Origin of the sequence: Acidovorax sp. A1169 (assembly GCF_030704685.1) — a bacterium.
Taxonomy (GTDB): Bacteria; Pseudomonadota; Gammaproteobacteria; order Burkholderiales; family Burkholderiaceae_C; genus Acidovorax.
Genome location: NZ_JAUZDX010000006.1, coordinates 225041 through 282711 on the forward strand (window position 1 = coordinate 225041; position 57671 = coordinate 282711).

Genomic DNA, 57671 nt, shown 5'->3' on the forward strand with positions numbered 1-57671 from the left:
TCGGCACCGAGCGGCAGCCACAGCTACCAGGTAGCCATGCTCGATGCAGCGGGCAACGAAGGGCCGCGGTCAGCGGCCGTGACCGTGCAGGTGCCCTGAACCACCACGCTGCGTGCAATGCAAAAGCCCCCGTTGCTGCCTGGCACCGGGGGCTTTTTTGAGTAGAGCTATTTGGTGTGCATGCGTGAATTAATTCACGTTTTGCCACCAATCTGCGCCAGCAGTTCATCGCGCCCCATGACGCCCAGCCGGTTGTAGAGCTGGCGGCGGTGGTACACGGCCGTGTTGAGGCTGATGCCCATGCGCTGCGCGATCTGTGATTCGGGCAGGCCCCGCGCCAGCCACCAGGCCAGCTCGTGCTGGCGTTGCGGCAGGCCCAGCTTCTGCAGGGTCGACAGAAGCCGCACCCCGCGCGCCACGCGCCGCGTGATGTGCAGCGCCACGGCCTGGCGGTCCTGCCGCGCCTGGGGGGCGGGCGCCAGGTGCGTGGCACGCAGCGAGAACCAGCCCTGTGCCGTGAACAGCTCCAGCGTGGGCAGGGCCATCTCCTCGGGCCGCCGTGCGTTCAGCCGCCGCAGCAGTTCTTGCAGCGCGGGGGGCAGTTGGGCGCCACGGCGCCAGCCCCAGCCGAAGGCCAGGGGCATCAGCGACTCGGCCTCGGGCGAGATCCACATCAACCGCCCCTGGGGGGTGGCGACCAGCACCCCCTGACTGTGCACCTCGCTGCCCTGCGCATCGCGCTCGCCCTGCTGCAGCGCACGCGCCAGATGGGCCTCCAGCCGGGCCAGCAGGGCCGCGTCCTGCGGCGTGAAGTCCGGGGCCGAGGCATCGCGGAAAAGGTGGATCACAGCCAGGCCCACACCCTGCGCGGTGCGCAGCACCAGGCTCATGTAGTCCTTGGCGCCGGTGGGCCGCATCACCGCGTCGTAATAGTCACTGCGCAGCAGCTCTGTGAGAGGCACCGCCATCTGCTCGCGCATCAGCCTGGGGCCGTGCTCGTGGCGCACCACCTCGCCGAAATCGCGTGGGCTGCGCACCAGCACCTGGCGCTCGCTGCGCAGGATGCGTGCATCGAAGTAGTCCCGCGCCACCGACTGCATGGGCTCCTGCGCATAGTTCATCAGCTCGCCATCGCTGCCGGGGTACAGCATGCAGCCGAAGTCAAAGCCCACCACCCGGCGCAGCTCCTGCAGCAATGGCTCGATGAGCTGCATGCCACCCGCCTCCAGGCTGGCCATCCGGTGCAGGCGCGCAAGGGCGTGGCGGTCGGGTCGGAAAGGGGTGGGCATGGCGATTGAAAACAAAAGCGGAAGGCCGCCAATCTAGAACCCGCCCGGCACCCGGTCAACGCAGCGTGCGGGCCCCCTGCAACACCCCATCCCATCGGGGTGGGGCGCGCCGAAAGGTTCGCGGGTAACTTGCATGGCCATGAATACTTGTGCCCACTCTTCGAGCGTCAACACGTTCTCATACCGGGCGTTTCCATCGATTCCCACTCACCAGAAACCCACGTGACACAGACCCTTTTTTCCCGCAAGTCCCTGGCTGCCCTGGGCGCGCTCTGCCTGGCGTGCCTGCCGGCCCATGCCCAGGTGGAGATCATCGAACCCGTGGGGGACTTCCAGTTTGGCAAGGTTGCTGTGCATTCATCCGCCACGCAAACCCTGCGGGTGGCCAACCGCGGCCCATCTCCCGTGCAATTGGGCAATGTGGTCTCATCCATCGCAGCCGTGTCACCGCTCTGTACCGGGATCGGTTGTGCGGTGGTCATTGCAAGCGACTTCACCATCCCCCCCCGGAATCGGATGGCTGCAGCAACACCTTGCTGCAGCCGGGGGCGGTTTGTTCGGCGCTGGTGCGCTTTGTGCCGTCGGGACCGGGGTCGCGCGGATCCCAGCTGAACGTTTTCATGCCCAATGCCGCTTATGTTCTGCGCGGGTTGGGTGGCACAGGCGTCTCACAGCCGCTGGACTGTGTGCTCGACTGGGCGGAAAAAACCTTTCCCCAGTTGCTGACCACTCCTACCATGACGTCCGCCGCCGCGCCTTACTACTTGCGCTGCTATGCCAAGGGGGCGATCTGTGTCGGCGCTGATGTCGACAGCCCTACCGACGCGCCTCGGTTCGACCAGCCCAGCGTCTACGACTACGATGCCCAGGCCAAATCACCGCTCCAGCGCCTGGACTATCTGTCCTCGCTGTAGCGCCTGGTGCAGTGCCAATGATGGGATGATCCGCCTCTCGCGGCCCTGTCCTGTCTGAGGCGGGCCGGGCCGAGCTGCTTCAGATGTATTCCAACCCCTGGCTGCTGAGTCCGACCAGGTTGATGTGCGCGGCATTCAGGTCCAGATTGGCCGCAGCCACCGCGAACGATGCATTGGTGTAGGCGCCCGATTTGATGACGGCCGCCAGCGACTGGACCGTATTGGCATCGGCCGCGACGCCCACCAGATTGGCGTACAACAGGCTCACCACCTGCTCCGGTGTGGCTGAGGCGCCCAGCAGCACATTGATGCCAAATTGCGCGACTTGCAAGGGGGTCGAGCCGGCGTCCACCGCCTTGAGCACGATGCCCACCACGCTGCGGTTGTTCAGGCCGGCAGGGCCGACCAGCGCACCGACCATGCGTGCGGCCGTGCCCGCAGCGCCGTCCAGGTCAAGCGCCACGAAACCATCCGTGAACTTGACCCGCTCGATCTGCAGCAAAGTGTCCACCCCATCGCGGCTGGGGACCCCGTCGCCCAGTGTCCAGCCGCCACCGTTCTTGGGTTGCAGCGAGTAGTCGCCACGGTTCCCCCGGGCGACCAGGGTGTCCAGGCCGCCCAGGCCGTTGAACGTCTCATTGGCATTGGTGCTGGTGAACGTGTCTGCACCGGCCGTGCCCGCTGGCGTCGTGGGTGTGGTCGGGGTCGTTGGGGTGGTGGGTGTCGTGGGAGTGGTCGGCGTCGTGGGGAAGGTCAGCGTCGGGCCACTGGTCGAGTTGAACCCGTAGGTGCCTCCCAGGCCGTCACGGCCATAGATCCAGTCGAGCGCCAGCAGGTCATAGGCCTGGAAGGTGGTCTTGTACGGGCCCGCCTCAGTATAGGACATCACCGTGTTGTTGGTGTTGTCCTCGGCCGTGGGCAGCGGGCGTGGGGAGTCGAAGGGATGCGCCAGGCCCAGGGCGTGGCCCACCTCGTGCAGCAGCACTTCGTAGCCCAGGCCGCCGGCCGTGGGGGTGTTGTTGATGCTCGCGAACTCCACGTTGTCCAGGTAGACCACCGATTCGGCGTTGAGCGACGTCAGCGTCTGGTCGGGCCCCGTGAAGCTGTAGTTGTAGAACGAGGAGTTCAACCCCGCCGTCGTGCGGCCCTGCAGGTTGGTGCCTGCAAAGTGGAGGTCTGCCTGGGACGAACTGCCCACTTCGGTGAACGTGATGCCCGTGACTTGGCTGGCGTACGCCATGATCTGGCGCGTGGCCTGCATCTGCGAGGCGTTGAATGAGGCCAGGGTGGTGCTCGAATCCCGATCGGCCACGCTGCCCGTGCTCACGTCGAAGGTGTAGTACAGCACCTTGCGGCCATCGGGAAGGAAGTTCCACGGGGCTGGGTTTTCCAGCAGGGAATCGGCCTTGTAGTTGCCCGAGAAGCGGATGTTCTGGAGGTCGGAAACGGTAGCCATGGTGGTGTCGAATGTCTCGGCGGTTGGATGGTGGCAACTGGCTGCCCTGTGCCCTTGGACAATGCCTCGCCGAAGTGGCACACCGCCCCGGCGGGGTTGCCTTCGGGCTGCGGTTGCAGGTGCAAGGGCATATCCCGTGCATTTGCAAGCACGGAACAGAATTTATCACCGAGGCGACCGCTGCGCTGTGACGAAAAACACAATGTCACGATATCTGTTCGGGCCATTGACGGAATGCCGGTCTAGCCCGTAAGGCATTCCCTGCTGCCGCCGCTATGGCGCAGGGAGTGACTTCGGCAAGGGGCATGGTCGACGGCGCCGTCACCTGCGCGACCCCGCCTAAGTGGCATCCCCAATGCCACGGATGGTGCTGACCCCTAGGCTCTGGAACTGAAGGAAAGAAACCATTCTCCCCATTCCATCCATGTCCACACGCCCCCACTACGCTTTCTGGCCCAGCCGGCTGCCCCATTCGATCACCTTGCCCGCCACCTCGCTGTGGGACAACCTGGCCATCAGCGCACAGCGCTACCCCGACAAGACGGCGCTGGTGTTCTTTGGCCGCCAGCTCAGCTACCGGGCCCTGGTGGAGGGCGCCGAGCGGCTGGCCGCGCGTCTGGCGCAACTGGGTGTGCAGCGCGGCGACCGCGTGGTGCTGTGCATGCAGAACTGCCCGCAGCTGGTGATGGCGCACTTCGCCATCCTGCGTGCCAATGCCGTGGTGGTGCCGGTCAACCCCATGAACCGGGCCGAGGAGCTCAAGCACTACATCACCGACCCCGACACCAGGGTAGCGTTCACCACGGCCGACCTCGCGCCCGAGCTGGCCAAGGCCAGCAACGCCCTGGCACCGAATGAGCGCCTGGCGCACCTGGTGGTGACGCATTTCACCGATGCCTTCGATGCCGACGTGCAGGGGGCCGACGCCCCGCCCGACGCATGGAAAGAGTGGCTGTGCACGCAGCACGCGCTGCCTGCGCTCGACAGTGGCACGGTGCACGCCTTTGCCGAGGCGCTGGCCTGCAGCGATGCGCCACCTGCGCTGGTGGTGGGCCCCGCTGACCTGGCGCTGCTGCCCTACACCAGCGGCACCACGGGCCTGCCCAAGGGCTGCATGCACCTGCACAAGAGCATCATGCACAACGCCGTGGCCAGCGCGCTGTGGGGTTCTGGCTCGGCGGACAATGTCACCCTGTCGGTGGTGCCCATGTTCCACATCACCGGCATGGTGAGCGTGCTGCACACCTCCATCTACTGCGCGGCCACCATCGTGGTCATGCCCCGCTGGGACCGGGACCTGGCCGGGCGCCTGATCTCACGCTACAAGGTGACCAACTGGACCAACATCCCGACCATGGTCATCGACTTGCTCAACAGCCCCAACTTCGCCAGCTATGACCTCTCCAGCCTGGTCTACATCGGCGGCGGCGGGGCCGCCATGCCGCAGGCCGTGGCCCAGCGCCTGCTGGAGCAGTATGGCCTGCGCTACACCGAAGGCTATGGCCTGACGGAGACGGCCGCGCCATCGCACTCGAACCCGCCCGACCACCCCAAGCAGCAGTGCCTGGGCATCCCCTTCATGGGTACCGATGCGCGCGTGGTGGACCCCGACACGCTGCAGGAGGTGGCCGTGGGTGAGCAGGGCGAGATCATCATGCACGGCCCCGAGGTGTTCGAGGGCTACTGGAAGCGGCCCGAAGCCACGGCCAGCGCCTTCGTCGAGTTCGAGGGCAAGCGCTTCTTCCGCTCTGGCGACCTGGGGCGCATGGACGAGGAGGGCTACTTCTTCCTCACCGACCGCCTCAAACGCATGATCAATGCCAGCGGCTTCAAGGTCTGGCCGGCCGAGGTGGAGGCGCTCATGTTCCGCCACCCGGCCATCCAGGAGGCCTGCATCATCTCGGCACGCGACGCCTACCGGGGCGAGACCGTCAAGGCGGTGGTGGTGCTGCGCCCCTCGCACCAGGACACAACCGAGCAGCAGATCATCGACTGGTGCCGCGAGAACATGGCGGTGTACAAGGTGCCGCGCATCGTGCAATTCGTGAATGCCTTGCCCAAGAGCGGCAGCGGCAAGGTGATGTGGCGCACGCTTCAAGAATCAGAGGCTGCTGCCGCGTGACGCCGGGCGCACCGCCTAGGGCCTGTGAACAGGCCTTAGTGCACCGGTCAGTGCGAATGCGTCAACTCGGCCAGATCGCGCTCCAGCAGGGCGGGGTCGCCCAGTTGCAACTCGATCAGGCGCCGCAAGTGGGTCACGCTGTCGAGGTCGATGGAGCGGCACAGGAGGCCGGTGTGCAGCCCCTCCAGGTGCGCCACCTCGCAAGACATGCCGATGTGGTTGCCCGTGTCGTGCAGCGGGATGGTGAGCTGGCACAGCATCCCGGCGCGCACGTCCGCCTGCGCAGGCAGTGAAATCAGCGCCCCCTTGAGCGACAGGTCCTGTACATGCACGCTGAAGGCGTTGCTTGCCAGGGTGAGCAGCGCAGGGGCATCGAATTGGACACGGACGTAGTGGCGGCGTTCGTGGGGCATGGCTGTCTCCGAGGAGTTTGACGCATGCTAACCCAAGGCTTGAAGGCCCGTGCAAAAAAGATCCTGGGCAGGCTTTCAGCGGCATGCTTTGTTTTGGTTACGTTTTGATAAACAAGCAACCTTTGGTTAACATGGTGCTTTCGGCCACTGTGGGGATTGCCGATCGTGAGTTCACGCATTTTCCGGTGGCATTGCCGATGGGCGGGCTGGCTGGTGGGTGCCTTTTGGTCCCTGCTGCCGGTGGGCGCCAGCACTGCTGCGCCTGCGCGCGAGGTGCGGGTGGGTGTGTATGCCAACGAGCCCACCGTGTTCATGAACCAGCATGGCCGGCCCGCGGGCATCTTCGTGGATCTGCTCAACCTGGTGGCCGAGCGCGAGCGCTGGTCCGTGCGCTATGTGCCGTGCGAGTTGCGTGCATGCCTGGATGACCTGCACAACGGCCGCCTGGACCTGGTGCCCGACGTGCCGCGCACTCTGGCGCGCGAGGCGCAATTCGATTTCACCGCACAACCCATCGTGGACACCTGGTCCGAGGTGTACCGCCAGCCGTCCTCGCCGATCCAGTCGGTGCTGGACCTGGATGGCAAGCGCGTGGCCGTGCAGCGCGGCACGGTGCAGAAGGACCATTTCATGGCCCTCACGCGCCGCTATGGGCTGCAGGTCATGGTGGTGGAGGTGGATTCGCCCGACCAGGCCTTCAGCGCCGTGGGCAGCAAGAACGCCGAGGCGGCCATCACCAGCCACCTGTTCGGCAGTGCCCGTGCGCCGGGCCACGGTCTGGTGGATTCGGGCATTGTGCTGCAGCCAGGGGGGCTGTACATCGCCAGCGGCAAGGACCGCAACCCCGACCTGCTGGCCGCCATCGACAAGCGGGCCGCGCAGTGGCGCGATGGGTCAGATGCGTCGTATGCGCAGGTGATGCGCAGCTGGGCGGGCCGTCCGTCCGCCAGTGGCGCGGGGCGCCCTGTTCTGTGGGCCGTTGGCGCACTGCTGCTGGCAGGTGCGCTGGCGGTGCTGGCGGCCTTCGTACTGCGCCGCCGGGGGCGAGCACGCAGCCGGCACCTGTGGACCAGCGAGCACAAGCTGCGCACCATCCTCGACAGCGTGGGCGCCTTCATATACATCAAGGACGGGGAGCACCGCTACCAGTACGCCAACCAGCACATGCTGGCGTTGCTTCCCGATGCCGCAGGCGGCCTGATCGGGCAAGACGACAGCGCGATCTTCGACGAGGCGACTGTGCGCCAATTGACGGCCAATGACCGCCTGGTGCTGGAGCGCGGCGAGCGCATCGAGGTGGAGGAAACCAACACCTTCCACGATGGTTCGGTGCGTACCTACCTGTCGGTGAAGATGCCGCTGCGCCACAGCGACGGCCGCATCCATGCGCTGTGCGGTATTTCCACCGACATCACCGACCACCGGGGGGTCGAGGAATCGCTGCAGATCGCGGCCATCGTGTTCGAGTCGTTCGAGGGCATGGTGGTCACCGGGCCCGACCAGCGCATCATCCAGGCCAACACGTCCTACGCGCGGCTCACGGGCTACCCGGTGGAGGAACTGGTGGGCAAGACCCCGGCGCTGCTGCAGTCCGGCCGGCACGACCAGACCTTTTACCGGACGATGCAGGAGACGCTGCAGTCGGTGGGCTCCTGGCAGGGCGAGGTCTGGAACCGGCGCAAGGACGGCGAGGTGTACCCGGCCTGGATCACCGTCACCGCCGTGCGTTCGGCGCAGGGCGCCATCACGCACTACGTGGGTACCCAGACCGACATCTCCAGCCGCAAGGCGGCCGAGGACGAGATCCGCCTGCTGGCTTTCTACGACCCGCTTACCGGCCTGCCCAACCGGCGGTTGATGGCCGACCGGCTGCAGCACAGCCTGGCGGCCAGCGCCCGCACGGGTACCGGTGGTGCGCTGCTGTTCGTGGACATGGACAACTTCAAGGACCTGAACGACACCCAGGGCCATGAGATCGGCGACCAACTGCTGTGCCAGGTGGCGGCGCGCCTGGGCGGCTGCGTGCGCAACGGCGACACGGTGGCGCGCCTGGGCGGGGACGAGTTCGTGTTGCTGCTGGAGGGCCTGAGCGCGCTGCCGCACGAGGCGGCCTCGCAGGCCGAGATGGTGGGCCGCAAGGTGCTGCATGCGCTGGGGCAAAGCTACCAGCTGGGCGGCCATGCGCACCACAGCTCGTGCAGCATCGGCGTGACCTTGTATGCCGACCCGCACACCACGGTGGACGAGCTGCTCAAGCGCGGCGACATGGCCATGTACCAGGCCAAGGGGGCAGGGCGCAACACCCTGCGCTTCTTCGACCCCCGCACCCAGGCCGCCGTCACGGCGCGCACCGCGCTTGAGGCGGGCTTGCGGGAGGCGCTGCGCGAGGGCCAGTTCCTGCTGCACTACCAGCCGCAGATCGGTCAGTCGGAGGGGCTGGTGGGTGCCGAGGCCTTGCTGCGCTGGGAGCACCCGCAGCGCGGCCTGGTGTCGCCGGCCGAGTTCATCCCCGTGGCCGAGGCCTGCGGCCTCATCGTGCCCCTGGGCGCCTGGATCCTGCGCGCGGCCTGCCTGCAACTGGTGGAATGGGCGCGCAACCCGGCCTCGGCCCACTGGACGCTGGCCGTGAACGTGAGTGCGCTGCAGTTCAGGCACCCGCACTTCGTGGAAGAGGTGGTGGAGGTCCTCAAGAGCACGGGCGCCAACCCGGTGCGCCTGAAGCTGGAGCTGACCGAGTCGCTGCTGCTCGATGATGTGGAGGACATCATTCGCCGCATGACCACGTTGCGCGCCCTGGGCGTGCGCTTTTCGCTTGACGACTTCGGCACGGGCTATTCGTCGCTCAGCTACCTCAAGCGCCTGCCGCTGGACCAGCTCAAGATCGACCAGAGCTTTGTGCGCGACCTGCTTACCGACCCCAACGACGCCGCCATCGCCCGCACCATCGTCAACCTGGCCCACAGCCTGGACCTGGGCGTGATCGCCGAAGGGGTGGAAACCCCCGAGCAGCGCGACATGCTGGCCAGCGTGGGCTGCCTGCACTGGCAGGGCTACCTGTTCGGGCGGCCGGCGCCGGCCAGTGCCTTGTTGCGCATCGCAGAGCAGGTGGCCCTGCAGCCGTGAAGGCGCCTGGGGAGTTGGGGCAGGCCTTCAGCCGGGCTGGCGCCGTTTGACCTGCATCACCCCTTGGCTGCACGGCACTGCGGGGCGTGGCCTGGGCCCGGCAGTCCCTTGCGTTAAGCCTTATGCTCGGCGGCCATGGCACAAGTCACTTTCTCACCTCCTTTTACCGCGCCCTCAGAGACTGCGAATCAACTGCGCAGCGCCGGCTTTGCCGTGCTGTCGCCCGCCGATGTGGCGGCCTGGATGGGTTGCCCGCTCTCTGACCTGCTGGAACTCAACGCCGACTGGGCGGCCCTGCCGCCCGACGATTTCCTGAAGGACGGCGGGCGCTACCGCCGCCGGCGCCACGCCTGCTTCATGGTGCAGGATGGGCAGGCGCAGCAGGTGCCGCACCGCGCGCACTGGCAGCCGGTGGAATACAACGCCCTGCACGGCGGCATGGAGCGCTGGTTTGCGCCCATGGAGCCGGCCACGGTGGCGCTGCCCGTGTGGTCGCAGCTGCTGGCTGCGCTGGCCCGCGTCTCCGACGCCGTGTTTGCCGCACAGGGCAAGGCGCCACAGCCCTGGTTCGTGGAGGCGCACCAGTTCCGCATCGACACCGAAGGCGGCATCGGCCGGCCCACGCCCGAAGGCGCGCACCGCGACGGCGTGGACCTGGTTGCGGTTTTTCTGGTGGGGCGCGAGGGCATCAAGGGCGGCGAGACCCGCGTGTTCGAGGCCAACGGCCCGGGCGGCCAGCGCTTCACGCTCACCGAGCCGTGGTCCCTGCTGCTGCTGGACGATGCGCGCATGATCCACGAATCCACCCCCATCCAGCCCGTGGCCCCCGGTGGCTACCGCGACACGCTGGTGGTCACCTGCCGGCGCGGCGCGTTCCAGGGGGCGGACGTGGTGGGATAGGGGTCACCATCCTTGTCGGTGGGGGCGCGGGCGTAGGACAAGGCGTCGTCTTGCTGCAGAAATCGCTGGATCGACCGCCCGCCGTTTGATGCGCATCAAGATGCGATGTATGGTGTGGGTTCACACTGTCCTTCATCGCATCGCAGGCGGCACCCGGGACCGGGGGATTGGTGGTTCATACGGATTTGCATTCAATCGTATAACTAGGCGGTAAGCCGCAGACAGTGCTGTAGCACGGCAAGGCGAACCAACGAAGTTATACGGTTGAAGGAAAATCCGTATCAGGGCCTCGCCGAAGGTGCATTCAACACAAGGAGAAGACGCCATGTTCAAGCACATTCTGGTTCCCATCGATGGCTCCGACATCGCCACGCTGGCGGTGTCCAAGGCGGCAGAGCTGGCCAAGACCTTTGGCAGCGCCGTGACCGCCCTGTACGTGGTGGACCCGTATCCGTTCACCGGCGTCGGTGCCGATTTCGCCTATGGCCAGGCCCAGTACCTGAGCGCTGCCACGGCCGAGGCGAATACGGCACTGGACGCTGCTCGCACGGCCCTCACGGCGGCGGGCGTGCAGGTGACCACGGTGGTGGGCGAGGGCCATACCGTGCACGACGGCATCGTGAGCGCCGTGCTGAGCACGGGCGCCGACCTCATCGTCATGGGCTCGCACGGCCGCCGCGGGCTTGAAAAACTGGTGCTGGGCAGCGTCACCCAGCGCGTGCTGGGCGCGGTGCATGTGCCGGTGCTGGTCGTGAGGACTTGATCGCGCACCCTTTTAGCTTTTGAATGAAAAATGGCTCCCGAGGGAGCCATTTTCTTTGGTGAAATGCTTCGGGAGTCGCTACAAGCTCAGCGCAGCGGTCCTGGCTAGGCGTTTCGTCGCAGACAGTACTGAAAGTACGGCAAGACGGAACAACGACGCCAGGAGAGCTTTTAGCGGCTCCTATCCCATCACTCGATTTTGGTGCCGGAGGCTTCCACTATGCCCTTCCATTTGGCGTAATCGTTTTTCATCAAGGTACCGAACTGCGCAGCCGACGTGGCTTCGGGCTCGGCGCCCTGGGCCTGGATGGCGGCCTTCATGTCGGCGGTGGCCAGCAGCTTGTTGATCTCGGCGTTGAGTGCCGCGACCACGCTGGCGGGGGTGCCTGCGGGTGCGAACACGCCGTACCAGGTGCTCACGTCAAAGTCCTTGAAACCCGATTCGGCCACGGCGATCACGTCGGCCATGGTCTTGTACTTGGAGTTGGCGCTGGTGGCGATGACCACGGGCGTGTAGGCCACGTGGGCCACGGCGGTCAGGTCCTTGGTTGGGTCCCAGGGCAGCTTCTTGTACAGCCAGGGGCCGATGACCACGCTGTCCTTCTGGCCCATCACGATGGCCAGCCCTTCACGCCGTAGGCCGGCACCCTGTCTCCAGGCAGCCCCTTGCCGGGCCATGGCAAGGGGCTGGGCAATGTGCGCTCACGCGTACAAGCTATTTTTAACTAGGGGATTTCGCCACGACACTCAACCATCCGATTGCCTTGTCCACCCGCCACACCTTTGCTGCTATGGGCTGCCTGCTGCTGACTGCGGGCGCCTCTGCCAACGCCGCCGTGTGCCGCGTGAGCAGCACCGGCTCCGAGGCCGGCGACGGCAGCACTTGGGCTGCGGCCACGCTGCGGCAGACCGCGCTGGCCAGGCCCGGCTGCGATGAGATCTGGGTCCGGCAGGGTCCCTACAAGCCCACCGCTGGCGCAGACCGCACCATCGCATTCGCCATCAACCGCCCGCTCAAACTGTATGGCGACTTTGCCGGCACCGAGACCACGCTGGACCAGCGCAGCGCCGACAGCCGCCTCAAGGTGCTCTCGGGCGACATCGGCACGCCAGTGGTCAGCGCCGACAACAGCCACCATGTGGTCGTGATCGGCGGCCTCGGCAACGCGGCCGGAACGGCTGCAGGCATCTACCAGCCTGCTGACACGGTGATGGATGGGCTGAGCATCGTCCACGGCCGGGAAGACGCTGCCAGCCACGCCAGCGGCGCCGGCCTGCATTGCAACGGCGCGGGCAAGGGCCAGGTGTGCAGCCCCACCATTGCCAACGTCACCTTCCGCGGCAACGGGGCGCGCGACAATGGCGGTGCGCTGTACTCGCATGGCGCGGCTGGCGGCGTCAGCAGTCCCAGCATCACGCAGTCCACCTTCATCGGCAACGCGGTGGACGGCTACGGCGGCGCCATCGCCAGCTTCGGCCACACCGGCTCCAGCAGCCCCTCCATCGCGCAGTCGAAGTACATCGGCAACGCCTCGGGAGGCTACGGCGGTGCCGTCGCCAGCTATGGCAACGCCGGCACCAGCAGCCCGCGCATCACGCAGGCCACCTTCAGCGGCTATTCGTCCGGCGCCTATGGCGGCGCCATTGCCAGCTTGTCCAATTGCAGCGCTGGCGTGAGCCGCCTGGTGATCAGCCAGTCCACGCTGATCGGCAAAGCGTCCGAAGGCTACGGCGGCGCGCTGTCATCGCTCCACTTCGCGGGCGACGCGGGCCAGGTAGAGGTGGTGTTCTCCGTCATCTGGGGCAACATCTCCGTGCACAGCCAGCCGCTGGACACCCTCTACAACGGCAAGGCCATCGTGCAGGCCAGCATCCTGCAAGGCGGCTGCGCGGCCGGCCCCGACTGCGTGGGCGTGATCAACGCCGATCCCTCCCCCGGCAGCACCATGGCCGAGTGCGGCAACGGCAATCAGGCCCTGGTGCTGCTGCCAAGGACGCAGGCTGCGCTGCCCTGATACCGAGTTGCCTACAACCTTTCAAGGTCGTTGGGTCAGCCTGTAGCGCCAAAGCCCGATGTGAGGCTGCCTGACTGGTCCGCGAGGAGGCCGCCGGCTCCGCCGTGACTATTCGTTCGTGGCCGCCAACACCTCGGGCAGGTCGGTCAAGCCGGCCAGAACCTTGGCGATACCGTCCTGGCGCAGCGTGGTCATGCCGGATGCCCTGGCATCGGCCTGCAGCACGGCCGCACTCTCGCGGTGGCGCACGTGGGCGCGCACGGCCTCATCGGCAAGCATCAGTTCGTGGATGCCCAGCCGACCGTGGTAGCCATGCCCGTCGCAACGGTCGCAGCCATGGCGTCGATACAGCGTGACGCGCCCGTTGGCGCTGGCGTGGCGCTGGCGCCAGTTTGACACCAGCGAGGCGCGCCGATTGGCATCGGCTGCAGCGCTGGCGCCGAGGTATTGGCAGGCGAGATCGTCTAGTTCGCCATCCGTCGCCAGGTGAGGCTCGCGGCAGTGCAGGCACAGTCGCCGCACCAGCCGCTGCGCAAGGATGGCCAGCAAGGAGTCGGAGAAGTTGAACGGGTCCAGCCCAATCTCCAGCAGACGCGTGATGCTCTCGGGCGCCGAATTGGTGTGCAGCGTGGACAGGACCAGATGGCCGGTGAGCGAGGCTTCGATGGCGATGCGCGCAGTCTCTTCATCGCGCATCTCGCCGATCATGATCACGTCGGGGTCTGCGCGTAGGAAGGTGCGCATGGCGTTGGCAAAGGTCCAGCCGATGCGCGGATTCATCTGCACCTGGCGCAGGCCGTCCTGCGTGATCTCGATCGGGTCTTCGGCCGTCCATATCTTGCGGCCGTCGGTGTTGAGGTCGCGCAGCACCGAGTGCAGCGTGGTGGTCTTGCCGCAGCCGGTGGGCCCGCAGATGAGGATCAGGCCATAGGGCTTGGCTGATGCGACGCGCAGCAACCTCAGGTTGTCAGGGCTGAGGTCGATGCCGTCCAGCGGTATGGGTTTGAGCCCGCTCAGCAGACGCAACACCACGTCTTCAAGCCCGCGCGATGTGGGCACGGTGACTACACGCAATTCGACGTGCGGGCCGCCAAACCGGGAGAAGTCGATCTTGCCATCCTGCGGCTTGCGGTGCTCGGCAATGTCGAGGTCAGCCATGATCTTGATGCGCGCCACCACCGCAAAGCGCAGTTGCGGCGGCAGGTCGATCAATGGAACAAGTTCTCCATCGATGCGCAGGCGCACGCGCACCTGGCGTGGGGCGACAGCGGTCTCGATGTGAATGTCGGATGCGCGGCGGGCGATGGCATCCTGGATAATGGAATTGATCATTCGCACCAGGGTGTTGTCTGACTCCGAGACCACATCGGCATCATGCGTGCTGGTGGCATCCGCCGCCTCGCGCAGCTCGGTGGCAAGGGACTCCACCGAGGTCGACTTGCCGTCGCGTTGTGCTTCCCTGGAAAGGCGCGCTCCGTCGGCATGGGGTGCCGAATACGCACGGTGGATGGCGGGCATCAGCGTGCCGGGCACTGCCATCACCGCTACCACGCGGCGCTGCGTGAGAAAGCGCAGTTCGTCAAGCAAGGCCTTGTCCCAGGGGTCGGCCAGCAGCAGCACCAGGGCATCGTCGCGAAGCAGGAGCGGCAGCACCGACTCACGCTCGGCTACCGCGCGCGGGATCAGTGTCAGCGCTTCGGGTTCGCAAATAAGATCGCGCGGGTCGATGACCCGCACCCCCATCCATTGGGCCAGCGCCATGCGCAATTGCACCTCCGACAAGGCCCCCAGGGTGACCAGAATCTGCCCCAGCAACCGGTGCTTTCCCGGCTGGCGTTGAAGGTCGAGTGCGCGGTGCAGGGTGTCTCCATCGATCAGCCCACTCAGGCGAAGCGCCTCGCCCAGGCGAGATGCGCTTTCGACCCTGGGGCGGGCCGACTGCAGCAAGGCCCACAGGGCTTCTGGGTTGGCGGGCTGCGCGTGTGCTTCGGCTTGGGCCTCGGGCAGCAGATCGGGACATGTCGGACGCCCATCGGATTCGGCGTCGCAAGACGGTTGCAGCTGGACTGCCAAGAAGCTCTGCCTGCCGGCCATTCCTGTGCGTGATTCGTATGTCCCGGGCAATGGCGGCTGCGCGTCGGGCGTTGAAAATTGCGAAGGGGTCATGTGCTGGGCGGGGCCGGGAGCGTTCAATTCCTCAGCTTAGCGACTCCCCTTCCTGCCGACTTGATACGGATCAACTCGCCTGTGCACAGACAGGGCCGTTTTGGGCGCATATTCCGGCCCCGTGGCGCCAGCCGTTGGTGCCCACAGTTTGCGAGGGCGAAGTCGACAAAAAATGGCCCCCATCGGGAGCCATTTTTATCGGGAAGCGAACCGATTTACTCGATCTTCGCGCCTGAAGCTTCCACTATGCCCTTCCATTTGGCGTAATCGTTTTTCATCAAGGTACCGAACTGCGCGGCGGACATGGCTTCGGGCTCGGCGCCCTGGGCCTGGATGGCGGCCTTCATCTCGGCGGTGGCCAGCAGCTTGTTGATCTCGGTGTTCAGGGCCGTTACCACGCTGGCCGGCGTGCCGGCGGGCGCGAACACGCCGTACCAGGTGCTCACGTCGAAGCCCTTGAAGCCCGATTCGGCCACGGTGGGTACGTCGGGCAGGGACGAGCTGCGCTTGGCCGAGGTCACGGCCAGGGCACGCAACTTGCCCGACTTGAGCTGGCCCATGGCCGAGGGCACGGAGGACATCAGCAGGTCCACGTTGCCGGCCAGTGCATCCATGAGGGCCGGGTTCGATCCCTTGTAGGGGATGTGGCTGAGCTTCACTCCCGCGGCCTTCTCGAACAGGTCGCCCGCCAGGTGGATGGAGGTGCCGTTGCCGGGCGAGCCGTAGGTGACGGTGCCGGGCGCTGCCTTGGCGGCGGCGATCACGTCGGCCAGGGTCTTGTACTTGGAGTTGGCGCTGGTGGCGATGACCACGGGTGTATAGGCCACGTGGGCCACGGCGGTCAGGTCCTTGGTGGGGTCCCAGGGCAGGTTCTTGTACAGCCAGGGGCCGATGACCAGGTTGTCCTTCTGGCCCATCACGATGTCATAGCCCGTGGGCGCGGCCTTCACGGCCTCGCCGATGCCGATGGTGCCGCCGGCGCCGGCTTTGTTGTCGGCCACCACCGTCCACTTGGCGCTTTCGGTGAGCTTGGTGGCCACCAGGCGCGAGAGGATGTCGGTGCCGCCACCGGGCGGGAAGGGCACGATCAGGCGGATGGGCTTGTTGGGGTAGGCGGCGGCAGGGGCGGGTGCCTGCGCATGCGCGGTGGCACCCAGGGCAAGGGCCAGCGCGCTGAAGGAAATCAGGGTGCGAATCATGGTGAAAGATGTCTCCGTCGGTTCAATGGTTGGGGCGGCCGCTTCAGGCGCGCTCCACTCTGCTGATCTGGGCCAGCACCTGTGGATGATCGCTGATCCTCCACAGGGCCGGCCTTGCCAATACGGGGTGGCAGCATCGCCACCCGCGATGGCAGGTGTCAGAGGCGTTCGAAAATCGCCGCAATGCCCTGGCCGCCGCCGATGCACATCGTCACCAGCGCATAGCGCCCCTGCACGCGCTGCAGTTCGTGCAGAGCCTTCACGGTGATCAGCGCGCCAGTGGCCCCGATCGGGTGGCCCAGCGAGATGCCCGAGCCATTGGGATTGACCTTGGCCGGGTCCAGGCCCAGGTCCTTGGTCACGGCGCAGGCCTGGGCAGCAAAGGCCTCGTTGGCCTCGATCACGTCCAGGTCGTTCACCGTGAGGCCGGCTTTCTTGAGCGCCAGCTGCGTGGCCGGCACCGGGCCGATGCCCATGTACTTGGGGTCCACGCCTGCGTGGGCATAGGCCACCAGCCGCGCCAGGGGCTTGGCATCGCGCGCCTTGGCGGCGCCGGCTTCCATCAGCACCAGGGCGGCTGCGGCGTCGTTGATGCCCGAGGCATTGCCAGCCGTCACCGTGCCGTTTTCCTTGAGGAACACGGGCTTGAGCTTGGCCATGTCCGCGAGGGTTGCGCCGGGGCGAAAGTGCTCGTCGGTGGCGTACTGCACGTCGCCCTTCTTGCTCTTCAAGGTGACGGGCACGATCTGGTCCTTGAACAGGCCTGCCTCGGTCGCGCGCTCGGCGCGGTTGTGGCTTTCCACGGCCAGTTGGTCCTGGTCTTCGCGGCTGATGCCCCACTTGGCGGCGATGTTCTCGGCCGTCACCCCCATGTGGATGTTGTGGAAGGGGTCGTGCAGCGCGCCCATCATCATGTCCACCATCTTCGTGTCGCCCATGCGCGCGCCCCAGCGCATGTTCAGGCTGGCAAAGGGGGCACGGCTCATGTTCTCGGCACCGGCGCCGATGGCCACGTCGGTGTCGCCCAGCAGGATGGACTGGCTGGCGTTCACGATGGCCTGCAGGCCCGAGCCGCACAGGCGGTTGACGTTGTAGGCTGGCGTGCCTTCACCGCAGCCGCCGTTGATGGCGGCCACGCGCGAGAGGTACATGTCCTTGGGTTCGGTGTTCACCACGTGGCCGAACACCACATGGCCCACATCCTTGCCTTCCACGTTGGCGCGCGCGAGCGATTCGCGCACCACGAGGGCGCCCAGTTCGGTGGGCGGAATGTCCTTGAGGCTGCCGCCAAAGGTGCCAATGGCGGTGCGCACTGCGCTGACGACGACGACTTCACGGGTCATGGGAGTGTCCTTTCTTCTGGAGGGCGGTCTGTTGGTTCTATTGAGCGTCTCTTACATCGGCGACCGGGTTGGTGCCGAAGTCTGCGCGGTCCAGCCAGGCGAGCACGCGGGTAGCGGCGTCGGCAGGCGATGTGAGCTGGCCACCGGTCTTGAGGTTGGCGAAATTCTCGCGGTCCGGGAACGCCTCGGGGGCGGCGCCGCGAAGTTGCACCTGCATGTCGGTGTCGATCACACCGGGTGCCAAGGAGCAGACCTTGGCGCCATGGGGCTTGTGGGCCTCGTCCAGCGCCACGCAGCGCGTGAAATGGTCCATGCCGGCCTTGGCCGCGCAGTAAGCCGCCTGCGAGGCCATGGCGCGCCGGCCCAGACCCGAGGAGATGTTGAGCACCTTGCGTGCGGTGGCATCCCAACCCCCGGTGGCGCCCAGAAAGGCGGCCGTGAGCTGCATGGGCGATTCCAGGCCCACACGCAGGGCGTTGGCCAGGTCACCCGGGTCACTGTCCGATAGCGGGGCGATGCGCGGGATGGTGCCGGCGTTGTTGATCAGCGTGGCGCTGGCAAAGCGGCCCGGAGCCTGCGCGGCCAGCCAGTCTTTCAGGCGGGCGGCGGCCTGCTCGCCCTGCGACAGGTCTTGCTGCCACTGCTCCAGTGTGGCACCCGAGGCCTTGGCGGCGGCGGTCAGCGCGTCCTGGGTGTTGCGGGCCAGGCAGACGAGGGTGTTGGCCGGGCCTTGCAGCAATTGCTCGGCCATGGCCAGGCCCATGCCGCGCGAGGCGCCAGTGAGGATGAAGAGGTGTTGGGGTTGGGACATCCCGCCATCGTACTGCGCCCCGCCTGGTTCTATGGCGCAGTCGGGGATTCCAGCGCCGCCAACAGCAGGGTCAGCTTGGCGTCGAGCGCCGCCAGATCAGCCGTCTTGAGCGGCGCGAGGATACGGTGCTCGTTGGTCACGTGGGCTTCCACCGCGCGGTCGATCAGGGCCAGCCCTGAGGGGGTGAGCTGCACCAGCATGCTCCGCGCATCGTCGGGGTTGGGCAGGCGCACCACAAAGCCGCTGGCCTCGAGCTTGTGCATGCGGTGCGTCATGGTGCCCGAGGTAACCATCAGCGTGGAGAACAGGGTGGTCGGCGCCAGGCAATAGGGCGCGCCCGAGCGGCGCAGCGTGGCCAGCATGTCGAACTCCCAATAGCTCAGGCCGAACTCGGCAAAGGTGTCGTCGAGCCGGCGCTGCAGCAGGGCCGCGCAGCGCTTGATGCGCCCGATGGGGCCCATGGGTGCCACATCCAGGTCGGGGCGCTCGCGGTGCCACTGCGCCAGGATGGCGTCCACGGCATCGGGTGTGCGTTGGGGTGGGGGCATGGCAGCTTGAGTTGTCTTGATTTCAAGATTTTATGTTAGAGTTATTTATCTTGATGTGAAGATAAAAAATGCCTGAGAAAACCCACCGCATAGCCTGGGGCGATGTGCTCCTGACCGCGCTGGCGCCCACCATCTGGGGCTCCACCTACATCGTCACCACCGAGCTGCTGCCGCCGGACCGGCCCTTCACGGCCGCGCTGCTGCGCACCCTGCCTGCCGGCCTGCTGCTGGTGTTGTGGTGCCGCCAGGCGCCGGCCTTGCGCGATGGGGCCGGCTGGGCGCGCTTGCTGCTGCTGGCGGCGCTCAACATCGGCTTCTTCCAGGCGCTGCTGTTCGTTGCGGCCTACCGGCTGCCCGGTGGCGTGGCCGCTGTGGTGGGCGCGATCGGACCGCTGCTCATGATGGGGCTGACCTGGGCGGTGGACCACCGGCGCCCGCCCGCGCTTGCCATGGGGGCCGGGGCATTCGGGGTGGCGGGCATGGCGGCGCTGCTGCTGTCGCCCGGATCGGCATGGGACATGGTGGGCGTCGCGGCCGCGCTGGCGGGCACGGTGTGCATGGCCTTCGGCACCTTTCTCGCGCGGCGCTGGCAGTCGGGCGGCCTGCCGGTGCTGGCCTTCACGGGCTGGCAATTGCTGGCCGGCGGCGCCATGCTGCTGCCCGTGGCCTGGGCCGTGGACCCGCCACTGCCCGCCCTCACGGCCGTGCAGGTGGGCGGCTATGCCTACCTGAGCATCGCCGGCGCGCTGCTGGCCTATGCGCTGTGGTTCCGTGGCGTGGCGCGGCTGCCGTCGGTGGCCGTGTCGTCGCTGGGCCTGCTGAGCCCGCTGGCGGCTGTGCTGCTGGGTTGGGCGCTGCTCGGGCAGGCCCTGCGCGGCACGTCTCTGGTGGGCGTGGTGGTGGTGCTGGCCAGTATCCTGGCCGTGCAGTGGGCCATGGCGCGGCAGGCCCCGGTCGCCACTGCGGCTTAGAAATCGGGCGCCAGATGGAACTGCAAAGGTTCGCTGGTGGCCGGGTGCGCCAGTGCCAGGTCGCTCGCATGCAGCAGCAGGCGCGGCGCCAGGGCCTGCGTGGCGGCATCGGCATACAGCGCATCGCCCAGGATGGCATGGCGCACGGCGGCCAGGTGCACGCGCAACTGGTGGGTACGGCCGGTCACGGGCTCGAGCAGAACACGCGTGGTGTTGGCCGCGGCATCATGGGCATCGGCGCACCAGCGCGTGAGGCTGGGCTTGCCCAGAGTGGCATCGATCACCCGCAAGGGGCGGCGCTCCCAGTCGGCAGCGATCGGCAGGTCGATCTCGGCCCAGGTGCCGTCACCGGCTTGGCCCATGTGCCCTTGCACCACCGCCACGTAGCGTTTGTGCACCTGGCGCTGCTCGAAGGCCAGGCCCAGCCGGCGTTGCGCGTCGATGTGCCGTGCCATGAGCACCAGGCCCGAGGTGGCCTGGTCCAGCCGGTGCACGATGAGCGCGCCGGGCCAGCGCTGCTGCGCGCGGGCGCTCAGGCAGTCCTGTTTGTCCGGCCCGCGGCCGGGCACGCACAGCAGGCCCGCAGGCTTGTGCAGCACCAGGATGTCCGCGTCCTCATGCACTGCGTGCACGGGCAGTGCGCCGCCTTCAGCTGGCGCCATGGCCATGGATGAGCCGGTGCACGGTGGCCACCAGTTCTTCCACATCGTTGGGCTTGTGGATCAGCGCGTTGGCGCCTTCGGCCATGGCGGCCTGTTCGATCTCGGTGGTCACGTAGCCCGAGGCCAGGGCCACCGGCAGGTCGGGGCGTATCTGGCGTGCCTCGCGCACAAGGTCGGTACCGACAAAGCCGGGCATGTTGTAGTCGGTCACCAGCAGGTCGTAGCGCTGTGGGTCGGCCCGCAGTGCCGCGCTGGCTTCGTGCGGGTCGGTGTAGCCGCTCACCTCGTAGCCGCGGCGGCGCAGCAGGCGCTGCACCAGAAAGACCAGGGCCTGGTCGTCGTCCACGTACATCACGTGGGGCTTGCGCTGGTCGATCTGTGCCGTGGCCTGTGGCGCGGGCGCAGGCGGCGGTACCAGTGCTGGCGCCGCCTCGGCGCTGCCGGGTGCCACAGGGAAGTACAGCGTGAAGCGGCTGCCGTGGCCCGGGATGCTGCTCACGTCCACCGCGCCTTCGTGCGTGCGCATCACCCCATGCACCACGGCCAGGCCCAGGCCCGTGCCCTGGCCCACGGGCTTGGTGGTGAAGAAGGGCTCGAAGATGCGCTGCAGTGTGGCCGCCTCGATGCCGGGCCCGTTGTCGCGCACTGCGAGGGCCACGTAGTGGCCTTCCGCCAGGCCCAGGCGCTCACCCAGGCGCTTGTCGGGCTGCACGGCGGCGGCTTCCACGTGGATGCTGCCGCGCGCACTGCCGATGGCGTGGACGGCATTGGTGCACAGGTTGAGCAGGGCCTGCTCGACCTGGGTGGCGTCGGCCAGCACCGGGGGCAGGTCCAGCGGCAGTTGCATGTGCAGCTCGATGGCGGGGGGCAGGGTCACGCGCAGCAGGCGCTCGGTGTCGTGCACCACCTCGCCCAGCGGCACGGCGGTGCGCTGCGGCGGCTCGTTGCGGCTGAATGTCAGGATCTGGCGCACCAGGTCGCGCGCGCGGCGCCCGGCCTTGTCGATCTCGCGCAGGCTCTCCAGCGCGGGCGAGCCCGGTGCGCTGTCGGCCTTGGCCAATTCCACATTGCCCAGGATGGCGCCGAGGATGTTGTTGAAATCGTGCGCGATGCCTCCGGCCATGGTGCCCACGGCCTGCATTTTGTGCGATTCGCGCAGCTGCGCTTCCAGCTCGGTGCGGTGCGCCTCGGCCTTCTTGCGGCCCGTGAGGTCGCGCGCGAACACGGTGGTGGTCTCGCCCTCGGCATGGCGCTCAAACGAGACGCTCACCTCCACCGCGAGCTCCTTGCCGCTGGCCGTGAGCGCCGTCATTTCGCCCAGCATGGCCTGCGTGGTGAGCTGCGCAAACGACAGGCCCTGGGCCGCACCGGGCAGAAAGCGTTCGAGCGGGCTGCCCAGCGCATCGCTGGCGCTGCACTGGAACAGCGCCGCCGCCGTCGGGTTGAACACAGTGATGCGCTGGTGCTGGTCCACGCAGATGATGGCGTCGAGCGCCGAGTTGATCACCGCCTCCAGCCGCTTCTCGCTGGCGTACAGCTGTTCGTTGCGCTGCTGCAGGGCCTGCGCGCTGTGCTGCAGCGCCCGGCGCTCGGTGAGCAGCGGGCCCTGGTCGATCACCGCGCACAGGTACTGCGACACGGGCGGGCCACCGCCGGCCTGCGGTGCCTCGATGTGGGCGATGTGCAGGTCGCCCTTGATGCGCAGTTCCTCCCCGATGTCGAAAACCACCTCGTTCACCTCGCTGCGCCCCAGGTTCTCGGCCTGCGCGAAGGCGTTGTGCACGCGGTCCACGTCGCCCGCGCTCACAAAGGGCATCAGGGCGCTGAGAGGGCGGTCGCGTTCCGTGGGTTGGAACGAGCGGTGCGCCATGGAATTGGCCTGCACCACCATGTCGTGCTCGTCGATCACCATCAGCGCCAGCGGCATGCTGGCGAACAGGGTCTCGAAGCGCTCCGAGGCGCTCTCGGCCACGGCCTGGCTGTAGCGCAGCACCTTGTTCTGGCTCTCCAGCTCGGCCTGGTAGGCGCGCAGGTCGGCCACCAGGCCCCCGGCGGGGCTGTCGGTGGACGCCAGCGCATCGTCCGCGGCCACACCAGGTGCGGGCGAACGCCGGGAGGGATCCAGGAAAGACAGGTCCGGTTCACTCATGGACAAAAAGCGATCAACAAGGCCGGCGCACGCAAGGGGCATGCGCCATACCGGGCAGGGGGTGGAGCAATAAACAAGTGTAAGCCTCTCCCCGGAACCCCCATACCGCGCATGGATGGGGCGATTGTTGACGGAATAGGAACAATCCTTTTCCCGTGCAGGGCTTACTGAACAAGCGGTCAGTACCTACAGTTCATCCACTGGCATTTCGGTGCCGCCAATCCACCTATGACACCAAGGAGCCTTTGTCATGACCACAGCCACCCAGACCCCCGCAGCCAACGAACTGCTCGATAAACTGCAATGGCGCTATGCCGCCAAGAAGATGAACGCCGACAAGAAGGTCCCCCAGGACAAGGTCGAGCGCATCCTCGAAGCCGCCCGGCTGGCGCCCACCTCCAGCGGCCTGCAGCCGTTCGAGATCATCGTGGTGACCGACCCCGCAGTGCGCGCCCGCATCCAGCCAATCGCCTGGAACCAGGCGCAGATCACCGACGGCTCGCACCTGCTGGTCTTTGCTGCCTGGGACAACTACACGGCCGAGCGCATCAACATGATGTTCGACCTGACCAACGAACAGCGCGGCTTCAAGAACGAAGGCTGGGAAAACTATCGCCAGATGCTGCTGGGCATGTACCCCCAGCGCGATGCCGAAGTGAACTTCCAGCACGCCGCCCGCCAGGCCTACATCGGCCTGAGCGCTGCCCTGATCGCCGCCGCCTTCGAGGGCGTGGACTCCACGCCCATGGAAGGTTTCGACCCCAAGGCCCTGGACGAAATCCTGGACCTGGGTGCGCGCAACTTGCGCAGCGTGGCCATCTTGCCGCTTGGCTACCGTGCCGACGAAGGCGACTGGCTGGTGAACCTCAAGAAGGTGCGCCGTCCCCGCGAACAGTTCATCACCGAGGTGTAAGTCCCGCGCCTGCCCACCATGGGCCGGCCTCTCCCCGGTTGCATTTCTCTCCTCCGCCGTCTCCTTGACGTTGATCCGCCCGCCACATACCGTGGTGGGCGGTTTTTTTTGCGGTGGATCAACGTGCCGCAGCGGGCGCATCGGTCACCTGGCGCAGCGGCGTGAGCACGAAGGCCAGCGCCACCAGCACCACCAGCGTGCCGCCGCTGGCCGCAAACAGCTGGGTGAGGGTGATGCTCTTCATCAGCCAGCCGGTCACCGCTGCCGAGATGGGGGCCAGGCCCATGAAGATGAACATGAACAGGCTCATCGCCCGGCCGATCAGCGCCGGGGGCACGCGCTGCTGGATCCAGGTGAACACGCGCACCTGCATGAAGCCGCCCAGCAGGCCGATGGCCAGCATCAGCGCCGCGCCCTGCCACACCGCGTTGATCATGCCCATGGGGATGAACAAGAGGCCGATGACGGCGTCGAACACCAGGATGGTCAGCCCCAGGCTGCCCACCCGCAGGCGCGGGAACATGCCCGAGGCCACCATGCCCGCCAGCGTGCCCGCGCCATGGGCACCCAGCATGGTGCCGAAGGCGGCCGCGCCCAGCGCGGGGGTGCTGCTGGCCAGCACCGGAATTGCGATGTGGATGGGGCCCATGATGAACAGCGCGATGGCACTCCAGTAGAGGAAGCAGGTGCGCAGCTCGCGGTCGCGCCAGAAGTGCACCAGGCCCTGCGCCACGGATGCCAGCACGGCCTGCGGCACGGCAACAGGTGCTTGGGGCGAGGGCGCAGCGGCGGCCAGCGTCTGCACCTTGGCCAGCGTCCAGGCCGAGACGCCGAAGCTCAGCGCATTGAGCGCAAAGGCCAGGCCGATGCCGGTGGCGTTGGCCCTGGAGTCGGCCGAGCTGCCGCTGCTTCCATCGCCGAACAGCACGATCAGCAGGCCCGCGAGCAGCGGGCCCAGGAACATGGCGAGCTGGCGCAGGCCCAGGGCGATGCCGTTGGCCGCCTGCAACTGTGCGCGCGGCACCACATGCGGCATCAGCGAGGTGCCGGCCGGGATGCTGAAGGCCGTGGCCAGGCCAATCGCCAGCGACAGCGCGTAGACCATCCACAGTGTGAGCGCGCCGGTGAGCACCAGGCCGCTGAGCAGCGCCAGCAGCACCAGGTTGACGTACTTGGTGAGCATCAGCACCTCTTTGGGCGAGTGGCGGTCCACCAGCGCGCCACCGATCAGGATGAACAGCGCGCGCGGCACGCTCATCAGGGCCAGCACGGTGCCCAGCACCAGCGTGTCGCCGGTCATCTGCAGCACCAGCCAGGGCAGGGCGATCAGCGTGAACTGGTCGCCCAGCATGGTCAGCGCGGAGCCGACGGTCAGCCAGCGGAAGTTGGGGTCGCGTAACAGCGCCGCGCGCGGGTCGGCGGGCGGGCTCGCCAGGGATTCAGTGGGCATGGAAGGGTTCTCCGGAAGAATGGATGGGCCGGTAACGGCGCCCGTTGAGGAGCGCGCCGATGGCCGTGGAACGGACAAGAAAGTGGTAGCTCACCAGGCACACGGCGGTGGTGGCAGCCACGTTGATCAGCATCTTGGCCAGCGCGGGCAGGGGCAGGCCGTACAGCAGCGCGCCAAAGGCTATGGTCAGGGGCAGGTGCACCAGGTACAACCAGTAGGAGCTGTCGGCCAGCCAGGCCAGCCATGCACGGCGGCCCTGCACATGGCGCAGGAAGATGCCGATCAGCGCAAAGCTCCACAGCCACGACGCGGTGTTGTAGGCCAGGGCGATGGCAAACAGCAGCGGCTGCGGGCCGGTGCCGGGCTGTGTGGCGGCTTCGGTCAGCACGCCCGTGGCCAGGAACAGGGCGAAGGCCGAGGCCTCGGGGTGCGCCAGCGTTTCCATGAGGATGCCCGTCAGCAGAAAGCAGACGCCACCCGCCGCCGCATACAGCGGCCAGTGCCGCAGCCAGTGGGCGAACAGGCGCTCACGCAGCAGGAACACGCCGGTGCCGAACACGAAGAACAGCCCGTTGTGCAGCCATTCGGCCAGCGGTGGGAGGAAGGAGCCGTTCGGCGTCAGGACCCCGTTGGGGTAGCTGCTGCCCAGCCAGGCCAGTGGCAGCGCCAGCACGGCGCACCCCCAGGGCGCTTCCCCCAGGTGGGTGACGACCGCCGCCAGGGCCGCGTGCACCCGGTGGGGCAGCCGGGCCATGACCCAGTGCAAGGGCACCGAGAACACGCTGAACCACAGCAGCATCCACAGAAACCACAGGTGCATGGTGGAGGGGCCCTTGGGCACGCCCGGGCTGGGTGGCAGCAGGCTCCTGTCCAGCCCCCAGGTGCCGCGCGCCATGCGGTGCAGGAACAGGAGGGCCAGCAGCCCGCAGACAGCAAACAGCAGCGGCCAGAAAATGGCGAACGGCAATGCCAGGCGGCGCAGGCGGTGGTGCAGCATGCCCGCAGCACCCTTGCGGCGCACCATCAGCGCCACGAAGAAGCCTGCAAGCAGGAAGAACACAGGCATGCGGAACGCATGGATGAACGCCGTCACAAAATCCGCCACGGGTGTCGAGCGGTCATCGTGCCAGGGCAGGGGCGATGGGGACACCAGGTGGATCACCGCCACGTGCAGCACGATGCCCAGCCACATCATGGTGGCGCGCAGGTTGTCCAGGGCGTGCAGGCGGTCGGCAGGGGTGTCGTCGGCGGGTGTCATGTGTCGGTCCAGGGTGTCTGGGGTCCGACTGTGGGCCCTCACGTTGCGTGAGGGTCAAGCGTTTTCAGCGCTTTTTTGGCAAACGCGATGCCTGCTCTGCTGGGGCCGCATGCGCCAGCACCCCGAGCAGGTAGGTGCGCACCGCCTGGCTCAGCGGAGCGCCGGCCCGCAGCAGTGGCTCCTGGGCCGATGCGGTGAGCAGTTTCTCGCGCAGCACGGGGTCGTTGCCGGTCAACTGCGCGAACAATGCGTCCCAGCGCAGTGCGGCGGTGATCGCTTCCGGTTGGTCGCAGGGTACACCCCCGGCCAGAAGCTGCTGCACGTCCTGCTCCAGCTGTTCCCACTGCGTGTGGGGCACATGCCCCAGCCGGCGCAGGTCGTCGCGTGTCAGGTACTTTTCGAGCAGCGCCATGCGCAGCTTGATCGCCGTCTCGACGAACTCGATCATGTCGCCGGGCGGCGCATGGTTGCGCCCCTGGGTGCTGGGCTCGGTGCGGAACATATGGCCCCAGCGGTCCAGCAGGTCGATGTCGCCACCCATCCAGTACAGCATGAGCGCCATCCAGCGGTAGGCGAGCGCCTGCACCTCGGGCGTGTCCACCGCCTGGCCCCGGTCCATGGCGCTGCGCACCAGGTCCTTGAGGACCAGCCAATCGGCCTCGATCAGGCTCCAGTTCGTGAAGATCTGCTTGAGCTCGGCCGAGCTGAAGTACTTTCCGTAGGTGGTCATCAGCGCCAGGGCTTCGAGCCAGTTGCCCATGTCGGGCTCGGCTCCTGCCATCAGACCGTCGCGCAGCATGGCCAGCCGCCCGCGCAGTTCGGTGGCCTGCAGGATCTGCTGGTCGAGCGCGCGGATCTGCTGGCCGATGATGCGCTCGGGGGCCATGCCTTCGCCCGCCAGCAGCTCGCCGATGTCGCTGAGCGCCAGGCCCATCTGGCGCATGGTCTGGATGCCGTGCAGGCGCTGCACGTCGGCCTGGCTGTACAGGCGGTAGCCGGCCTCGGAGCGGCCCGAGGGCGCCAGCAGCCCGATCTCGTCGTAGTGGTGCAGGGTGCGCACCGTGAGGCCGGTGCGCCGGGCCAGTTCGCCAACCTTCAGCAGCATGTGGCAGGGGCCCGCGCGCCGGTCACTTACTTGCCGACGGAAATCAGTTCGATCTCGAAGTTCAGCGTGGCGTTGGGCGGGATCAAGCCGCCGGCACCGTTGGCACCGTAGGCGATAGCGGGCGGGCAGGTCAGCTTGGCCTTGCCGCCGGGCTTCATGCGCTGCACGCCTTCGGTCCAGCAGGGGATCACGCGGTTCAGCGGGAAGGACGTGGGCTCGCCGCGCTTGTAGGAGCTGTCGAATTCTTTGCCGTCGAGGAAGGTGCCCTTGTAGTGCACCTTGACGGTGTCAGTGGCCTTGGGCGATTCGCCCGTGCCGTCCTTGAGCGATTCATAGACCAGGCCGCTGGCCGTGGTGACGGGCTTGGCGGCTTGCTGGGCCAGGGCGGCGGGGGCGATCACGAGGCTGGCGAGCAGCAGACACAGGGTATTGCGCAAGGGGTTCTCCTGAATATTTTGGACAGGCGCGATCTTAGTCGTGTTCTTGTGGGTGTCCGTTCTCTGTTGTTTCGGTGGTTGCTGCTGTTTCTTTGCCGAGGGCGGAGGCCGGGATGTGCGCCCGGCGGCGCAGTAGCTTTCTCTTGCGTCGCCAAGAGAAAGTCACCAAAGAGAAGGCGACCCCCAGTCTGCGTCCCCCATCGCCCGGTGGGCGATGGGGGCAACCTGCGATGCTCGGATCTGTGGTGGTGCCGATGAACTCGCTGCGTTCTTTGAACTTCGCTCAAACAGCATCGGCAAGCTAGAGCACGAAGTGCGTGTGTCCTTCGGCACACGCACCCACCCCAGCTCCTGCGCTTCTCGGCGCAGCCAGCAGGGGTAGGGAGCGGGGACAAACACGGCTGCTGCTGCGCAGCTGCGCCTGGTGTCGGTTACGCGCTGCGCGCTGCCGACATGTTGGGCGCGATCGCTCTGCCCAGGCCAAGCGCAGCGAGGCGGCTGGGGCCGAGCGAAGCAATGGCCCGAGTGGAGCCCGCTCCCACCCCCTTCTGACCGTGCCGAGAAGCGCAGGGCCTGGGGTGAGCGCGTGCCGAAGGACACGCGCATCGTGAACTGACTCACCGCGGTTGTCCGAGCGGAGTTCGCCCGAAGGGGGAACGCAGCGAGTTCCGCGGTGCACCCCAGGACCGAGCATCGCAGGCTGCCCCACTCGCCGTCAGGCGAGTGGGGACACGGGCAGCGGGGTCGCCTTCTCTTTGGTGACTTTCTCTTGGCGACGCAAGAGAAAGTTACTGCGCCGCCGGGCGCACATCCCGGCCTCCGCCCTCAACACAGGCAAGGAAGCAACAGAAGACCCCTGCCGCGCAAGATCAAGCGTAGTCGCTGACCGGAATGCAACTGCACGCCAGATTGCGATCCCCCCACACATTGTCCACCCGCCCCACAGGCGACCAGTATTTGGCACTGCGCAGAGCAGCCACAGGATAGGCCGCCGTCTCACGCGAGTACGGACGTGTCCACTCGCCGGTGAGCAGGCTCTCCGCCGTGTGCGGCGCGTTCTTGAGGGGGTTGTTGTCCTGCGGCCAGGCGCCGGCTTCGATCTGGCGGATCTCTTCGCGGATGGCGATCATCGCGTCGATGAAGCGGTCGATCTCGAACAGCGTCTCGCTCTCGGTGGGCTCCACCATCAGCGTGTTGGGCACCGGGAAGCTCAGCGTGGGCGCGTGAAACCCGTAGTCGATCAGGCGCTTGGCGACATCCTCGGCCATCACGCCGCTGGTGTCCTTCAACTGGCGCAGGTCCAGGATGCACTCGTGGGCCACATGGCCGTTGGCGCTGGCGTACAGCGTGGGGTAGTGGTCCTTGAGGCGCGCGCTGATGTAGTTGGCCGAGAGGATGGCGGTTTCGGTCGCGGCCTGCAGGCCTTCGGCGCCCATCATGCGGCAGTACATCCAACTGATGGGCAGCACGGCGGCATTGCCCAGGGGGGCTGCCGACACGGCGCCCACGCCGCCAGGCACACCGCCCGTGGCATGGCCCGGCAGGTAGGGCACGAGGTCGGCCACTACGCACACGGGGCCCACGCCGGGGCCGCCACCGCCGTGGGGGATGCAGAAGGTCTTGTGCAGGTTCAGGTGGCTCACGTCGCCGCCGAACTCGCCGGGCGCGGCCACGCCGACCAGGGCGTTCATGTTGGCACCGTCCACGTACACACGGCCACCATGCTGGTGCACCAGGGCGCACAGCTCCTTGACCTGGGTTTCGAACACGCCGTGCGTGCTGGGGTAGGTGATCATCACCGCCGCCAGATTGGCGCTGTGCTGCTCGCACTTGGCCTGCAGGTCCGCCATGTCCACGTTGCCATTGGCGTCGCAGGCCGTCACCACCACCTGCATACCCACCATCTGCGCGCTGGCGGGGTTGGTGCCGTGCGCGCTGCTGGGGATCAGGCAGATGTTGCGGTGGCCATCACCCTGCGCTTCATGGTAGGCCTTGATGGCCAGCAGGCCTGCGTACTCGCCCTGCGAGCCGGCATTGGGCTGCAGACTGATGCCGGCGTAGCCCGTGGCCTGGCACAGCCAGGCGCGCAACTGCTCATCGAGCTCGCGGTAGCCTTCGAGTTGGTCGGCCGGGGCGAAGGGGTGCACCTGGGCGAATTCGGGCCAGGTGATGGGGATCATCTCGCTCGTCGCGTTGAGCTTCATGGTGCAGCTGCCAAGCGGGATCATGCTGCGGTCCAGCGCCAGGTCCTTGTCGGACAGCTGGCGGATGTAGCGCAGCATGCCGGTTTCGCTGTGGTGGGTGTTGAACACCGGGTGCGTGAGGTAGGCGCTCGTGCGGCGCATCTCGGCCGGGATCAGCGGCTCCACGCCCTTCTCGAATGCGTCGAAGGTCGGCAGGGCTTGGCCGTCCTTGGCGAAGATCTTCCACAGCAGCGCGATGTCGGCGCGCGTGGTGGTCTCGTCCAGCGAGATGCACAGGTAGTTCTCGAAGTACACACGCAGGTTGGCGCCCAGCTTCACCGCGCGCGCAGCGATGGCCGCAGTGGTGCCATCGGTCTTGAGCGTCAGCGTGTCGAACGTGGCCTGGGGGCGCACGGGCGCGCCCAGTTGTTCCAGGCCCTTGGCCAGGATGGCGGTGTAGCTGGCTACGCGCTGGGCGATGCGCTTCAAGCCCTCGGGGCCGTGGTACACGGCGTACATGCTGGCCACCACGGCCGGCAGCACCTGGGCCGTGCAGATGTTGGAGGTGGCCTTTTCGCGGCGGATGTGCTGCTCGCGCGTCTGCAGCGCCAGGCGGTAGGCGGGCTTGCCATGCACGTCTACGCTCACCCCGACCAGGCGGCCGGGCAGGGAGCGCTTGAACTCGTCGCGGCATGCCATGTAGGCGGCGTGCGGGCCACCGGCACCCATGGGCATGCCAAAGCGCTGGGTGGTGCCGACCACGATGTCGGCGCCCCATTCGCCGGGGGCGGTGATCAGGGTCAGCGCCAGCAGGTCGGCTGCGGCGATGAAGGCGGCATGCTTGCCATGGGCCTTTTCCACGTCGGCACGCAGATCGTCGATGCGGCCGCTGGTGGCGGGGTACTGGGCCAGCACGGCGAAATACTCGCCGTCCAAAGCGGCGTCCCATTCGGGCGCGGAATTGGCCAGCACCACCTCGATGTTCAGCGGTTTGGCGCGGGTCTGGATGACCTCGATGGTCTGCGGGTGCGCATCACCGGCGACGATGAAGCGATTGCTCTTGGATTTGACGGAGCGCTTGGCCAGCGTCATGGCCTCGGCCGCGGCTGTGGCCTCATCGAGCATGGAGGCGTTGGCAATCGGCATGCCGGTCAGGTCGCAGACCATGGTCTGGAAGTTGACCAGAGCCTCCATGCGGCCCTGCGAGATCTCGGCCTGGTAGGGCGTGTAGGCCGTGTACCAGGCCGGGTTCTCCAGGATGTTGCGCAGGATCACGCCCGGCGTGTGCGTGCCGTAGTAGCCCTGCCCGATGAAGCTCCTCAGGACCTGGTTCTTGTTGGCCATGGTCTTGAGCTCTGCCAGGGCCGCCGCTTCCGTCACGGGCAGCGGCAGGTCCATGGCCGTGCTGCGTGCAATCGAGCGCGGCACGATGCTTTCGATGAGGGCGCGGCGCGAGGCCTCGCCGATCACCGACAGCATGTGCGCCTCGTCGGCCGCATCGATGCCGATATGGCGGGGCAGGAATTCGGTGGCGTTTTCGAGCGCGCCGAGCGGCAGGGCGGATTGCATCAACATGGGGCAGGTCTCAGGCTTCGTCAGAGGAGGGCAGGGCGGCAAGCGAATTGGGATTCGGCCGGATAACTAGGCGGGGAGACGCAGACAGTGCTGTGGCACGGCAAGGCGACCCAACGACGTTAGCCGGGCGAAGCCCAATTCGCGTCAGGCGTTCTTGGCGAACTCGGTGTAGTCGGTCTCGCTCAAGAGGGCGTCGAGTTGGCCGGCATCGCTGAGCTTGACCTTGAAGAACCAGCCGGCGTTCAGTGGATCGGAATTGGCCAGCGAGGGGTCGGAGCGCAGGGCTTCGTTGACCTCGACGATCTCGCCCGAGACGGGCATGTACACATCGGCGGCGGCCTTCACAGACTCGACCACGCCGGCGACTTCGCCTTGGGCAAAGGTCTTGCCGACTTCGGGCAGGTCCACGAAGACCACGTCACCCAGCGCGTCCTGGGCGTGCACGGTGATGCCCACGACAGCTGCAGCGGCGTCGGCGGCGTTGATCCATTCGTGGTCTTTGGAGAATTTGACGGTCATGGGGAAAGCTCCTGTGGCTCTTGAAAATGAAGGAATCTGCAATGTAGCGGGCCCAGCCCGCTGGCGGCGTGAAATCAGCCGCGGAAATAGTTGGCGGGCACGAACGGCATGGCACGCACCTCCATGGGCACGGCCTTGCCGCGCACGATGGCGTTCACGCGGGTGCCGATGGCGGCAAACGCGGGCGTGACATAGCCCATGGCCACGGGTTCGTTCACCGTGGGGCCGAGCAGGCCACTGGTGACCTCGCCGATGGCCTGGCCGTCGGTGCTCTGCAGGGGCGTGTGCTCGCGCACGGGCACGCGCTCCAGCGCCACCAGGCCCACGCGCTTGCGCGGCAGGCTGGCGGGGTTGTCGATCTGCGCCAGCACCTTGTCGGCGCCGGGGAAGCCGCCTGCGCGCGCGCCGCCGGTGCGGCGCACCTTCTGGATCGCCCAGTTCAGGGCCGCCTCGGGCGGGGTGGTGGTGGTGTCGATGTCGTTGCCGTACAGGCACAGGCCGGCCTCCAGGCGCAGCGAGTTGCGCGCGCCCAGGCCAATGGGCTTGACTTCGGGCTGGGCGAGCAGGGCGCGGGCAAGGGTGTCGGCTTGGGCCGCAGGCACCGAGATCTCGAAACCGTCCTCGCCCGTATAACCGCTGCGCGTCACGAAGCAGTCGCACCCGGCGATGGTGTAGCCGCCGCCGGTCATGAACACCAGTTTTTCGATGCCCGGTGCCAGGCGGGCCAGGGCGGTCACGGCCTGCGGGCCCTGCAGCGCCAGCAGGGCATGGTCGGGCATGGGCACCACGTCACAGCGCTGGCCGATGCGCGCCTGGATATGCGCGATGTCCTCCACCTTGCAAGCACCGTTGACGATCACGAACAGCGTGTCGTTGCCCTGGTTGAAGAACATCAGGTCGTCGATGATGGTGCCTTCATCCGTCAGCAGCAGGCCGTAGCGCTGCTTGCCCACGGGCAGGTCGACCACATCCACGGGCACCAGGGTCTCGAAGGCGGCGGCGGCGTCGGGCCCTACCAGGCGCAACTGGCCCATGTGCGACACGTCGAACAGACCGGCCGCTGTGCGGGTATGAACATGCTCGGCCATCAGGCCGGCGGGGTACTGCACGGGCATGGAGTAGCCGGCGAACGGCACCATGCGTGCGCTCAGCTCCAGGTGCAGGGCGTTCAGGGGCGTGGTGAGCAGGGGGGCGGCAGGGGCAGACATGGGGCGGACTCCGGGCAAATGAAAGCCGCAATCCAGGCATGGATTGCGGGATTTGCCCTGCTGTCCGCTTTACCTGAGAGATTCACCGCACCGCCCTGGCTGGCGGCTGCGGCTTGCTCCTTCGGTGGATGGCCTGCGCTGTGCACTGTCGTGTTGCGCGGCCACCTCTCTCCAGCAAGGGAACGCCTGCATCCCTGCAGGCGGTTGCCAGTCCTTTTGCCTGAGCGTTCGGGGTGTCCCTGCGCCTTCGGCGGCCCCCTCGAAGGGGGGCTCTCTCCTGACGGTCTGAATTCTACCTACTTTGAATACACCAGATCGCGCAAGGTGAGCGAAATGCCCGGAATGTAGGTGATGAACATCAGGCACACCAGGATCACGCACACAAAGGGCAGCAGGTGCCCGATGATCCGGTCCAGTGATATGCGGGCCACCGTGCAGGCCGCAAACAGGTTCACGCCAAAGGGCGGCGTGATCATGCCCAGCGCCAGGTTCACCACCATGATCAGCCCGAAGTGCACGGGGTCGATGCCGAAGTGCATGGCCACAGGCGCCAGGATGGGGGCCAGCACGATGATGGCGGCGCTGGTCTCGATGAACATGCCGATCACGAACAGGGCAGCGTTCACGCCCAGCAGGAAGAGGGTGGGCGACTGCAGCACCGACTCCAGCCAGCGGCCAATCGCGTCGGGCACGCCCGCGCGGGTAATCAGGAAGGCGAACAGCCCCGCATTGGCGATGATGAACATGATCACCGCCGAGGAGATGGCCGATTTGCGCAGGATGGCGAACAGGTTCTGGATCTTGATCTCGCGGTAGATCACCACGCCCACGATGAGGGCGTAGAACACCGCCACGGCCGATGCCTCGGTGGGGGTGAACACGCCGCCGTAGATGCCGCCCAGGATGATCACCGGCATCAGCAGCGCCCAGCCGGCCTGCCAGGTGGCCTTGCCGAAGGGCATGCGGCCTTCGCCGTCGGTCTTGCCCCAGCCCTTCCACTTGCAATACGCCCAGACAAAGAGCATCAGCGCAAAGCTGATCAGCAGCCCAGGGCCAAAGCCGGCGATGAACAGCTCGCCAATCGACACCTCGGCGCTCACGCCATACAGGATCAGTGGAATGGACGGCGGGATGATCACGCCCAGTTCGGCACTGGTGGCCTGCAGCGCCGCGGCGTAGCTCGTGGGGTAGCCGTGCTTGATGAGCGCAGGGATCAGGATGGCGCCGATGGCAAAGGTGGTGGCCACCGACGAGCCCGACACGGCGGCAAAGATCATGCAGGTGAGCACGCAGGTCATGGGCAGGCCACCCTGTACGCCGCCCACGATGCTCTTGGCAAACTCGACCAGGCGGCGTGAGATGCCGCCGGTTTCCATCAGGTTGCCCGCCAGGATGAAGAAGGGGATGGCGGCCAGCGGAAACTTGTTGATCGAGGCGAACATCTCCTTGACGGAGATGAGCATGTTCGCGTTGGACGCCTGAATGCCCAGGATGGACGCCAGGCCGATGGACACCGCCACCGAGATGGTCAGTGCAAAGCACAGCACCATCGTAGAAATCATGACCAGGCTCATTGGGCCGTCTCCAGTTCCATACGCAGGGGATCGATCAGGTTGCCGACAATGCCGACCACGCAGAACAGGCCACCGACAGGCATGGCCAGGTAGGCCCAGAACATGGACACCGATTCAAGGCCGGCCATGCTTTGCACGCTGCCGCGCACGGAGTAGTCCCAGCCCCACCAGATGATCACGCCGATCAGCGCGAGGGCGGCGAGAGACACCACCCAGTCGAGCACGCGGCGCATCTTCGGCGGGCTCCAGCGGTACAGCACGTCCACACTCACCATCGCCCCCTGGCGGAAAGCCGCGGGGATGGCCAGGAACACCATCCAGATCAGGCTGAAGCGGATCAGCACCTCGGTCCATTCGGCGGGTTGTTCCAGCACGAACCGGGTCACGATCTGGAACATGCCGAGCGCCGAGGCCAGCGCCAGCATGGCGCACGCGGCCAGCATGGCGAAGGAGGTCGTCCAGCGCTCAAAGGTCAGGAAAGCATTTTTCATGGGGCAGGGCCAGCCACGGGAGAAGGGGGTAGAAAAGGCAAGAACCAAACGCCCGGTAGCAAGGGCGCTACGGGCGTTTGGTTCCGGGGTGCGCAGCGCGCAGGATTACTTCACGTCGCGGATCTTGTCGAGCGTGGCCTTGCCGAACTGCTTTTCGAACTCGGCATTCACCGGGGCCAGGGCAGCGACGAACTTGGCCTTGTCCACGTTGTCGATCACTGTCATGCCCTTGGCGCGCAGGTCGGCCACGCCCTTGGCATCGTCTTCATCGACGCGGGCGCGGTTGGCCTTGGTGCCTTCCTTGGCGGCATCCAGGAAGGCCTGCTTGTCGGCAGCGCTGAGCTTGTCGAACGAGGCCTTGTTCATCACGAAGATGCACGGCGAGTAGACGTGTCCCGTCAGCGTCAGGTGCTTTTGCACCTGGTCGAACTTGGCCGAGATGATCACCGGCAGCGGGTTCTCCTGCCCGTCCACGGTACCCTGCTGCAGGGCCGTGAAGACTTCCGGGAAGGCCATGGGCGTGGTGACGATGCCAAAGCCCTTGTAGGCGGCAATGTGCACGGGGTTCTCCATGGTGCGCATCTTCAGGCCCTTCAGGTCGCCCGGCTCCTTCACGTCGCGCTTGCTGTTGGTCATGTGGCGAAAGCCGTTCTCTGCCCAGGCCAGGGCCTTGAAGCCCTTGCTGTCGAACTTGGTCAGCATCTCCTGGCCGATGGGGCCGTCCAGTACGGCGCGGGCATGGGCCTTGTCGCGGAACAGAAAGGGCACGTCCAGGATCTTGGTGTCTGGCACGAAATTCGGGATGGGGCCGGTGGAGCTGAAGGCCAGCTCCTGCGTGCCCAGTTGCACGGCTTCGATGGACTCGCGCTCCCCGCCCAGTGCGCCGTTGTAGAAGGTCTGTACCTTGTAGCGGCCGCCGGTGCGCTTTTCGACTTCCTTGGCAAACGTGTCGATGGCCACGCCCTGGTGGGAGTTCTGGGCCGTGGAAATGCTGATGCGCATGGTGGTCTGCGCAGCGGCGGTGGCCACAAAACCGAGCGCGAGGCTCAGGCCGACGACGAGTCTGGTCAATTGCATGGTGTCTCCTGTTGATTTTTGGGCGGGCTGCCGGGGTGTCATGTCCCCTCGCAAGCAATGGAGCATCCACTCCACGCCTGCGCCAAATTATGGCGGTGCAGCATGGCTGGGGGCATCGGGGTTTGTGCTGGTAAGTGTGCGTACGAACAGACCATGCCCGCGCTTGGTCGCCAGGGCGACAGGGTGTGACAAGGGTGCGCAAAAGGGGAGGGGTGCAGGGGATACGGGGCTGCTTGCGCCCCTGCTTGCCAAGTGCCCCGGTCTGGCGGTAACCAGTCCGGGGCCCTGTCAGTTTGTGCGCTCCGGTAAGAGCGCCTTGATGTCCAAAGTATGCGCTGCGGGGCGCAGCAGTTCTTTCTGAATTTTGCAGCGAATCGATGGATTGCAGAAAATTTTGCTGCAAACAGCGTATTTCATGAATAATAGAGGGTATGGATCGCCTCGATAGAAAAATTCTCGCTGTGCTGCAGGGTGATGCGCGCGCCAGCCTGCAGGAAATCGGACAGGCCGTGGGCCTGAGCCCCTCGCCGTGCTGGGGCCGCATCAAGAAGATGGAGGAGGCTGGTGTCATCCAGGGCTATACCGTGCGGCTCAATCCGCAGGCCCTGGGCCTGTCCGATACGGTGCTGGTGCAGGTCACCCTCGACAGCCATTCGGACAACACGCTCGAAAAATTCGGCGAAACGCTGGCCAGCATCCCAGAGGTGATCGAGGCACACCTGGTCTCGGGCGACTACGACTACCTGCTGCGCGTGGTGGTCAAGGACACGCGCGACTACGAGCGTCTGCTGCGCGAGAAGCTCTACAAGATCAAGGGCATACGCCACAGCCGTTCGAGCTTCGTGCTGCGCACGCTCAAGAAGGCCGACCTGCCGTTGTTCGCTGAATAGGGCCGGCTGCGTCGCTGGCACGTTCGGTGCTCCGCAGCTCGCTGGCAGGCGCACAATCCTGGCGCCGCCGCCCCACGGAAAAACCATGAACCTGCGTTTCGTCGAAGCCTTTTACTGGGTAGCCTCCCTGCGCAGCGTGACGCGCGCGGCCGAAAAGCTGTTCCTCACGCAGTCGGCCATGTCCAGCCGTGTGGCCGCGCTGGAGGAGGAGCTCGGTGTGCTGCTGCTCGACCGCAGCGACAAACGCTTCAAGCTCACGGTGGCGGGCACGCGCTTTCTGACCTACGCCAAGCGCATGCTCGAGCTGCAGCGCCAGCTCAAGGCCGAGATGGGCTCGGGCGGGCCCATGGAGGTCTCGATCCGCCTGGGGGCTATCGAATCCGTGCTGCACTCCTGGCTGATCCCGTGGATCGAGCAACTGCGCAAGGACAACCCGCTGCTGGAGCTTGAACTCACGGTGGAGACCACCCCCGTGCTGCTCGACCAGATCCGCCGCGGTGCGCTGGACACGGTGTTCGCGGCGCTGCCCGCGTCGGCCGAGGGCATACGCACGCAGGCGCTCACGCCCATGGAAATGGTCTTCGTGGGCAACAGCACGCTGCACCGCAAGCGGCGCTATGCGCTGGCGGACTTCGCCGAGACGGACATCCTGACCTTCCAGCGCGGCTCGCAGCCACACGTGACCCTGCTCGACGTGCTGCGCCAGGCGCAGGTGGAGCCGCGCTGCGTGCACACCATCTCCTCCATCTCGGCCATGGTGCAGCTGGTGCAGGGCGGCTTTGGCGTGGCCACGCTGCCGCGCCAGGCCGTGCAGCGGCTGCTGGCCTTTCCCGACCTGCGCCCGCTGGCCTGCGAGGCTGAGCTGCGGCCGCTGCCCATCCACCTGAGCTACCGCGAAGACCCGTCCTCGCCCGCTGTGGACGGTGTCGTGCGCTCGGCGCTGGCCTTCGTCGAGCTGCAGGCCGAGCGCACCAAGGGCCGCGCCAAAAGCTGAAATCTGGCTGACGGAGTTTGCCGGGCGCTGCGCCTTTGCAGGCCTGTTGGGCTGCTGAGTGGCTGCTGCGTGGCAGTTGGCCCCCATTTGCGGGCGTCAGACAGGCCCCGGGCAGCCGCCGCGGTCCGGCCATGCCTGTTGTTGGTGCAGCGCGGCCACCGCAAGCAAGCCTGCGTACCTGTGCCAGTGAGGCGCTAAAGCGCATCCGCCCGCCAGTCGCTATGCCCCTCCATTCCCGCTGAGGAGCGCTGTTTGCAGCGTGCTGTCCCGCTTGCCGCCGAGACCGAACGGTCGGCCTTCTCAATCCCTAGGGTTTCCACTTAGCACCAAGTTGGGTGAAGTGTGCTCCAGCGTAGTGCATCGAAAAAATCGATGAACTGAGAGAAATTTTTTGAATTTGCCAGTGGCAGTGGACCGCCAACACAATCCACCCATCGTCACGCATCTGACATTTCGCAACGCAAGGAAGCCACGGTGGACTCAGCACACAACAACACTCCCGAGGTCTTTGGTTCAGCAGGCAGCAGCAGCGCCGCGCACGTACGCAGCGTGATCCGCCAGGGCCTGTGGACCTCGCACACCAGCGGCCTGGCCGATGGCCATGTGCAGGGCAATCTGGTCATCCTGCCCGAGGTGCAGGCCGGCGACTTCCTGCGCTTTTGCCAGCGCAACCCCAAGCCCTGCCCGGTGTTGGCGGTGAGCGAGCCCGGCCAGTTCTCGCTGCCATCGCTGGGCGATGGCATCGACATCCGCAGTGACGTGCCGCTGTACCGCGTCTGGCGCCACGGCGAACTGGCCGAGGAGGTGACGGACATTGCTGCGTTCTGGCGCCCTGACCTCGTCACCTTCATCCTCGGCTGCTCGTTCTCGTTCGAGTCGGCACTGATCGAGGCCGGCATCCGCCTGCGCCACATCGATGAAGGCAAGAACGTCGCCATGTTCCGCACCAATGTGCAGACCGAGACCGCAGGCCCCTTTGGCGGGCCGATGGTGGTGACCATGCGCCCCATGCTGGCGGCCGACGTGATCCGTGCGGTGCAGGTGACCTCGCGCTTTCCCAATGTGCACGGCGCGCCCGTGCACATCGGCGATCCGTCCCTTATCGGCATTGCCGATCTGTCGAAGCCCGATTACGGCGATGCCGTGGCGCTGATGCCCGGCGAGATCCCCGTCTTCTGGGCCTGCGGTGTGACGCCCCAGTCCGCCATCCTGCACGCCCAGCCGGCGTTCTGCATCACGCATGCCCCGGGTTGCATGCTGATTTCCGACCTCTTGAACCACCAACTCGCCAGCTTTTAACAACCTCAAGGAGCCTCCACCATGAAACGCATCGCCATCGCCCTCGCCGCCATCACCGTCTGCGCTGCAGGCGCCCATGCGCAAGTCAAATGGGACCTGCCCACAGGCTACAGCGCCAACACCTTCCAGACGGTCAACGTCCAGCAGTTTGCCAAGGAGGTCGATGAGCTGACCGGTGGCAAGCTGAAGATCACGCTGCACCCCGGCGGATCGCTCTACAAGGCCAACGAGCTCAAGCGCGCCGTGCAAACCGGGCAGGTGCCTTCAGCGGAGTTCATCCTCTCGGGTGCGGCCAACGAAAACCCCTTGTACGGGGTGGACTCGATCCCCTTCCTCACCAAGTCGTACGCTGAGTCCCTGAAGCTGTACCAGGTGGCCAAGCCCGCGCAGGAAAAGCTGCTGGCTTCGCAGGGCATGAAGCTGCTTTTCAGCGTGCCATGGCCTGGGCAGTCGCTGTACTCCACCAAGCCGGTGCAGAGCCCTGCCGATCTGGCTGGTACGAAGATGCGTTCCTTCAGCCCGGCAACGACGCGCATCGCGCAATTGCTCAAGGCCCAGCCGGTCACCATCCAGCTGACGGAGCTGGGCCAGGCGCTCGCCACCAACACCGTGAACAACTTTCTGACCTCCACCGCCAGCGGGGTCGAGAGCAAGCTGTATGAGCAGGTCAAGTACTTCTACCCCGTGGCCGCATGGCAGCCGCGCAATGCCACGGTGGTCAACCAGAAGGCCTTTGACAGCCTTGACAAGGCCACCCAGGACGCCGTGCTCAAGGCTGCTGCTGCGGCAGAAAAGCGCGGCTGGGAAGCCAGCGAGCGCCTGGACAAGGAGTTCCTCAAGGAACTGGGCGCCAAGGGCATGACGATTGCCGAGCCATCGGAGGCACTCAAGAAGGAGTTCGCATCGATCGGGAACACGATGACTGAGGAATGGATCAAGTCCGCCGGGCCTGAAGGCAAGGCCATCATCGACGCCTACCGCAAGTAAGGCGCACTCGCGCAACCGTTCGCGAGGCCTCTCGCGGGCGGCTACCAGGGTGGCGTCCACTGCGGCCCGGCCACCCTGTCATCCCCCTCCTTTTTTGTCAGCGACCTCCGGGAGATCGCCATGGACCAGCTCGTCCGAAATTTTTACCGCTTGCTTACCGGTCTTTCCTGCGTATCGATGGTGGCTGCGTTCCTCATCGTGATGCTGGGCGTCCTTTCCCGCCAGGTGTCGTTCATCGAGATCCAGGGGCTGGACGCCTACGCGGGCTACGCGATTGCCGCAGCCTTGTTCTTCGCACTGCCCGGTACCTTGCAAAACGGTGACCACATCCGTGTCACCTTGCTGCTCGACCGCCTGCCAGCGCGCTGGCGTTCGGCCTTTGAATGGTTCTGCCTGCTTGCCGCGCTGGTGCTTACCGCCTACGTGGCCTGGTATGCAGCCCGTTCTGTCTGGATTTCCTATGACACGCACGACATTTCACCGGCGGCAGATGCCTCGCCCCTGTGGATTCCGCAGATCAGCATGGCCGTTGGCAGCATCGGGTTTGCGGTCGCATTTGCCCACGCGCTCATCCTGCGAGCCCGCGGCCAGACCCTCATTGCCGTGGCCGAAGCCGCACGGTCCGAATAACCGAGCAAGGTAGAAAAAATCATGGACCTCATCATTGCTTTCGGACTGATCGTGGTGCTGTTCGCAGTACTTGGCTCTGGCCTGTGGATCGGGCTGTCGCTGCTGGCGGTGGCGCTCATCGGCATGGAACTCTTTACCAACCGCCCCGTGGGCGACAGCATGATGCTGACCATCTGGGGGTCCACTTCCAGCTGGACGCTTACTGCGCTGCCGCTGTTTCTCTGGATGGGCGAAATCCTGTTTCGCAGCAAGCTGTCCAGCGACATGTTCAAGGGGCTTGCTCCCTGGCTGGAGCGCTTGCCGGGCCGGCTGCTGCACGTGAACGTGGTGGGCTGCACCATCTTCGCCGCCATCTCCGGGTCGTCCGCAGCCACTTGCGCCACCATCGGCAAGATGACCCTGCCCGAGCTCAAGAAGCGGGGCTACCCGGAGGACCTTTCCGTGGGTACCCTGGCCGGGGCTGGCACCCTGGGCCTGCTGATTCCGCCCTCGATCATCATGATCGTATACGGTGTGGCGGCCAACGTGTCCATCTCCAAGCTGTTCCTTGCAGGCGTGATCCCAGGCCTGCTGCTGGCTGCCCTGTTCATGGGCTACATCATTGTCTGGGGCCTGCTGAACAAGGACAAGGTGCCGGCGCCCGACACAAAGATGAGCTTCCTTCAGATGGTGTACGCCTCGCGCCACTTGATCCCCGTGGTCTCCCTGATCATCGTGGTGCTGGGGGCTATCTACAGCGGCATCGCCACCGCGACCGAAGCTGCCGCACTGGGTGTTGCCGGTGCGCTGATCCTGGCCAAGATCGAGGGCTCGCTGAACTGGACGCTGTTCAAGGAGGGCTTGGTGGCCGCCTGCCGCGTGTACTGCATGATCGGCTTGATCCTGGCCGGCGCCGCGTTCCTCACGCTGGCGATGGGCTTCATCGGCCTGCCTCGGCACCTGGCGGAGTTCATCGGCTCGCTGCACCTGGCGCCGTTCTCCCTGATGCTGCTGCTCATCGTGTTCTTCATCGCCCTGGGCTGCTTCCTGGATGGCATCTCGATGGTGGTGCTGACCATCGCCGTGCTGCTGCCCACGGTGGAGGCTGCGGGCTTCGATCTGATCTGGTTCGGCATCTTCATCGTGCTGGTGGTGGAAATGGCGCAAATCACGCCACCGGTGGGCTTCAACCTGTTCGTCATACAGGGGCTCACGCGGCGGGAAATCATGTGGATCGCCCGCACGGCCTTGCCGCTGTTCATGCTGATGATCGCGGCGGTCATCGCCACGTATTTCGTGCCTGACATCGTCCTTTGGCTGCCCAACCGAATGCAGGGTTGAAGCGCACGAGCCTGCAACGCCTGTCGTCCATTTCTCTTGCTGGAGCAGATCATGATCAGAGCTTTCTTGCTGGCCGCGCTCGCCGTGGCCCCGATGGTGCACGCCCAGGCACAGTGGAAACTGGCCACCGGCTACCGCGCCGAGTCGTTCCACACGCGCAACGTGGTGCAGTTTGCGCAGGACGTGGAGCGTGCCTCTGCGGGCGCCCTGCGCATCGAGGTGCACGCCAACAACGCCCTGTTCAAGCTCGGCGACATTCCGCAGGCGGTGCAGGAGGGAAAGGCCCAGGCCGGCGAGACCATCATGACCAGCCTGGTGCGCGACATGCCGATCGCCGGTGCCGACGCGATTCCCTTCGTGGTGCGCAGCTACGCGGACGCACGGCGCATGTGGGACCTGCAGCGCCCGCTGATCGAAGGGCACTTCGCGCGCAAGGGGCTCAAGGCCCTGTATGCCGTGCCCTGGCCGCCGCAGGGACTGTTCTCGATTGCGCCCGTGCGCTCGTCGGTCGATTTCAAGGGCACACGCATGCGCACCTACAACCCGGCCACCGTGCGCATTGCCGAGATGCTGGGCGCCACCACGGTGGACGTGCCCATGGTCGAGGTCAACAAGGCCCTGTCTGCGGGCCAGCTCGACTCCATGATCACCTCGGCCCTCACGGGGGTCGAGAACCAGGTCTGGGGCCAGATCCGGCACTACTACGGCATCAATGCCTGGTTCCCCAAGAACATCGTGTTCGTGAACCTGCAGGCTTTCGAGGCGCTGCCGCCTGCGGTGCGCCAGGCGGTGACGACGGCCGCCAGCGAGGCCGAGGCGCGCGGCTGGGCCATGAGCCAGGCCGTGGCCGACGAGTCGGTGGGCGAGCTGCAGCGCAAGGGCATCAAAGTGGACCGCGCCTCCGCCGAGCTCGACACCGAACTCAAGCGCCTGGGCGAGCGCTTCTCACGCGAGTGGGTGCGCTCCGTTGGCGGCGAGGCCAACCAGATCTTCATCCCGTACTACACGCAGCGCTGAGCTTTCCCAACCCCATTCCAGGAGAAGCACCATGCACACCCCCACCGACACCATCGAGATGTACCTGCGCGCCAAGGACGGCAACCGCCCGCACCTGATCGCCCAGGCCTTTGCCGGCGGCGCGCTGCTGCAGATGGAGATGCGCCAGGGCGGCATGGTCTTCCCGCCCTCGGCCCAGGGGCGCGAGGCGATTGCCGAGACCCTGGTGCGCAATTTCAACCGCAGCTTCGAGAACGTCTACACCTTCTGCCTGGCCGGTCCACCTCGTCCGGACTGTGCCGACTTCCATTGCGACTGGCTCGTGCTGATGACCGAGAAGGACAGCCGCGCCGTGCGCGTGGGCTGCGGCCAGTACCACTGGCGCTTTGCGCCCGGCAACCGGCTGGCGCAGGAGCTGCGCATCGTGATCGAGGCCATGCACACCCTTCCTCCTGCCGACATCCTGCCCGTGATGGCCTGGGCCACGGCGCTCGGCGGGCCCTGGTGCCCTCTGGATCAGGCCCTGACCAGCGCGCCACCCATTCTCGCCGTGCGCCAGCTCATGCAGCGGCTGGCATCGGCCAGCGCGGCCACCGCCTGATCCAGCCACAACCCCATTTTTCTTCCATCGAAAACACCATGACCACCATGACACCCCAAGTACAGATTCCCCGCTGGCAGTTCTGGATCGACCGGGGCGGCACCTTCACCGACATCGTCGGCAAGCGCCCCGACGGCACGCTGGTCACGCACAAGCTGCTGTCCGAGAACCCCGAGCAGTACAAGGATGCGGCCGTGGCCGGTATCCGCCACCTGCTGGGCCTGGCATCCGGTGAAGCCGTGACGCCGGCCCTTGTCGAATGCGTGAAGATGGGCACCACGGTGGCCACCAATGCGCTGCTCGAACGCAAGGGCGAGCCCACGCTGCTGGTCACCACGCGCGGCTTTCGCGATGCGCTGCGCATTGCCTACCAGAACCGCCCGCGCCTGTTCGACCGCCACATCGTGTTGCCCGAACTGCTCTACACCGAAGTGATCGAGGCCCGCGAGCGCATGGGCGCGCACGGTGCCGTGTTGCAACGGCTCGATGAAGCCACCCTGCGCGGCGACCTGCTGGCGGCCTATGGCCGGGGCCTGCGCAGCGTGGCCATCGTCTTCATGCATGGTTATCGCTACACGGAGCACGAGCAGGCGGCCCAGCGCATTGCCAGGGAGGTGGGCTTCACGCAGATCAGCACCTCGCATGAGACCAGCCCCATGATGAAGTTCGTGAGCCGGGGCGACACCACGGTGGTGGACGCCTACCTCTCGCCCATCCTGCGCCGGTATGTGGAGCAGGTGGCCAGCGAGATGCCCGGGGTCAAGCTGTTCTTCATGCAGTCCTCGGGCGGCTTGACGGACGCCAACACCTTTCAGGGCAAGGACGCCATCCTGTCCGGCCCGGCCGGCGGCATCGTCGGCATGGCGCGCACGGCCGGCCTGGCCGGGCAGGAGCGGGTGATCGGCTTCGACATGGGCGGCACCTCCACCGACGTGAGCCACTACGCCGGTGCATTCGAGCGCGAGTTCGAGACCCATGTGGCTGGCGTGCGCATGCGCGCCCCGATGATGAGCATCCACACCGTGGCCGCTGGTGGCGGCTCGGTGCTGAGCTACGACGGTGCGCGCTTTCGCGTGGGGCCGGAGAGCGCTGGCGCCAACCCCGGCCCGGTGAGCTACCGCCGCGGCGGCCCGCTGGCCGTGACCGACGCCAACGTGATGGTCGGCAAGGTGCAGCCGGGCTACTTCCCCAGCGTGTTCGGCCCTGCGGCCAACGAGACGCTGGACGCGCAGGCCGTGCGCGCCCGCTTCGCGGAGCTGGCGGTGCAGACCCAGCGCCAGCCCGAGGAGGTGGCCGAGGGCTTCATCCAGATCGCCGTGCAGCAGATGGCCAATGCGATCAAGAAGATCTCGGTGGCGCGCGGCTACGACGTGACGCGCTACACCCTGCAGTGCTTTGGCGGGGCCGGTGGCCAGCATGCCTGCCTGGTGGCCGATGCCCTGGGCATGACACGCGTGTTCGTGCACCCGCTGGCGGGCGTGCTCAGTGCCTACGGCATGGGCCTGGCCGACCAGACCGTGATCCGCGAGCAGGCGGTGGAGTTGCCCCTGGCCGAGGCCTCGCTGCCGCTGATCGCCGAGCGACTCGACGCGCTGGGCTCAGCCGCCCAGGCCGAGCTGGAACGCCAGCAGGTCAGCAACCACCCGGTGCAGGTGCGCTACAACGTGCACGTGCGCTACGAAGGCACCGACTCGGCCCTGGTGGTGCCGTTTGGCGACATGGCGGCCGTGCAGGCAGCCTTCGAGGCCGCCTACCGCCAGCGCTTCGCCTTTCTGATGGTGGGCAAGTCGCTCGTTGTGGAGGCCGTGTCGGTCGAGGCCGTGATCGCCGGCGACGCCCCGGACGAACCGCGCCTGCCCCTGCACGCAGAGCGCCTGCATCCGCGGCGCGAGACGGTGCGCATGTACTCCGGCAGCCAGTGGCATGACGCCGCCCTGGTGGTGCGCGAGGACCTGCAGCCCGGCGACGTGATACCCGGCCCGGCCATCATCGCCGAGAAGAACACCACCACCGTGGTCGAACCCGGCTGGCTGGCCCGCCTCACGGACCTGGACCACCTGGTGCTTGACCGTGTCACGGCGCGCAGCGTGCAGTACGCGGCCGGCACCACGGTGGACCCGGTGCTGCTGGAGGTGTTCAACAACCTGTTCATGAACATCGCCGAGCAGATGGGCCTGCAGCTGCAGAACACCGCCTACTCGGTCAACATCAAGGAGCGCCTGGACTTCAGCTGCGCGCTGTTCGACGCCACCGGCAACCTGATCGCCAATGCCCCGCACATGCCGGTGCACCTCGGGTCCATGGGCGAGAGCATCAAGACCGTGATCCGCGAGAACACCGGCAGCATGCAGCCGGGCGACGTGTACATGCTCAACGACCCCTACCACGGCGGCACCCACCTGCCGGACGTCACCGTCATCACGCCGGTGTACGTGGCGGGCGGCAATGAGCCGACCTTCTACGTGGGCTCGCGCGGCCACCATGCGGACATCGGCGGCACCACGCCGGGGTCGATGCCCCCGTTCTCCACGCGCATCGAGGAAGAGGGCGTGCAGATCAACAACGTCAAGCTGGTGGACCGCGGTGTGCTGCAGGAGGAGTCCGTGCGCCACCTGCTGGCCACCGGCGGCGGCACCACGCCCTACCCGAGCCGCAACCCGCACCAGAACCTGGCCGACCTGCGCGCGCAGATCGCCGCCAATGAAAAGGGCGTGCAGGAGCTGGGCAAGATGGTGGACCAGTTCGGCCTGGACGTCGTGCAGGCCTACATGCGCCACGTGCAGGACAACGCCGAGGAATCGGTGCGCCGCGTGATCACGCACCTCAAGGACGGCCAGTTCACCCTGCCGCTGGACAATGGCGCGCAGATCAGCGTCTCGGTCAAGGTCAACGTGGCCGAGCGCAGCGCGGTGATCGATTTTGCCGGCACCAGCGCTCAGCAGGTCAACAACTTCAATGCCCCGCGTGCGGTGTGCATGGCGGCGGTGCTGTACGTCTTTCGCACCCTGGTGGACGACGACATCCCGCTCAATGCCGGGTGCCTCAAGCCCCTGCAGGTCATCATCCCGCAGGGCTCCATGCTCAACCCCAACCCGCCGGCCTCGGTGGTGGCGGGCAATGTGGAGACCTCCACCTGCATCACCAATGCGCTGTTCGGTGCGCTAGGCGTCATGGCCGGCAGCCAGCCAACGATGAACAACTTCACCTTCGGCAATGCGCGGTACCAGTATTACGAGACCATCGCGGGCGGCAGTGGTGCGGGCGTGGTGCTCGATGGGCAGGGCCAAGTGGTGCGCGGCTTCGACGGCACGAGCGTGGTGCAGACGCACATGACCAACTCGCGCCTGACCGACCCCGAGATCCTGGAGTTCCGGTTCCCTGTGGTGCTCGATAGCTACGAGATTCGCGAGGGCTCGGGCGGCAGCGGCCGCTGGGCCGGGGGCAATGGCGGCGTGCGCCGCGTGCGCTTTCTGGAGCAGATGACGGCGAGCATCTTGTCCAACGGGCGCGTCAAGCCCGCCTTCGGCATGGCCGGCGGGCAGGCCGGGCGCACCGGGCTCAACCGGGTGCTGCGTGCCAACGGCCAGGTGGAAGACCTTGCGCACATCGGCGCGGCGCTCATGGAGCCGGGCGACGTGTTCGAGATTTCCACGCCCGGCGGCGGGGGCTTCGGCGAATGCGTGGCTGCAGGCTGAGCCACACCTGACGTTTGCGGTGCAACCCCTGCGTTTTGGCACAGGGCTTGCATCGCAAGGGTATGCCGCCCCCTCGTGTGACGGGGCGGATGACACGCAACACCACGGAGAAAGCCATGAACTACCTTCCCGCCACGGCCGGTGCCAACCGCACCCCTGCCGTCACGGCCTTTCCTGCTGATGCACCCATGGCGGCGCCCCGCCCGTCGTCGTCGCCGTCCCCGCGCGGCAATCGCACCCTGACCGTGGGCCAGAAACTGGCAGCAGCCTTTGGCCTGCTGGGCGTGGCGGTGGCGCTGCTGGGCTCCACCACCTGGCTCACCGGCCAGGGCACGACGCGCCAGGCCACGCTGCTCACGGCGGAGCAACTGCCCATCGAGCGCTCGGTGCGCGAGTGGAAGACCCAGTCGGTGCACATCGGCCAGATCGCCCTGCGAGCCACCAGCTCGACCGACGTGTTCCCGCTGGTGGCCGAGATGCGCACCCAGCTGGCGGCCGAGGAGGGCATGCGCAACCGCATCGACACTGCGCTGGCCGCCTCGGCTGCGGCCGCGAGCACCGTGCCCGTGTGGAAGCAGACCCAGGCGCAGCGCCAGCAGTACGCGGCCCTGCGCGACACCCTGGTGCAGAACGCGCTCGAATCCAAGGTCATCAGCCAGAAGGAGCTGCAGGAGCATGCCGCAGCGCTGGCCCAGTACCTGAAAACCATCGACCAGCTGCTGGCCGAATCCGAAAAGTCCTCGGTGGCAGCGGCCGATGCGATGATTGCCGATGCCTCGCGTGCCCAGTGGGTCAGCGCGCTCGCCGTGGCCTTCGTGGTGGGGCTGTCGGCGCTGTTCGGCTGGCTGCTGCGCCGCTCCATCGTGCTGCCGCTGCGCCAGGCGTCGGACGCGGCGGCCCTGGTGGCGCAGGGCGACCTCACGGTGCGCATGTCCACGGACCGCACCGACGAGATCGGCGAGCTGCTCACCGCGCTCAACAGCATGGTGGAATCGCTGCACTATGTGGTGACCGAGGTGCGCGATTCGGGTGAGTCCATCCACGTCGCCAGCTCCGAAGTGGCCGCCGGCAATACCGACCTGAGCGCACGCACCGAGCACACGGCCAGCAGCCTGCAGCAGACAGCTGCCAGCATTGCCCAACTGGCGCAGACCGTGGCCGCCAATGCCGACAGCACCCGCCAGGCCAACACCCTTGCCCACAGTGCCGCCCAGGTGGCGAAGAAGGGAGGCGAGGTGGTCGGCCAGGTGGTCAAGACCATGGACGAGATCAACGCCAGCAGCAAGAAGATCGCCGACATCGTGGGCATCATCGACGGCATCTCCTTTCAGACCAACATCCTGGCACTCAATGCCGCAGTGGAAGCCGCCCGTGCGGGTGAGCAGGGCCGGGGCTTTGCCGTGGTGGCCAGCGAGGTGCGCAACCTGGCGGGCCGCAGCGCCAACGCCGCCAAGGAGATCAAGGCCCTGATCGCCACCAGTGTCCACAAGGTGAGTGACGGTGCGCGCCTGGTGGTTACTGCCGGCTCTACCATGCAGGACATAGTCACCAGCGTGCAGCAGGTCACCGCGCTGATGTCCGAGATCAACGCCGCCAGCAGCGAGCAGAGCAGCCAGATCGGCCAGGTGAGCCAGGCCGTGGACCAGCTCGACCACATGACCCAGCAGAACGCCGCGCTGGTGGAAGAGGGCGCCGCTGCCGCCCAGAGCCTCAAGGACCAGGCCAACCGCCTGGCGGGGGCCATGGGGCAGTTTCAGTTGTCAGCCGCCTAGCCAGAGCTGCACAGGCGATAAGTAAAAAGGGCCTGCGTTGCAGGCCCTTTGTTGTCGTCACATGCCCGAGTAGTTTGGGCCGCCGCCGCCCTCAGGCGTCACCCAGACGATGTTCTGCGTGGGGTCCTTGATGTCGCAGGTCTTGCAGTGCACGCAGTTCTGCGCGTTGATCTGCAGGCGCTGGGCGTCGCCGCCCTTGGCGACATCGGGCACGAACTCGTAGACACCAGCCGGGCAGTAGCGCGCCTCGGGCCCGGCGTACTTGGCCAGGTTGATGTTCACCGGCACGCTGGCGTCCTTGAGCGTCAGGTGGGCCGGCTGGTTCTCGGCGTGGTTGGTGTTGCTGATGAACACGCTGGAGAGCCGGTCGAAAGTCAGCTTGCCATCGGGCTTGGGGTAGATGATGGGCTTGCACTCGGACGCGGGCTTCAGGTGCACGTGGTCTGGCTTGTCGCGGTGCAGCGTCCAGGGGATGTTGCCCTTGAGCACGAACTGCTCCAGGCCGTTCATGATGGTGGCGGTGACCAGGCCCTTCTTGAACCAGTTCTTGAAGTTGCGGTCCTTGTTGAGCTCGGTGTGCAGCCAGCTCTTCTCGAAGGCCTCGGGGTAGGCGCTCAGCTCATCGTGCTGGCGCCCGGCCACCACGGCATCGTAGGCGGCCTCGGCGGCCAGCATGCCGGACTTGATGGCGGCGTGGCTGCCCTTGATGCGGCCTACATTGAGATAGCCCGCATCGCAGCCGATCAGCGCGCCGCCGGGGAAGATGGTCTTGGGCAGGCTCAGCAGGCCGCCGGCCGTGATGGCGCGCGCGCCGTAGCTGATGCGCTTGGCCGGCTTGATGCCCTTGGACTCGTCGCCCTCCAGGTACCAGCGGATGTTGGCATGCGTCTTCCAGCGCTGGAATTCCTCGAACGGGCTGAGGTAGGGGTTGGAATAGCCCAGGCCGGTGATGAAGCCCAGCGTGACCTTGTTGTCGTCCAGGTGGTACAGGAAGGCGCCACCGTAGGTGTCGTTCTCCATGGGCCAGCCGGCGGTGTGCATGACGAAGCCGGGCTGGTGGCGCTGCGGATCGATCTCCCACAGCTCCTTGATGCCGATTGCGTAGCTTTGCGGATCACTGTGGGCGTCGAGCTTGAAGCGCGAGATCAGCTGCTTGCCCAGGTGGCCGCGCGAGCCCTCGGCGAAGATGGTGTATTTGGCATGGAGTTCCATGCCGAGCTGGAAGTCGGCCGTGGGCTCGCCTTCCTTGCCGATGCCCATGTTGCCGGTGGCCACGCCCTTGACGGAGCCGTTCTCGTTGTAGAGCACTTCGGCGGCCGGAAAGCCCGGGAAGATCTCCACGCCCAGGGCCTCGGCCTGCTCGCCCATCCACTTGACCACATTGCCCAGGCGCACCACGTAGTTGCCGTGGTTCTGGAAGTTGTGCGGCAAAAATACATTGGGTACGCGAAAGGCCGATTTTTCGCCCAGGAACATCATCGCGTCGTCGGTCACGGGCTGGTTCAGGGGCGCGCCCTTGGCCTTCCAGTCGGGGATCAGCTCGGTCAGGGCCTTGGGGTCCATGATGGCGCCCGAGAGGATGTGCGCGCCGGGTTCGGAGCCTTTTTCGAGCACCACCACAGAGATGTCCTTGCCATTGATGGCTGCCATCTGCTTGAGCCGGATGGCGGTGGCCATGCCGCCGGGGCCGCCGCCCACGACGACCACGTCGTATTCCATTGCTTCACGGGGACCATACTGGGCGAGGATTTCTTCGTTCGTCATGGGTTTCTCGTCGGGCGTTTGATATCGTGTGGATTGTCTTCGGACAGGACCCTGGTTCCTGTCTGCCTGGAGACTGATTGTATTCATGGATTTCGGACAAACGAACGACCGTTCTTTTTTCTGCAGTGGAGGCTCTCTAAATGGCATACAGCATCGATCTATCCGGCCGCGTGGCGTTCATCACCGGAGCGTCCAGCGGGCTCGGCGCCCAGTTCGCGCGGACTCTCGCGCGCGCAGGAGCCGGGGTGGTGTTGGCCAGCCGCCGCGTCGAAAAGCTCAAAGAGCTGCGTGCCCGCATCGAGGGGGAGGGCGGTGACGCCCATGTGATCGAACTGGACGTGACCGACCACATGTCGATCAAGGCGGCGGTGGCCCATGCCGAGACCGAGATGGGCTCCATCGACATCCTGGTGAACAACTCGGGCGTGAGCACCACGCAGCGCCTGCAGGATGTGACGCCCCAGGACTACGACTTCATCTTCGACACCAACGTCAAGGGCGCCTTCTTCGTCGCACAGGAGGTGGGCAAGCGCATGCTGGCGCGCTCGCGCGGGGCCGCGCCGGGCAGCTTCACGGGCGGTCGCATCATCAACATCGCCTCGATGGCGGGCTTGAAGGTGCTGCCGCAGATCGGCGCCTACTGCATGAGCAAGGCCGCCGTGGTGCAGATGACGAAGGCCATGGCCATGGAGTGGGGCCGGTTCGGCATCAACACCAATGCCATCTGCCCGGGCTACATCGACACCGAGATCAACCACCGCCACTGGCAGACCGAGCAGGGCCAGAAACTCATCGACATGCTGCCGCGCAAGCGCGTGGGCAGCCCCGAGGACCTCGATGCGCTGATCATCATGCTGGCCAGCGACCAGAGCCACTTCATCAACGGCGCCGTGATTGCGGCAGACGATGGCTTTGCGGTGTAGCCCGCGCCGCTTGTCCCGATGCTGACCGGAATCCTGGCCGGGCTCGCCGCAGGCGCGCTCTGGGGGCTGGTGTTCGTGGCGCCCTACATGGCGGGCACGTTTGCCTCGGTGGACCTGACGGCGGGCCGCTTCGTGGCCTACGGTGCGGTGGCTGCGGGCATGCTGCTGTGGGGCCTCCGGGGCAACCCGCGCTGGCCTACCTGGGCCCAGGCCTGGGCGGCGCTGTGGCTGTCCGTGCTGGGCTTCACGGGCTACTACCTGCTGCTGGTCTGGGCCATCCGCGATGCGGGGGCCGAGATGCCGGCGCTGATCATCGGCACCATTCCGGTCTGGGTCATGCTGCTGGGCAAGCCCCAGGGCCTGCGCTGGGCCGCACTGGTGCCCGGGCTGGCGCTCACCGTGACCGGCCTCGCGCTGATGGCCGGGGTTCCGCACGGCGATGCAGCGGCATCCGGCGCCGGCAGCTACTGGCGCGGCATCGCCATCGCGCTGGTGGCGCTGGTGTTCTGGACGGCGTTCGCCATCCTCAATTCCGCATGGCTCAAGCGCCACCCCGAGGTGCGTGCCACCGACTGGGCCAACTGGCTGGGCGTGGCCACGGGCCTGGGCGGCCTGTTGCTGTGGCTGGCAGGGGGCTCCAGCCTGCCCGCCCTGGCAGCGCAGCCAGGGTTCGGGGTCTTCGTGGCTGTGTGCCTGGCGCTCGGTTTTGGTTCGAGCTGGCTGGCCACCATCTTGTGGAACATCGCCAGCCAGCGCCTGTCCGCCAGCCTGTGCGGGCAGCTCATCGTGAGCGAGACCCTGTTCGCTCTCGTATATTCGTTCGCGTGGGATGGGCGCTGGCCGTCGCTGGCGCAGTGGGCAGCCGTGGTGCTGTTCACTCTGGGCATCCTCGCTTCCATCAAGGCACACCGATGAAGATTGAAATCCCCGACGAGAAGAAACTGGTGCATGAAATGCGCTTTCCCGTGCGCTGGGGCGACATGGACGCCATGGGCCACGTGAACAACACCGTGTATTTTCGCTACCTGGAAACAGCGCGGATCGACTGGCTGGTGTCGGTGGGCTGCAACCCCGACCCCACAGGGCAGGGGCCGGTCATCGTCAACGCCTTTTGCAACTTCTACCAGCAGCTCGAGTACCCGGCCGACGTGCTGCTCAAGCTCTACGTGAGCGACCCGGGCCGCACCACCTTCGAGACCTGGGGCACCATGGAGCGGGTGGACCGGCCGGGCGTGATTTATGCCGCTGGCGGTGCCACCACGATCTGGGTCGATTTCCCGCAGAAGAGGGCCGTGGCCCTGCCGGACTGGATGCTGGCCATCGTTCAGGACTGATTTTGCGGCGCTTGACACCTCTGGGTGAATCGGACTAAATGGGCCGATCACAGGGGTCGGGCGGCTGATGGAGGCCGCACGGGTCATTGAAGAAATGGGGAAGGCTGGCGATATTCTGGCCACGCCGCTTTTCCCGGTCACGAGGGGTTTCGGCCATGGCCACAGAGAGCAGTCCCGCGCGCAATGGTGCGCAATCTGGCGCCTGGCTGCCTGGCTGGGCAGTGCCATTGGCCTTTGCGGCCTTTGTGGCTGGCGTCATTGCGCTGGGGATTGCCCTGCATTTGCAGGGCCAGCGGAATGCCGAACAGATTGCATCCGAGACGCTGCGGGTCACTTCCGAACTGTCGGCCCACTCGCTGGACACCTGGCTCACGGAGCGTTCTGGCGATGCCGAGGCCATCGGCTCCAATCCCCTGCTGGTCAAGGCACTCGACCACTGGTGGCAGGGCGAGGCGCAGCGCGCCGAGTACACCCCCTTCATCCAGCAGCATCTCGAAGGCATCCGGCGCGTCTACGGCTACCGGAGCATTGCGGTCGTCGATGTCGGCACGGACAAGGCGGTGTTCAGCAGCGGAGCCCCTCTGGACGCGCAGCAACGCAGCCGCGTGGCGCAGGCTGGAACGGGTGCCTACCCGCGGTGGATCGAACTGCCTGCGGAGAATGGCGCAGGGCTGCGCCTGGCCCTGGCGCGCAGCATTGCCGACAGCACCCGGGGAACGGGCCATGTGCTTTACATGGAAATGGACCTCCAGTGGCTGGTGGATACGTTGGCCAAGGCCAGGCTGCCGAACTGGGGTGGAGAGACCATTCTGGTGCACCGCGATGCACGGGGCCTGCAGATCCTTGCACCGGCCAGCGGGCCCGGGCTGCAGCCCCTTCATGGGCCTGGGCCCGTGGTCGAGTACCTGCTGACAGAGCCCGGTGTTTCCGTGGTGCAGGGGCCCAACCGCCATGGCGTGGCGGTGATGGCGCGGCGCGAGAACGTCCTGCTGCCGTCGTGGATGGTGCTCAGCCTGATGCCCGAGAAGGCGGTGTATGCGGCGGTGCAAGCGCGCAGCAGTCTCCTGGTCCTCGGGGTGGCGGTTCTACTCCTCTTCGGCTCGCTGCTCTACGCAGCCTGGCGCCGCGGCGAACACCACCGCCACGCCGCGCGCGAGGCCGGGCTGCGCCGGCACTATGAGCAGGTGATGCGTGACTCGACCGATATCTTTTTCCTGACCGACAACGACGGTACCATCCTCGACGTGAGCCAGGCGACGGTCGACGTGTATGGCTATCCGCGCGAGCAGCTCATCGGCATGAACGCCCAGCGTCTTCGGCCGCCCGATCAGGCCGCGCAGCAGGCAGCCATCCTGGAGGCCATGCAGCCTGGCGAGTCGCGCCACGTTCGCATCCCCCGGCTGCGCGCCGACGGCAGCACCTTCCTGCTGGAAGGCACGGTCGGCTGCTTCGAGTCGGAGGGCCAGCGCTACTATGTGGGCATAGGGCGCGACATCACGCGCCAAGCCCAGGTGGAAACGCAGCTGCGCGTGGCCGCGAGCTTCTTCAACCGCTCCGCTGCTGCCATCGTGGTCGGCGACCGTGACAAGCTCATCGTCTCGATCAATCCCCACCTCACGAAGATCACGGGCTATACGCTCGAAGACCTGCGGGGGCAGCCCACGGTGATCCTCAATGCGGGGCTCGATCCTGCAGGGGTCGAGCGTGCGCGCGCCATCCTCAAGGCCGAGGATTTCTGGGAGGGCGAGATGAACATCCGCCGAAAGGACGGTACGGTCTTCCCGGCGCGCCTGCTGGTCTGTGCGCACCGCGGTGCCGACGGCCAGGTGGAGCAGCACGTGGACCTGTTCACGGACCTGACCCGCCTCAAGCAGGCCGAAAGCCAGGCCGAGTACCTGGCGGTGCACGACCCCGTGACCAGGCTGCCCAATCGCGCCAGGCTCGAACAGGACCTGCCGCAGTACATCGCTGCGCTGAATGTCCAGGGTGTAGCGCCCCACAACAGCCTGTCGCTGGCCCTGGTCAATCTGGACCGGTTCAAGAGCGTCAACGAATCGTTTGGCTACGCGCAGGGCGATGTTTTCCTGGTCGAGGTGGCCGAGCGCCTGCGGGGGCTCAGCGCGGACCTCAAGGGCCTGTACCGCTATGGGGGCGATGAATTCATGCTGGTGCTGGCGGGCAACCCCGTCACCCATGCACTGCTGATCAGCCAGGTGCGTGCGCTGCTGGCACCACCCATCCGCCTGGGCGCGCAGGAGCACCCGGTGTCCCCCACCGCCAGCATTGGCATTGCGAGCAGCCCCGAGCATGCGCGCACCGCAGAGGAGCTGCTGCACAACGTCGAAGCCGCCATGCGCATCGCCAAGGCCCAGGGGCGCAACACCTGGCGCCTGTATGCGCCCGAGATGAACGCCTCGGCCTACGATGACATGCTGCTCGCGGTGGACCTGCGCCAGGCCATCGATGTGGGTGACCTCGAGCTGCACCTGCAGCCCCAGTTCACGCTGTCGCATGGCCAGCCCGTGGGCATGGAGGCCTTGCTGCGCTGGACGCACCGGACGCGGGGCCCGGTGTCCCCGGCGCGCTTCATTCCGATTGCCGAATCCTCGGGGATGATCGCGGAAATCGGCACCTGGGTGCTGCGCGAGGCGGCACGCATCTGGTCCGGCTGGCGCGGCGAGGGGCTGGTGCCCCTGCCGATTGCGGTGAACCTCTCGGCGGTGCAGTTCCAGGCGCCTGACTTCCTGCACGAGGTGGGCCGTGTCCTGTCGGAGTTCGACCTGCCTGCCGGCGCACTGGAGATGGAGTTGACGGAAGGCACGCTGATGGCCAACACGGATGCTGCGGTGGACATCCTGCGCCAGTTGGTGGGCAAGGGCATCCAGATCGCCATCGACGACTTCGGCACGGGTTACTCCAGCCTGAGCTACCTGCGCCGCTTTCCGGTGAGCAAGCTCAAGATCGACCGCTCCTTCATCCTGGACCTGGGCAGGCACGGCAACGAGGAAGCCGAGGCCATCGCCTCGGCCGTCATCGCCATGGCCAAGAGCCTGAAGCTGCGCGTGATCGCCGAAGGCGTGGAAACCCCCGAGCAGCGCGATTTCCTCAAGGACCATGGCTGCGACGAGGTGCAGGGCTATCTGTATGCCCGGCCGATGCCCGTGGAGGCTGCGACGGCGCTGCTCGTGCAGCGCACAAGCCCCACCGAAACGCAAGGCAACTTCGCCTGATACGGCTTTGCCTTCAACCGGCTAACGTCGTTGGTTCGCCTTGCCGTGCTACAGCACTGTCTGCGGCTCCCGCCTAGTGTTCTGTCCCGCAAATAGATGCCAAAAATAAAACCGATGGATTTCGCGCCAGGGCAAGGCGCAAACCGCAGCGATAGCCGTAGCTATCGCGAGGATTTGCAACGCGGCCCTGGCGTGAATGACGCGGTTTTATTGGCATTTATTTGCGGGACAGGACACTAGTTATCCAATTGAATGCAAATCCGTATGAGCGCTGCCTCAGCCTGGCTCAGCCCGGTGGCAGGGCGATGCAGCGACCCTGCGGGCCTTCCGGGCCATTGCTCACGCCAAGCAACAGCACCCGCTGCAGCTGCGGCAGGTAGCGGATGGCCGTCTGCGGCGCGCTGTACCCGGCCGAGTCCTGCAGCGCTTCGTCCATGCGCCAATGGCGGCCCGAGGACAGGTGCTCGATGGTAAGCGTGCGCACGCCGGTGTAGAAGGTGCTGGTGATCTGCCCTTCGGTACCGAAGAAGCCGCCGCCCGTGCGCGCTGTGCGCCGGGTTCCCAGGAACGCGGTGCCCAAGCCCAAGCGCTGGTCGCGGCTGG

At 66.5% G+C, this 57671-nt stretch carries 45 protein-coding genes, 1 pseudogene and 2 riboswitches (2 of these 48 running past the window's edge); of the genes and pseudogenes, 23 read left to right on the forward strand and 23 right to left on the reverse strand.

Features of this window, described 5'->3' with window-relative positions; translation table 11 throughout:
- Positions 1 to 99, forward strand: partial view of a glycosyl hydrolase family 18 protein gene (locus tag QYL93_RS12880; RefSeq protein WP_305743990.1) — the end only. The gene continues 2286 nt to the left of window position 1, outside the view; only the last 99 of its 2385 coding nucleotides appear in the window; the start codon falls outside the window, past its left edge; its stop codon occupies positions 97 to 99.
- Between the two features lie 95 nt (positions 100 to 194).
- Here QYL93_RS12880 and QYL93_RS12885 read toward each other — a convergent pair whose 3' ends face one another.
- Entirely contained in the window at positions 195 to 1289 is a 1095-nt protein-coding gene (locus QYL93_RS12885; RefSeq protein WP_305743991.1) for a helix-turn-helix transcriptional regulator, read from the reverse strand.
- Between the two features lie 620 nt (positions 1290 to 1909).
- On the opposite strand from QYL93_RS12885, the gene QYL93_RS12890 reads away from it, so the two are divergent.
- A complete protein-coding gene (locus QYL93_RS12890; protein ID WP_305743992.1) occupies positions 1910 to 2203 on the forward strand; it encodes a hypothetical protein in 294 nt (97 codons plus the stop codon).
- Positions 2204 to 2282: 79 nt separating this feature from the next.
- On the opposite strand, the gene QYL93_RS12895 is transcribed toward QYL93_RS12890, so the two are convergent.
- On the reverse strand, positions 2283 to 3659 hold the full coding sequence (locus QYL93_RS12895; RefSeq protein ID WP_305743993.1) for a matrixin family metalloprotease: 1377 nt from the start codon (positions 3657 to 3659) through the stop codon (positions 2283 to 2285).
- 424 nt (positions 3660 to 4083) lie between these two features.
- Here QYL93_RS12895 and QYL93_RS12900 point away from each other — a divergent pair, with 424 nt between their 5' ends.
- Complete coding sequence (locus tag QYL93_RS12900) at positions 4084 to 5781, forward strand: long-chain fatty acid--CoA ligase (RefSeq protein WP_305743994.1); 1698 nt, start codon at positions 4084 to 4086, stop codon at positions 5779 to 5781.
- A 47-nt stretch (positions 5782 to 5828) separates the two neighbouring features.
- On the opposite strand, the gene QYL93_RS12905 is transcribed toward QYL93_RS12900, so the two are convergent.
- Entirely contained in the window at positions 5829 to 6194 is a 366-nt protein-coding gene (locus QYL93_RS12905) for a PilZ domain-containing protein (protein WP_179681104.1), read from the reverse strand.
- Between the two features lie 165 nt (positions 6195 to 6359).
- On the opposite strand from QYL93_RS12905, the gene QYL93_RS12910 reads away from it, so the two are divergent.
- The 3 genes from QYL93_RS12910 to QYL93_RS12920 all read left to right on the forward strand — a co-directional run bounded on the left by QYL93_RS12910 (position 6360) and on the right by QYL93_RS12920 (position 10980).
- Entirely contained in the window at positions 6360 to 9317 is a 2958-nt protein-coding gene (locus QYL93_RS12910; protein ID WP_305743995.1) for an EAL domain-containing protein, read from the forward strand.
- Between the two features lie 135 nt (positions 9318 to 9452).
- On the forward strand, positions 9453 to 10217 hold the full coding sequence (locus QYL93_RS12915) for a 2OG-Fe dioxygenase family protein (RefSeq protein WP_305743996.1): 765 nt from the start codon (positions 9453 to 9455) through the stop codon (positions 10215 to 10217).
- Between the two features lie 325 nt (positions 10218 to 10542).
- The gene (locus tag QYL93_RS12920) at positions 10543 to 10980 is read left to right on the forward strand and encodes a universal stress protein (RefSeq protein WP_305743997.1); all 438 of its coding nucleotides are present in this window, start codon (positions 10543 to 10545) and stop codon (positions 10978 to 10980) included.
- Positions 10981 to 11168: 188 nt separating this feature from the next.
- On the opposite strand, the pseudogene QYL93_RS12925 reads toward QYL93_RS12920, so the two are convergent.
- A pseudogene (locus tag QYL93_RS12925) lies at positions 11169 to 11606 on the reverse strand (Bug family tripartite tricarboxylate transporter substrate binding protein); the annotation flags it as partial.
- A 137-nt stretch (positions 11607 to 11743) separates the two neighbouring features.
- On the opposite strand from QYL93_RS12925, the gene QYL93_RS12930 reads away from it, so the two are divergent.
- Positions 11744 to 12994 (forward strand): hypothetical protein, encoded by a 1251-nt coding sequence (locus tag QYL93_RS12930; RefSeq protein WP_305743998.1) that lies wholly within the window; start codon positions 11744 to 11746, stop codon positions 12992 to 12994.
- A gap of 108 nt (positions 12995 to 13102) precedes the next feature.
- Here the strand turns inward: QYL93_RS12930 and QYL93_RS12935 are convergent, their stop codons facing one another.
- From QYL93_RS12935 to QYL93_RS12955, 5 genes are all read right to left on the reverse strand, one after another.
- Positions 13103 to 15067 (reverse strand): GspE/PulE family protein, encoded by a 1965-nt coding sequence (locus tag QYL93_RS12935; RefSeq protein WP_305743999.1) that lies wholly within the window; start codon positions 15065 to 15067, stop codon positions 13103 to 13105.
- Positions 15068 to 15375: 308 nt separating this feature from the next.
- Positions 15376 to 16359, reverse strand: a complete 984-nt coding sequence (locus tag QYL93_RS12940) for a tripartite tricarboxylate transporter substrate binding protein (RefSeq protein WP_305744000.1) — start codon at positions 16357 to 16359, stop codon at positions 15376 to 15378.
- Between the two features lie 158 nt (positions 16360 to 16517).
- Positions 16518 to 17702, reverse strand: a complete 1185-nt coding sequence (gene bktB / locus QYL93_RS12945) for a beta-ketothiolase BktB (protein ID WP_305744001.1) — start codon at positions 17700 to 17702, stop codon at positions 16518 to 16520.
- A 37-nt stretch (positions 17703 to 17739) separates the two neighbouring features.
- Positions 17740 to 18513, reverse strand: coding sequence for an SDR family NAD(P)-dependent oxidoreductase (locus QYL93_RS12950; RefSeq protein WP_305744002.1), 774 nt, complete (start codon positions 18511 to 18513; stop codon positions 17740 to 17742).
- Between the two features lie 29 nt (positions 18514 to 18542).
- On the reverse strand, positions 18543 to 19061 hold the full coding sequence (locus tag QYL93_RS12955) for a MarR family winged helix-turn-helix transcriptional regulator (RefSeq protein ID WP_305744003.1): 519 nt from the start codon (positions 19059 to 19061) through the stop codon (positions 18543 to 18545).
- Positions 19062 to 19129: 68 nt separating this feature from the next.
- Between QYL93_RS12955 and QYL93_RS12960 the strand changes: the two genes are divergently transcribed.
- The gene (locus QYL93_RS12960) at positions 19130 to 20032 is read left to right on the forward strand and encodes an EamA family transporter (RefSeq protein ID WP_305744004.1); all 903 of its coding nucleotides are present in this window, start codon (positions 19130 to 19132) and stop codon (positions 20030 to 20032) included.
- Here QYL93_RS12960 and QYL93_RS12965 read toward each other — a convergent pair.
- Both QYL93_RS12965 and QYL93_RS12970 read right to left on the reverse strand, forming a co-directional pair.
- Positions 20029 to 20700: an RluA family pseudouridine synthase gene (locus QYL93_RS12965; RefSeq protein ID WP_305744005.1), complete on the reverse strand. Its 672-nt coding sequence runs from the start codon at positions 20698 to 20700 to the stop codon at positions 20029 to 20031. The genes QYL93_RS12960 and QYL93_RS12965 overlap by 4 nt on opposite strands.
- The gene (locus QYL93_RS12970; protein ID WP_305744006.1) at positions 20681 to 22843 is read right to left on the reverse strand and encodes an ATP-binding protein; all 2163 of its coding nucleotides are present in this window, start codon (positions 22841 to 22843) and stop codon (positions 20681 to 20683) included. The genes QYL93_RS12965 and QYL93_RS12970 overlap by 20 nt, the downstream gene beginning before the upstream one ends.
- Before the next feature lie 250 nt (positions 22844 to 23093).
- On the opposite strand from QYL93_RS12970, the gene QYL93_RS12975 reads away from it, so the two are divergent.
- On the forward strand, positions 23094 to 23756 hold the full coding sequence (locus QYL93_RS12975; protein WP_305744007.1) for an NAD(P)H-dependent oxidoreductase: 663 nt from the start codon (positions 23094 to 23096) through the stop codon (positions 23754 to 23756).
- Between the two features lie 118 nt (positions 23757 to 23874).
- Here the strand turns inward: QYL93_RS12975 and QYL93_RS12980 are convergent, their stop codons facing one another.
- The 10 genes from QYL93_RS12980 to QYL93_RS13025 all read right to left on the reverse strand — a co-directional run bounded on the left by QYL93_RS12980 (position 23875) and on the right by QYL93_RS13025 (position 36633).
- On the reverse strand, positions 23875 to 25206 hold the full coding sequence (locus QYL93_RS12980) for an MFS transporter (RefSeq protein WP_305744008.1): 1332 nt from the start codon (positions 25204 to 25206) through the stop codon (positions 23875 to 23877).
- Positions 25196 to 26464 carry an acyltransferase family protein gene (locus QYL93_RS12985; protein ID WP_305744009.1) on the reverse strand — a complete coding sequence of 423 codons (1269 nt, stop codon included), beginning with the start codon at positions 26462 to 26464 and terminating at the stop codon, positions 25196 to 25198. Before QYL93_RS12985 ends, QYL93_RS12980 begins: the two co-directional genes overlap by 11 nt.
- 64 nt (positions 26465 to 26528) lie before the next feature.
- A complete protein-coding gene (locus tag QYL93_RS12990; protein WP_305744010.1) occupies positions 26529 to 27569 on the reverse strand; it encodes a MerR family transcriptional regulator in 1041 nt (346 codons plus the stop codon).
- A gap of 26 nt (positions 27570 to 27595) precedes the next feature.
- Positions 27596 to 28006 (reverse strand): FKBP-type peptidyl-prolyl cis-trans isomerase, encoded by a 411-nt coding sequence (locus tag QYL93_RS12995; RefSeq protein WP_305744011.1) that lies wholly within the window; start codon positions 28004 to 28006, stop codon positions 27596 to 27598.
- Between the two features lie 869 nt (positions 28007 to 28875).
- The gene (gcvP, locus tag QYL93_RS13000) at positions 28876 to 31764 is read right to left on the reverse strand and encodes an aminomethyl-transferring glycine dehydrogenase (RefSeq protein WP_305744012.1); all 2889 of its coding nucleotides are present in this window, start codon (positions 31762 to 31764) and stop codon (positions 28876 to 28878) included.
- Positions 31765 to 31908: 144 nt separating this feature from the next.
- The gene (gene gcvH / locus QYL93_RS13005) at positions 31909 to 32283 is read right to left on the reverse strand and encodes a glycine cleavage system protein GcvH (protein ID WP_305744013.1); all 375 of its coding nucleotides are present in this window, start codon (positions 32281 to 32283) and stop codon (positions 31909 to 31911) included.
- A gap of 74 nt (positions 32284 to 32357) precedes the next feature.
- Positions 32358 to 33491, reverse strand: coding sequence for a glycine cleavage system aminomethyltransferase GcvT (gene gcvT, locus QYL93_RS13010; RefSeq protein WP_305744014.1), 1134 nt, complete (start codon positions 33489 to 33491; stop codon positions 32358 to 32360).
- A gap of 50 nt (positions 33492 to 33541) precedes the next feature.
- Positions 33542 to 33676, reverse strand: a riboswitch (glycine riboswitch).
- 13 nt (positions 33677 to 33689) lie between these two features.
- A riboswitch (glycine riboswitch) is annotated at positions 33690 to 33781 on the reverse strand.
- Positions 33782 to 33787: 6 nt separating this feature from the next.
- Positions 33788 to 35065 (reverse strand): TRAP transporter large permease, encoded by a 1278-nt coding sequence (locus QYL93_RS13015; RefSeq protein WP_305744015.1) that lies wholly within the window; start codon positions 35063 to 35065, stop codon positions 33788 to 33790.
- Positions 35062 to 35556 (reverse strand): TRAP transporter small permease, encoded by a 495-nt coding sequence (locus QYL93_RS13020; protein ID WP_305744016.1) that lies wholly within the window; start codon positions 35554 to 35556, stop codon positions 35062 to 35064. Before QYL93_RS13020 ends, QYL93_RS13015 begins: the two co-directional genes overlap by 4 nt.
- Before the next feature lie 105 nt (positions 35557 to 35661).
- On the reverse strand, positions 35662 to 36633 hold the full coding sequence (locus QYL93_RS13025; protein WP_305744017.1) for a TRAP transporter substrate-binding protein: 972 nt from the start codon (positions 36631 to 36633) through the stop codon (positions 35662 to 35664).
- A gap of 431 nt (positions 36634 to 37064) precedes the next feature.
- Between QYL93_RS13025 and QYL93_RS13030 the strand changes: the two genes are divergently transcribed.
- The 10 genes from QYL93_RS13030 to QYL93_RS13075 all read left to right on the forward strand — a co-directional run bounded on the left by QYL93_RS13030 (position 37065) and on the right by QYL93_RS13075 (position 49817).
- On the forward strand, positions 37065 to 37523 hold the full coding sequence (locus tag QYL93_RS13030) for an Lrp/AsnC family transcriptional regulator (protein ID WP_007860247.1): 459 nt from the start codon (positions 37065 to 37067) through the stop codon (positions 37521 to 37523).
- Positions 37524 to 37608: 85 nt separating this feature from the next.
- Complete coding sequence (locus tag QYL93_RS13035) at positions 37609 to 38517, forward strand: LysR family transcriptional regulator (protein ID WP_057206101.1); 909 nt, start codon at positions 37609 to 37611, stop codon at positions 38515 to 38517.
- 474 nt (positions 38518 to 38991) lie between these two features.
- On the forward strand, positions 38992 to 39816 hold the full coding sequence (locus tag QYL93_RS13040; RefSeq protein WP_305744018.1) for a putative hydro-lyase: 825 nt from the start codon (positions 38992 to 38994) through the stop codon (positions 39814 to 39816).
- Between the two features lie 21 nt (positions 39817 to 39837).
- Entirely contained in the window at positions 39838 to 40803 is a 966-nt protein-coding gene (locus tag QYL93_RS13045; RefSeq protein ID WP_305744019.1) for a TRAP transporter substrate-binding protein, read from the forward strand.
- Positions 40804 to 40923: 120 nt separating this feature from the next.
- Complete coding sequence (locus QYL93_RS13050) at positions 40924 to 41433, forward strand: TRAP transporter small permease (protein ID WP_305744020.1); 510 nt, start codon at positions 40924 to 40926, stop codon at positions 41431 to 41433.
- Positions 41434 to 41451: 18 nt separating this feature from the next.
- Complete coding sequence (locus QYL93_RS13055) at positions 41452 to 42753, forward strand: TRAP transporter large permease (protein ID WP_370876970.1); 1302 nt, start codon at positions 41452 to 41454, stop codon at positions 42751 to 42753.
- 51 nt (positions 42754 to 42804) lie between these two features.
- A complete protein-coding gene (locus tag QYL93_RS13060; RefSeq protein WP_305744022.1) occupies positions 42805 to 43770 on the forward strand; it encodes a TRAP transporter substrate-binding protein in 966 nt (321 codons plus the stop codon).
- 31 nt (positions 43771 to 43801) lie between these two features.
- Entirely contained in the window at positions 43802 to 44350 is a 549-nt protein-coding gene (locus QYL93_RS13065; RefSeq protein WP_305744023.1) for a hypothetical protein, read from the forward strand.
- Positions 44351 to 44388: 38 nt separating this feature from the next.
- Complete coding sequence (locus tag QYL93_RS13070) at positions 44389 to 48045, forward strand: hydantoinase B/oxoprolinase family protein (protein ID WP_305744024.1); 3657 nt, start codon at positions 44389 to 44391, stop codon at positions 48043 to 48045.
- 116 nt (positions 48046 to 48161) lie between these two features.
- Entirely contained in the window at positions 48162 to 49817 is a 1656-nt protein-coding gene (locus tag QYL93_RS13075; protein WP_305744025.1) for a methyl-accepting chemotaxis protein, read from the forward strand.
- Positions 49818 to 49874: 57 nt separating this feature from the next.
- Here QYL93_RS13075 and QYL93_RS13080 read toward each other — a convergent pair whose 3' ends face one another.
- Positions 49875 to 51581 (reverse strand): electron transfer flavoprotein-ubiquinone oxidoreductase, encoded by a 1707-nt coding sequence (locus QYL93_RS13080; protein WP_305744026.1) that lies wholly within the window; start codon positions 51579 to 51581, stop codon positions 49875 to 49877.
- A gap of 140 nt (positions 51582 to 51721) precedes the next feature.
- Here QYL93_RS13080 and QYL93_RS13085 point away from each other — a divergent pair, with 140 nt between their 5' ends.
- The 4 genes from QYL93_RS13085 (at position 51722) to QYL93_RS13100 (ending at position 57068) form a co-directional block, all read left to right on the forward strand.
- Positions 51722 to 52504: an SDR family oxidoreductase gene (locus tag QYL93_RS13085; RefSeq protein WP_305744027.1), complete on the forward strand. Its 783-nt coding sequence runs from the start codon at positions 51722 to 51724 to the stop codon at positions 52502 to 52504.
- Between the two features lie 18 nt (positions 52505 to 52522).
- Positions 52523 to 53419 (forward strand): DMT family transporter, encoded by an 897-nt coding sequence (locus tag QYL93_RS13090; protein WP_305744028.1) that lies wholly within the window; start codon positions 52523 to 52525, stop codon positions 53417 to 53419.
- Entirely contained in the window at positions 53416 to 53838 is a 423-nt protein-coding gene (locus tag QYL93_RS13095; protein WP_305744029.1) for a thioesterase family protein, read from the forward strand. The genes QYL93_RS13090 and QYL93_RS13095 overlap by 4 nt, the downstream gene beginning before the upstream one ends.
- Positions 53839 to 53993: 155 nt before the next feature.
- Positions 53994 to 57068 (forward strand): EAL domain-containing protein, encoded by a 3075-nt coding sequence (locus tag QYL93_RS13100; protein ID WP_305744030.1) that lies wholly within the window; start codon positions 53994 to 53996, stop codon positions 57066 to 57068.
- Positions 57069 to 57354: 286 nt separating this feature from the next.
- Here QYL93_RS13100 and QYL93_RS13105 read toward each other — a convergent pair whose 3' ends face one another.
- Positions 57355 to 57671: the 3' end of a hypothetical protein gene (locus QYL93_RS13105; protein WP_305744031.1), read on the reverse strand. Its footprint extends 415 nt past the window's final position; 317 of the gene's 732 nt are visible here — the last part of the coding sequence; its start codon lies off the right edge, out of view — the gene reads right to left on this strand; it ends in the stop codon at positions 57355 to 57357.

Coding starts and splice junctions, on each gene's coding strand:
- QYL93_RS12885 (WP_305743991.1), bottom strand. CDS start 1,289: ATGCCCACCCCTTTCCGACCCGACCGCCACGCCCTTGCGCGCCTGCAC.
- QYL93_RS12890 (WP_305743992.1), top strand. CDS start 1,910: ATGCCCAATGCCGCTTATGTTCTGCGCGGGTTGGGTGGCACAGGCGTC.
- QYL93_RS12895 (WP_305743993.1), bottom strand. CDS start 3,659: ATGGCTACCGTTTCCGACCTCCAGAACATCCGCTTCTCGGGCAACTAC.
- QYL93_RS12900 (WP_305743994.1), top strand. CDS start 4,084: ATGTCCACACGCCCCCACTACGCTTTCTGGCCCAGCCGGCTGCCCCAT.
- QYL93_RS12905 (WP_179681104.1), bottom strand. CDS start 6,194: ATGCCCCACGAACGCCGCCACTACGTCCGTGTCCAATTCGATGCCCCT.
- QYL93_RS12915 (WP_305743996.1), top strand. CDS start 9,453: ATGGCACAAGTCACTTTCTCACCTCCTTTTACCGCGCCCTCAGAGACT.
- QYL93_RS12920 (WP_305743997.1), top strand. CDS start 10,543: ATGTTCAAGCACATTCTGGTTCCCATCGATGGCTCCGACATCGCCACG.
- QYL93_RS12940 (WP_305744000.1), bottom strand. CDS start 16,359: ATGATTCGCACCCTGATTTCCTTCAGCGCGCTGGCCCTTGCCCTGGGT.
- bktB (WP_305744001.1), bottom strand. CDS start 17,702: ATGACCCGTGAAGTCGTCGTCGTCAGCGCAGTGCGCACCGCCATTGGC.
- QYL93_RS12950 (WP_305744002.1), bottom strand. CDS start 18,513: ATGTCCCAACCCCAACACCTCTTCATCCTCACTGGCGCCTCGCGCGGC.
- QYL93_RS12955 (WP_305744003.1), bottom strand. CDS start 19,061: ATGCCCCCACCCCAACGCACACCCGATGCCGTGGACGCCATCCTGGCG.
- QYL93_RS12960 (WP_305744004.1), top strand. CDS start 19,130: ATGCCTGAGAAAACCCACCGCATAGCCTGGGGCGATGTGCTCCTGACC.
- QYL93_RS12965 (WP_305744005.1), bottom strand. CDS start 20,700: ATGGCCATGGCGCCAGCTGAAGGCGGCGCACTGCCCGTGCACGCAGTG.
- QYL93_RS12970 (WP_305744006.1), bottom strand. CDS start 22,843: ATGAGTGAACCGGACCTGTCTTTCCTGGATCCCTCCCGGCGTTCGCCC.
- QYL93_RS12975 (WP_305744007.1), top strand. CDS start 23,094: ATGACCACAGCCACCCAGACCCCCGCAGCCAACGAACTGCTCGATAAA.
- QYL93_RS12980 (WP_305744008.1), bottom strand. CDS start 25,206: ATGCCCACTGAATCCCTGGCGAGCCCGCCCGCCGACCCGCGCGCGGCG.
- QYL93_RS12985 (WP_305744009.1), bottom strand. CDS start 26,464: ATGACACCCGCCGACGACACCCCTGCCGACCGCCTGCACGCCCTGGAC.
- QYL93_RS12990 (WP_305744010.1), bottom strand. CDS start 27,569: ATGCTGCTGAAGGTTGGCGAACTGGCCCGGCGCACCGGCCTCACGGTG.
- gcvP (WP_305744012.1), bottom strand. CDS start 31,764: ATGTTGATGCAATCCGCCCTGCCGCTCGGCGCGCTCGAAAACGCCACC.
- gcvH (WP_305744013.1), bottom strand. CDS start 32,283: ATGACCGTCAAATTCTCCAAAGACCACGAATGGATCAACGCCGCCGAC.
- gcvT (WP_305744014.1), bottom strand. CDS start 33,491: ATGTCTGCCCCTGCCGCCCCCCTGCTCACCACGCCCCTGAACGCCCTG.
- QYL93_RS13015 (WP_305744015.1), bottom strand. CDS start 35,065: ATGAGCCTGGTCATGATTTCTACGATGGTGCTGTGCTTTGCACTGACC.
- QYL93_RS13020 (WP_305744016.1), bottom strand. CDS start 35,556: ATGAAAAATGCTTTCCTGACCTTTGAGCGCTGGACGACCTCCTTCGCC.
- QYL93_RS13025 (WP_305744017.1), bottom strand. CDS start 36,633: ATGCAATTGACCAGACTCGTCGTCGGCCTGAGCCTCGCGCTCGGTTTT.
- QYL93_RS13030 (WP_007860247.1), top strand. CDS start 37,065: ATGGATCGCCTCGATAGAAAAATTCTCGCTGTGCTGCAGGGTGATGCG.
- QYL93_RS13035 (WP_057206101.1), top strand. CDS start 37,609: ATGAACCTGCGTTTCGTCGAAGCCTTTTACTGGGTAGCCTCCCTGCGC.
- QYL93_RS13045 (WP_305744019.1), top strand. CDS start 39,838: ATGAAACGCATCGCCATCGCCCTCGCCGCCATCACCGTCTGCGCTGCA.
- QYL93_RS13050 (WP_305744020.1), top strand. CDS start 40,924: ATGGACCAGCTCGTCCGAAATTTTTACCGCTTGCTTACCGGTCTTTCC.
- QYL93_RS13060 (WP_305744022.1), top strand. CDS start 42,805: ATGATCAGAGCTTTCTTGCTGGCCGCGCTCGCCGTGGCCCCGATGGTG.
- QYL93_RS13065 (WP_305744023.1), top strand. CDS start 43,802: ATGCACACCCCCACCGACACCATCGAGATGTACCTGCGCGCCAAGGAC.
- QYL93_RS13070 (WP_305744024.1), top strand. CDS start 44,389: ATGACCACCATGACACCCCAAGTACAGATTCCCCGCTGGCAGTTCTGG.
- QYL93_RS13075 (WP_305744025.1), top strand. CDS start 48,162: ATGAACTACCTTCCCGCCACGGCCGGTGCCAACCGCACCCCTGCCGTC.
- QYL93_RS13080 (WP_305744026.1), bottom strand. CDS start 51,581: ATGACGAACGAAGAAATCCTCGCCCAGTATGGTCCCCGTGAAGCAATG.
- QYL93_RS13085 (WP_305744027.1), top strand. CDS start 51,722: ATGGCATACAGCATCGATCTATCCGGCCGCGTGGCGTTCATCACCGGA.
- QYL93_RS13090 (WP_305744028.1), top strand. CDS start 52,523: ATGCTGACCGGAATCCTGGCCGGGCTCGCCGCAGGCGCGCTCTGGGGG.
- QYL93_RS13095 (WP_305744029.1), top strand. CDS start 53,416: ATGAAGATTGAAATCCCCGACGAGAAGAAACTGGTGCATGAAATGCGC.
- QYL93_RS13100 (WP_305744030.1), top strand. CDS start 53,994: ATGGCCACAGAGAGCAGTCCCGCGCGCAATGGTGCGCAATCTGGCGCC.